At 63.4% G+C, this 48,017-nt stretch carries 57 protein-coding genes and 1 tRNA gene (1 of these 58 cut by a window edge); 39 read left to right on the top strand and 19 right to left on the bottom strand.

The features are described from left to right. Positions 1-11: 11 nt before the first annotated feature. The 6 genes from RR_RS19770 to RR_RS19745 form a co-directional block, all read right to left on the bottom strand. The gene (locus RR_RS19770; RefSeq protein ID WP_011224869.1) at positions 12-491 is read right to left on the bottom strand and encodes a universal stress protein; all 480 of its coding nucleotides are present in this window, start codon (positions 489-491) and stop codon (positions 12-14) included. A gap of 72 nt (positions 492-563) precedes the next feature. Next, positions 564-1,016, bottom strand: a complete 453-nt coding sequence (locus RR_RS19765; RefSeq protein ID WP_007188205.1) for an SHOCT domain-containing protein — start codon at positions 1,014-1,016, stop codon at positions 564-566. 33 nt (positions 1,017-1,049) lie between these two features. Then, positions 1,050-2,075, bottom strand: coding sequence for an amidohydrolase family protein (locus RR_RS19760; protein ID WP_049939124.1), 1,026 nt, complete (start codon positions 2,073-2,075; stop codon positions 1,050-1,052). A 21-nt stretch (positions 2,076-2,096) separates the two neighbouring features. Then, on the bottom strand, positions 2,097-3,320 hold the full coding sequence (locus RR_RS19755) for an HD domain-containing protein (protein ID WP_007188203.1): 1,224 nt from the start codon (positions 3,318-3,320) through the stop codon (positions 2,097-2,099). Positions 3,321-3,372: 52 nt separating this feature from the next. Next, positions 3,373-3,954, bottom strand: coding sequence for a DUF420 domain-containing protein (locus RR_RS19750; protein ID WP_011224867.1), 582 nt, complete (start codon positions 3,952-3,954; stop codon positions 3,373-3,375). A 127-nt stretch (positions 3,955-4,081) separates the two neighbouring features. After that, positions 4,082-5,296, bottom strand: coding sequence for a proteasome-activating nucleotidase Pan1 (locus RR_RS19745; RefSeq protein WP_011224866.1), 1,215 nt, complete (start codon positions 5,294-5,296; stop codon positions 4,082-4,084). A 155-nt stretch (positions 5,297-5,451) separates the two neighbouring features. On the opposite strand from RR_RS19745, the gene RR_RS19740 reads away from it, so the two are divergent. Next, positions 5,452-6,192, top strand: a complete 741-nt coding sequence (locus RR_RS19740) for an NAD(P)/FAD-dependent oxidoreductase (RefSeq protein WP_049939123.1) — start codon at positions 5,452-5,454, stop codon at positions 6,190-6,192. Here the strand turns inward: RR_RS19740 and RR_RS19735 are convergent. Further along, the gene (locus tag RR_RS19735) at positions 6,184-7,224 is read right to left on the bottom strand and encodes a M48 family metalloprotease (RefSeq protein ID WP_004963514.1); all 1,041 of its coding nucleotides are present in this window, start codon (positions 7,222-7,224) and stop codon (positions 6,184-6,186) included. The two genes, RR_RS19740 and RR_RS19735, sit on opposite strands and share 9 nt — an antisense overlap. A gap of 122 nt (positions 7,225-7,346) precedes the next feature. Here RR_RS19735 and RR_RS19730 point away from each other — a divergent pair, with 122 nt between their 5' ends. The 21 genes from RR_RS19730 to RR_RS19630 all read left to right on the top strand — a co-directional run bounded on the left by RR_RS19730 (position 7,347) and on the right by RR_RS19630 (position 27,156). Continuing rightward, positions 7,347-8,453, top strand: coding sequence for a DUF4129 domain-containing protein (locus RR_RS19730; protein ID WP_232508544.1), 1,107 nt, complete (start codon positions 7,347-7,349; stop codon positions 8,451-8,453). Then, positions 8,453-9,196, top strand: coding sequence for a DUF7269 family protein (locus tag RR_RS19725; RefSeq protein WP_011224862.1), 744 nt, complete (start codon positions 8,453-8,455; stop codon positions 9,194-9,196). The genes RR_RS19730 and RR_RS19725 overlap by 1 nt, the downstream gene beginning before the upstream one ends. Next, entirely contained in the window at positions 9,193-10,518 is a 1,326-nt protein-coding gene (locus RR_RS19720; protein WP_049939122.1) for a DUF58 domain-containing protein, read from the top strand. The genes RR_RS19725 and RR_RS19720 overlap by 4 nt, the downstream gene beginning before the upstream one ends. Further along, entirely contained in the window at positions 10,515-12,080 is a 1,566-nt protein-coding gene (locus tag RR_RS19715; RefSeq protein WP_011224860.1) for a DUF7519 family protein, read from the top strand. Before RR_RS19720 ends, RR_RS19715 begins: the two co-directional genes overlap by 4 nt. Before the next feature lie 50 nt (positions 12,081-12,130). After that, positions 12,131-13,297 (top strand): bifunctional phosphopantothenoylcysteine decarboxylase/phosphopantothenate--cysteine ligase CoaBC, encoded by a 1,167-nt coding sequence (gene coaBC, locus RR_RS19710; RefSeq protein ID WP_011224859.1) that lies wholly within the window; start codon positions 12,131-12,133, stop codon positions 13,295-13,297. Positions 13,298-13,449: 152 nt separating this feature from the next. Beyond that, positions 13,450-14,490: a monovalent cation/H+ antiporter subunit E gene (locus RR_RS19705; protein WP_049939121.1), complete on the top strand. Its 1,041-nt coding sequence runs from the start codon at positions 13,450-13,452 to the stop codon at positions 14,488-14,490. Further along, the gene (locus tag RR_RS19700) at positions 14,483-14,758 is read left to right on the top strand and encodes a cation:proton antiporter (protein WP_004963535.1); all 276 of its coding nucleotides are present in this window, start codon (positions 14,483-14,485) and stop codon (positions 14,756-14,758) included. Before RR_RS19705 ends, RR_RS19700 begins: the two co-directional genes overlap by 8 nt. Next, entirely contained in the window at positions 14,755-15,075 is a 321-nt protein-coding gene (mnhG, locus tag RR_RS19695; RefSeq protein WP_011224857.1) for a monovalent cation/H(+) antiporter subunit G, read from the top strand. Before RR_RS19700 ends, mnhG begins: the two co-directional genes overlap by 4 nt. Beyond that, positions 15,072-15,617, top strand: coding sequence for a DUF4040 domain-containing protein (locus RR_RS19690; protein ID WP_004963540.1), 546 nt, complete (start codon positions 15,072-15,074; stop codon positions 15,615-15,617). The genes mnhG and RR_RS19690 overlap by 4 nt, the downstream gene beginning before the upstream one ends. After that, on the top strand, positions 15,614-16,087 hold the full coding sequence (locus RR_RS19685) for a Na(+)/H(+) antiporter subunit B (protein ID WP_004963542.1): 474 nt from the start codon (positions 15,614-15,616) through the stop codon (positions 16,085-16,087). The genes RR_RS19690 and RR_RS19685 overlap by 4 nt, the downstream gene beginning before the upstream one ends. Then, complete coding sequence (locus RR_RS19680; protein ID WP_007188191.1) at positions 16,087-16,443, top strand: cation:proton antiporter subunit C; 357 nt, start codon at positions 16,087-16,089, stop codon at positions 16,441-16,443. Before RR_RS19685 ends, RR_RS19680 begins: the two co-directional genes overlap by 1 nt. Beyond that, on the top strand, positions 16,436-17,929 hold the full coding sequence (locus tag RR_RS19675; RefSeq protein WP_011224856.1) for a monovalent cation/H+ antiporter subunit D family protein: 1,494 nt from the start codon (positions 16,436-16,438) through the stop codon (positions 17,927-17,929). The genes RR_RS19680 and RR_RS19675 overlap by 8 nt, the downstream gene beginning before the upstream one ends. Then, positions 17,926-19,623, top strand: a complete 1,698-nt coding sequence (locus RR_RS19670) for a cation:proton antiporter (protein WP_011224855.1) — start codon at positions 17,926-17,928, stop codon at positions 19,621-19,623. Before RR_RS19675 ends, RR_RS19670 begins: the two co-directional genes overlap by 4 nt. Then, entirely contained in the window at positions 19,623-21,404 is a 1,782-nt protein-coding gene (locus RR_RS19665) for a Na(+)/H(+) antiporter subunit D (RefSeq protein ID WP_011224854.1), read from the top strand. Before RR_RS19670 ends, RR_RS19665 begins: the two co-directional genes overlap by 1 nt. Positions 21,405-21,598: 194 nt before the next feature. Further along, positions 21,599-22,057: a type IV pilin gene (locus RR_RS19660; protein ID WP_049939200.1), complete on the top strand. Its 459-nt coding sequence runs from the start codon at positions 21,599-21,601 to the stop codon at positions 22,055-22,057. A gap of 112 nt (positions 22,058-22,169) precedes the next feature. Beyond that, the gene (locus RR_RS19655) at positions 22,170-22,748 is read left to right on the top strand and encodes a DUF7344 domain-containing protein (protein ID WP_011224852.1); all 579 of its coding nucleotides are present in this window, start codon (positions 22,170-22,172) and stop codon (positions 22,746-22,748) included. Between the two features lie 264 nt (positions 22,749-23,012). Beyond that, on the top strand, positions 23,013-23,483 hold the full coding sequence (locus RR_RS19650) for a type IV pilin (RefSeq protein ID WP_011224851.1): 471 nt from the start codon (positions 23,013-23,015) through the stop codon (positions 23,481-23,483). Positions 23,484-23,573: 90 nt separating this feature from the next. After that, complete coding sequence (locus RR_RS19645; RefSeq protein ID WP_011224850.1) at positions 23,574-24,062, top strand: hypothetical protein; 489 nt, start codon at positions 23,574-23,576, stop codon at positions 24,060-24,062. Next, on the top strand, positions 24,059-25,972 hold the full coding sequence (locus tag RR_RS19640; RefSeq protein WP_011224849.1) for a hypothetical protein: 1,914 nt from the start codon (positions 24,059-24,061) through the stop codon (positions 25,970-25,972). The genes RR_RS19645 and RR_RS19640 overlap by 4 nt, the downstream gene beginning before the upstream one ends. A gap of 44 nt (positions 25,973-26,016) precedes the next feature. Beyond that, positions 26,017-26,586: a hypoxanthine/guanine phosphoribosyltransferase gene (gene hpt, locus RR_RS19635; protein WP_004518711.1), complete on the top strand. Its 570-nt coding sequence runs from the start codon at positions 26,017-26,019 to the stop codon at positions 26,584-26,586. A gap of 93 nt (positions 26,587-26,679) precedes the next feature. Further along, positions 26,680-27,156 carry a hypothetical protein gene (locus RR_RS19630; protein WP_049939120.1) on the top strand — a complete coding sequence of 159 codons (477 nt, stop codon included), beginning with the start codon at positions 26,680-26,682 and terminating at the stop codon, positions 27,154-27,156. 271 nt (positions 27,157-27,427) lie between these two features. On the opposite strand, the gene RR_RS19625 is transcribed toward RR_RS19630, so the two are convergent. The 3 genes from RR_RS19625 to RR_RS19615 form a co-directional block, all read right to left on the bottom strand. Further along, positions 27,428-27,502, bottom strand: a tRNA-Met gene (locus tag RR_RS19625). A 74-nt stretch (positions 27,503-27,576) separates the two neighbouring features. Beyond that, positions 27,577-28,059 (bottom strand): GtrA family protein, encoded by a 483-nt coding sequence (locus tag RR_RS19620; protein ID WP_049939119.1) that lies wholly within the window; start codon positions 28,057-28,059, stop codon positions 27,577-27,579. Next, positions 28,059-28,826 (bottom strand): glycosyltransferase family 2 protein, encoded by a 768-nt coding sequence (locus RR_RS19615; protein WP_011224846.1) that lies wholly within the window; start codon positions 28,824-28,826, stop codon positions 28,059-28,061. The genes RR_RS19620 and RR_RS19615 overlap by 1 nt, the downstream gene beginning before the upstream one ends. A 117-nt stretch (positions 28,827-28,943) precedes the next feature. On the opposite strand from RR_RS19615, the gene RR_RS19610 reads away from it, so the two are divergent. After that, the gene (locus RR_RS19610; protein WP_011224845.1) at positions 28,944-31,262 is read left to right on the top strand and encodes a DUF2298 domain-containing protein; all 2,319 of its coding nucleotides are present in this window, start codon (positions 28,944-28,946) and stop codon (positions 31,260-31,262) included. Between the two features lie 57 nt (positions 31,263-31,319). Here RR_RS19610 and RR_RS19605 read toward each other — a convergent pair whose 3' ends face one another. Continuing rightward, on the bottom strand, positions 31,320-31,592 hold the full coding sequence (locus tag RR_RS19605) for an HAH_0734 family protein (RefSeq protein WP_011224844.1): 273 nt from the start codon (positions 31,590-31,592) through the stop codon (positions 31,320-31,322). A gap of 185 nt (positions 31,593-31,777) precedes the next feature. On the opposite strand from RR_RS19605, the gene RR_RS19600 reads away from it, so the two are divergent. From RR_RS19600 to RR_RS19570, 7 genes are all read left to right on the top strand, one after another. Next, on the top strand, positions 31,778-32,041 hold the full coding sequence (locus RR_RS19600) for a hypothetical protein (protein ID WP_004963586.1): 264 nt from the start codon (positions 31,778-31,780) through the stop codon (positions 32,039-32,041). A 139-nt stretch (positions 32,042-32,180) separates the two neighbouring features. Next, positions 32,181-32,459, top strand: coding sequence for a 50S ribosomal protein L44e (locus RR_RS19595; RefSeq protein ID WP_004593654.1), 279 nt, complete (start codon positions 32,181-32,183; stop codon positions 32,457-32,459). A gap of 2 nt (positions 32,460-32,461) precedes the next feature. Beyond that, positions 32,462-32,635: a 30S ribosomal protein S27e gene (locus RR_RS19590; RefSeq protein ID WP_004963588.1), complete on the top strand. Its 174-nt coding sequence runs from the start codon at positions 32,462-32,464 to the stop codon at positions 32,633-32,635. 1 nt (position 32,636) lies between these two features. Beyond that, positions 32,637-33,437, top strand: a complete 801-nt coding sequence (locus RR_RS19585; protein WP_004963592.1) for a translation initiation factor IF-2 subunit alpha — start codon at positions 32,637-32,639, stop codon at positions 33,435-33,437. A 30-nt stretch (positions 33,438-33,467) separates the two neighbouring features. After that, entirely contained in the window at positions 33,468-33,650 is a 183-nt protein-coding gene (locus RR_RS19580; protein WP_004963595.1) for an RNA-protein complex protein Nop10, read from the top strand. A 5-nt stretch (positions 33,651-33,655) separates the two neighbouring features. Next, entirely contained in the window at positions 33,656-34,414 is a 759-nt protein-coding gene (locus RR_RS19575; protein WP_011224843.1) for a proteasome assembly chaperone family protein, read from the top strand. A 142-nt stretch (positions 34,415-34,556) separates the two neighbouring features. Next, positions 34,557-35,180, top strand: a complete 624-nt coding sequence (locus RR_RS19570; protein WP_005535760.1) for a J domain-containing protein — start codon at positions 34,557-34,559, stop codon at positions 35,178-35,180. A gap of 18 nt (positions 35,181-35,198) precedes the next feature. Here the strand turns inward: RR_RS19570 and RR_RS19565 are convergent, their stop codons facing one another. Continuing rightward, positions 35,199-36,089, bottom strand: coding sequence for a universal stress protein (locus tag RR_RS19565; protein ID WP_011224841.1), 891 nt, complete (start codon positions 36,087-36,089; stop codon positions 35,199-35,201). 238 nt (positions 36,090-36,327) lie between these two features. Here RR_RS19565 and RR_RS19560 point away from each other — a divergent pair, with 238 nt between their 5' ends. Then, positions 36,328-36,747, top strand: a complete 420-nt coding sequence (locus RR_RS19560) for a universal stress protein (protein WP_011224840.1) — start codon at positions 36,328-36,330, stop codon at positions 36,745-36,747. Positions 36,748-36,795: 48 nt separating this feature from the next. Here the strand turns inward: RR_RS19560 and RR_RS19555 are convergent, their stop codons facing one another. Next, positions 36,796-37,809: an alcohol dehydrogenase catalytic domain-containing protein gene (locus RR_RS19555; RefSeq protein ID WP_011224839.1), complete on the bottom strand. Its 1,014-nt coding sequence runs from the start codon at positions 37,807-37,809 to the stop codon at positions 36,796-36,798. Positions 37,810-37,915: 106 nt separating this feature from the next. Further along, positions 37,916-39,088 (bottom strand): threonine synthase, encoded by a 1,173-nt coding sequence (locus RR_RS19550; RefSeq protein WP_011224838.1) that lies wholly within the window; start codon positions 39,086-39,088, stop codon positions 37,916-37,918. An 83-nt stretch (positions 39,089-39,171) separates the two neighbouring features. Between RR_RS19550 and RR_RS19545 the strand changes: the two genes are divergently transcribed. Continuing rightward, the gene (locus tag RR_RS19545; protein WP_011224837.1) at positions 39,172-40,425 is read left to right on the top strand and encodes an NAD(P)/FAD-dependent oxidoreductase; all 1,254 of its coding nucleotides are present in this window, start codon (positions 39,172-39,174) and stop codon (positions 40,423-40,425) included. A 38-nt stretch (positions 40,426-40,463) separates the two neighbouring features. On the opposite strand, the gene RR_RS22605 is transcribed toward RR_RS19545, so the two are convergent. Both RR_RS22605 and RR_RS19540 read right to left on the bottom strand, forming a co-directional pair. Beyond that, positions 40,464-40,619, bottom strand: coding sequence for a hypothetical protein (locus RR_RS22605; RefSeq protein WP_004593663.1), 156 nt, complete (start codon positions 40,617-40,619; stop codon positions 40,464-40,466). 37 nt (positions 40,620-40,656) lie between these two features. After that, entirely contained in the window at positions 40,657-41,394 is a 738-nt protein-coding gene (locus tag RR_RS19540; RefSeq protein WP_011224836.1) for a metallophosphoesterase, read from the bottom strand. Positions 41,395-41,475: 81 nt separating this feature from the next. Here RR_RS19540 and RR_RS19535 point away from each other — a divergent pair, with 81 nt between their 5' ends. The 7 genes from RR_RS19535 to RR_RS19510 all read left to right on the top strand — a co-directional run bounded on the left by RR_RS19535 (position 41,476) and on the right by RR_RS19510 (position 46,088). Then, a complete protein-coding gene (locus RR_RS19535; protein WP_011224835.1) occupies positions 41,476-42,243 on the top strand; it encodes a MarR family transcriptional regulator in 768 nt (255 codons plus the stop codon). A gap of 46 nt (positions 42,244-42,289) precedes the next feature. After that, a complete protein-coding gene (locus tag RR_RS22600) occupies positions 42,290-42,445 on the top strand; it encodes a hypothetical protein (RefSeq protein WP_004963619.1) in 156 nt (51 codons plus the stop codon). Positions 42,446-42,500: 55 nt separating this feature from the next. Then, on the top strand, positions 42,501-43,664 hold the full coding sequence (locus RR_RS19530; RefSeq protein ID WP_011224834.1) for a thiolase family protein: 1,164 nt from the start codon (positions 42,501-42,503) through the stop codon (positions 43,662-43,664). Between the two features lie 112 nt (positions 43,665-43,776). Beyond that, on the top strand, positions 43,777-44,898 hold the full coding sequence (locus RR_RS19525; protein WP_007189008.1) for a pyridoxal phosphate-dependent aminotransferase: 1,122 nt from the start codon (positions 43,777-43,779) through the stop codon (positions 44,896-44,898). Between the two features lie 202 nt (positions 44,899-45,100). Continuing rightward, positions 45,101-45,379: an ArsR/SmtB family transcription factor gene (locus RR_RS19520; protein ID WP_004963627.1), complete on the top strand. Its 279-nt coding sequence runs from the start codon at positions 45,101-45,103 to the stop codon at positions 45,377-45,379. Positions 45,380-45,431: 52 nt separating this feature from the next. After that, positions 45,432-45,728 carry a hypothetical protein gene (locus RR_RS19515; RefSeq protein ID WP_004963632.1) on the top strand — a complete coding sequence of 99 codons (297 nt, stop codon included), beginning with the start codon at positions 45,432-45,434 and terminating at the stop codon, positions 45,726-45,728. Positions 45,729-45,854: 126 nt separating this feature from the next. Beyond that, complete coding sequence (locus RR_RS19510; protein WP_004963634.1) at positions 45,855-46,088, top strand: DUF2249 domain-containing protein; 234 nt, start codon at positions 45,855-45,857, stop codon at positions 46,086-46,088. Positions 46,089-46,142: 54 nt separating this feature from the next. On the opposite strand, the gene RR_RS19505 is transcribed toward RR_RS19510, so the two are convergent. The 3 genes from RR_RS19505 to RR_RS19495 form a co-directional block, all read right to left on the bottom strand. Continuing rightward, complete coding sequence (locus tag RR_RS19505; protein ID WP_004963636.1) at positions 46,143-46,790, bottom strand: helix-turn-helix domain-containing protein; 648 nt, start codon at positions 46,788-46,790, stop codon at positions 46,143-46,145. A gap of 65 nt (positions 46,791-46,855) precedes the next feature. Continuing rightward, positions 46,856-47,929, bottom strand: coding sequence for a radical SAM/SPASM domain-containing protein (locus RR_RS19500; protein ID WP_011224832.1), 1,074 nt, complete (start codon positions 47,927-47,929; stop codon positions 46,856-46,858). After that, positions 47,930-48,017: the final stretch of a CGCGG family putative rSAM-modified RiPP protein gene (locus RR_RS19495; RefSeq protein WP_011224831.1), read on the bottom strand. The gene runs 218 nt beyond the window's last position; 88 of the gene's 306 nt are visible here — the last part of the coding sequence; its start codon lies beyond the right edge, outside the window — the gene reads right to left on this strand; the stop codon is at positions 47,930-47,932.

Below are 48,017 nucleotides of genomic sequence, written 5' to 3'. Positions count from 1 at the left end.
CAGGGGACACGTCACTGTGGGACGCCGGCAGGCTGCTCATCCTCCGGGAGGTCTTGCATCGCTGTCTCCACCGGAACGGTGACGACTGGGACGTGGGCTGACCGGACGACCCGTTCGGCGACGCTGCCCAGCAACAGGCGGTCGATGCCGCCGCGACCGTGGGTCCCCATCACGATGAGGTCACAGCCGTGCTGGCTCGCGTACTCGACGATTTCCCGGCTTGGGCTTCCCTCGGCCGTGGCTCGCGTGACAGTCACGTCGTCGGCAACAAGACGTTCCACCATGTCCAGCGCCATCTCACCTTCGCGGTGAAGCGAGTCGGTGACGCCCTCCCACGTCGGCTCGTGCGGGAGCGTGGAGAACCGACCGATGTCGACGACGTACAGCGCGTGAATCTCACTGTCGTGAGCCGTTGCAAGCGCCTCAGCGTGTGTGAGTATATCTCTCGACCCCGCTGATCCGTCAGTCGGTACCAGTATCCTGTTGTACATACTGTACTATTGACTGGCTGAACGGATATAGTTTGGTAAGGGGTAACATGAAACAGCCAAGCAGGGTAGTGCTCAGTTCAACTCTCGGTCCCGTTCGAACTCCGCTGTCCCGGAGTCATCCACGGACGGGCCGTCAAGGGCCTGTTCGAGTCGGCGTTCCAGTTCTGCCTCGGTTATCTCCCCGTTAGCGTAGCGCTCAGAGAGCCGATCGACGGGGTCTGTTTCGTTGGCCTCGCCAGTCGTGTGTGCGGCCTGTGCCCGTGACGCGTCAGTCGCCGACGCCGTTGCCTCGTCCTGACCGAAAACCTCTGACACGACCCAGTACACGGCGTAGCCGATGGCCACTATGAACCCGATGGTGGCAGCCAGAGAGAGGAGTCCCAGTATGAGACCGATGAGACCGAAGAACAGTCCGAACGCAACTCTCACAGCCGCGATGACGACAAACAACGAGACCAGCCCTAACAGGCCATACAGGAGTATTTTCAGTGGTGTACTCAGGGCGCGGTCGGTGGTGGAGGGCATTGCCCGAAGATACTATTCCCGCAGTGATAAGAATTATTCCGTCATCGGATGGACGACTCGTCGAACGTCGGCCGTCCCTGCCCGACGAACGACTGCCCGAACGGGGTTCTGTGCGCCGCAGAGATTGTCCGAATCCCCGTCGAGCACCAGCAGGCGTGCCGGTTGTCCGGTCTTGATGAGTCCGCCGCCAAGCCCCGAGATTTCGGCTCCGTTGACTGTGGCCATCCGCAACACCTCGCGGGCTGAGAGGTCGTACAGCTTCGCGGTGAACTCCATCTCGCGGAACATCGACGGGCTGTTGAGCATGACATTGTCCGTCCCGAGTGCGACCGTCGTCCGGTCAGCCAGTGCTTCGACCGGCGGACGGCCAACGCCGGTGACGATGTTCGACCGGGGACAGACCACAACGGGGATTTCGCTGTCGGCGACCCGTTCGAGATGCAGCGACTTGGCGTGAACCATGTGGACGAGGAAATCGGGGTCGAGGTCAAGGGCGGGATTGATGTCGGAGCTATCGACCTCGCCCGCGTGGATGCCGAACAGCTTCCCGGCCTGTCGCGTCGCGCGTCGCTCCGCCCCGAACTCACTGTCGTTGGCCCCGCTCGCGCCGAACCCGTCGCCCAGTTCCATCGCGTCAGTCGTCTCGCGCCCGAGAACGACGCTCTCAAGCGGTGAGTCGGACAGCGCGTCCTGTATCGCGCGGACGCCCTCGACACCGCCTTCCCGGAACTCGATGAATGCACCAGTCCCGGCCTGCTCCATGAACGACAGCGTCCGCTCCATCGCGGCCACTAATTCGTCTCGGCTCGCATCGTGGAGGAGTCGATGTTTCAGGCCGTCCGGCGGGGCGACGAGTTCTTCGAGCGAGAGCCCCTCGCCGGCCTCCTTGGCGATGGAATCGCCGATATGCGTGTGGGCGTTGACGAACGCCGGCGCTACGATGTCGTCGCTGTCGACCGCGGTTTCCTCGACAGCGGTTATCTCCCCGTCTTCGACGACGACACGGCCCTCGACGGCCTTGAACGACCGCCCCGTCAGAATCGTCCCTTCCAGAATCACACTCCCTGTTCGCCCGTTCTCTCAGTTAAACTCATCGAGGGTCGCATGGATACCCGTCCGTACGTCCCGAACCCGAGCCCCGTCGAGGTCGAGTCCCAACTCGCGGATGGCCGCCGCGCCGACCCGCTCACTCTCGGCGTCCGGCGCATAGACGCCGAGCCGCCACTGGTCGCGCTGGGCGGCGCGGATGGCGTTGACCAGCGTCGACTGTTCACCGAGTCGACGGACCCCACCGTTGACGAGGACACGGCTGCTGGACTCGGTCATCGACGGTTCGGGCGGAATGTCGAGCACAACGGCGTCGCTGTCGACGTTCGCTTCGTCGGCGATAGCCTGCTCCATCGCGCCGACCGCGTCGTGGTCGGCCGCCAGCACCTCGTCGGGCACGGCCTGCCACTCCGCCCAGACGGCGCGTTTGTAGAGGTCCCGCTGGCTCAGCCGCCGTGCGTACGCCGCCGTCGCGTCGCACTGTCTGAGCGCCACGAGCAGGTCGTTATCGTCCCACCGGCGAAGCGTCTCGGCCGTTGTATCAGTCGCGGCGAGTAGTTCTTCGGTCCCGCGCCGCAGCATCGACTTGGCGATGCGGGCGACGTGGTGCTGGTAGACAGTGGGGTTCATCAGCGCCCGTGCGAGCAGGAGCGACTCGGCCGTCTGGACGTTCCCCTCATCGAGGACGAGTTCACCGTCGACAAAACACAGCTCCCGGACCAGCCGCTCGTGGTCGATAGTCCCGTATGGAACGCCCGTGTGGTGGGCGTCGCGGACCAGATAGTCCATCCGGTCGACATCCAGTTCGCCGGAGACGAGCTGGCCCAGTTCGCCCTCGCCGGCAACGAGGCCGGCCACGCGGTCCGGATTGAGGCCGTGTTCGGTGAGCACGCGTGCGACAGGGCCGTCACCGAGTAGTTCGTCCACGTCGTCGTGGTACTTGCCCGTTCGGCGGTGGATGAGCGCCTCGACGTTGTGGCTGTACGGTGAATGCCCCACGTCGTGGAGCAACGCCGCGGCTCGGACTCGCTCGGCCTGCTGGCCCTCGATACCCAGGTGGGACAGCACTCGGTCTGCGAGGTGATAGACGCCCAGCGAGTGCTCGAATCGGGTGTGGTTCGCCGAAGGATAGACGAGCGTCACCGTGCCGAGCTGGGAGATGTGCCGGAGCCGCTGGACCGGCGGCGTGTCGAGCAATGCCGCCGCGACGCCCTGAACCTCGATATGGTCGTGGACGCTGTCCTTGATTGTAGTCATTGCCGTGGCCTACGGCGGCGGCCGGCAAAATCGTTCGCCACCCGACACGCGCTCAGCGGGGGACCCAGCCGTAGATGTGGTTCAGCATGACGTAGGTGACGAGCCCGAGAAATAGGCTCAGTCCCCAGGCGGAGACGGCGATGCGACCCACACGGGCATGAATCGTCTCTCTAAGCTCGGCGGGGGAGTGGGTCAGCCCGAGCACGACCGCGTGAACGACGACGGGCACGGACACCGCGGACAGCAGGATGTGGATGGCGAGCATCACGATGTACGCCGTCCAGACGAACCCCTCGGCGACGATTTCCTTCTCGAAGCCGCCGCCGACTTTGAGGATATACAGCGCCAGAAACACCATGATGAGCGTGAACGCGGTCAGCATCGCCGCGCGGTGTTTCTGGACCTCATTGTTCTTGATGAAGTAGACGCCGGCGACGATTGCGAGCAGCGCGATACTGTTGACGACGGCGATTGCATCACCCAGCAGAATAACGATGTCCTTCGAAAACTCGGGGAGCGGCAACACACCGCCGAACGCGCCGAACACGAGCGCGTAGCCAACGACCGAGACGACGGCAGTGACGAGCCGCGGACGAGCGCGGGCACGCGACTGGAGTGTATCTGCGACGGCCATACCAGCAGTTCAGGACCGGAGTGGTAACTGTGTTCTGAAACGGGCGAGTACGACAGCGCAATTGTGGGTTAAAGCGGTGACTACTGACACGAAAAACACGGAGCATCGGAGCGAAGCGCTGCCGAAATCAGGCGAACGTCCGGGAGACGTCCTCGTCGTCGGTCTCTTCCTGCTGAATCTTCTCCCAAGCGTTGTGGAAGTCTGCCATCGTGACCTCGGTCCGGTCGTCGCGGATGGCGAACATCCCGGCCTCGGTACAGATGGCTTTCACGTCAGCACCGGAGGCGTCCTGAATATCCTCGGCCAGCGCCTCGAAGTCCACGTCGTCGGCGACGTTCATGCTACGGGTGTGGATCTGGAAGATCTGCTTGCGACCTTCGAGGTCGGGGTTCGGGACCTCGATAAGGCGGTCGAAGCGGCCGGGGCGGAGGATAGCACGGTCGAGCATGTCGAAGCGGTTCGTCGCGGCGATGATACGGATGTCACCGCGGTCATCGAAGCCGTCCATCTCCGAGAGTAGTTGCATCATCGTCCGCTGAACCTCGGCGTCGCCGGAGGTCTTTGACTCCGTTCGCTTGGCCGCGATAGCGTCGATCTCGTCGATGAAGACGACGGCAGGCTCCTCCTGACGGGCCAGTTCGAACAGGTCCCGGACGAGCTTCGCGCCCTCACCGATGAACTTGTGGACCAGTTCGGAGCCGGCCATCTTGATGAAGGTCGCGTCGGTCTCGTTGGCGACGGCCTTCGCTAGCATCGTTTTGCCGGTACCGGGCGGGCCGTGCAGCAGAACACCACTCGGCGGGTCGATGCCCACGTCTTCGAACATCTCCGGGCTCTTCAGCGGCATCTCGACGGTCTCGCGGACTTCTTCCATCTGCTCTTCGATACCGCCGATGTCGGCGAATGTGACATCCGGCGACTGGTCGACCTGCATCACGCGAGCGCGAACGTCGGTCTCGTCATCGAGCTGCTTGACGATAGAGAGCGAGTTGTTGACAGCGACGCGGTCGTCGGGTTCGAGTTCCTCGCGCATCTCGTCGGTGACCTCTGTCAGGGCCTCCTGATTGTTGCCGTGCTGTTTGATAATCACGCCATCGCTGGAGAGTTCCTGAACGGTCGCGACAAACAGCGGTGACTGCTTGAGCTTCTTATTCTCGTGCGTAAGTCGTTCGAGCTTCTGCTGGTACTTGTTGTTTTCCGCGTTCGCGTCCAGCAGCTTGTCGCGCATCTCCTCATTCTGCGATTCGAGCACCTCTAGCCGCTCCTGCAGCGCCTCGATCTTCTGTTGCTGAGACGCGTCATCGTCGTACGGCATATCGACCTCGTCGACGGTGTCGGTCATTACGACGCCTTTAGTAGGTGTATCGTTATGAGGCTTCGGGTAGTCTCAGAAACTGTATCGCCCGGTGTGTGCCTTGATGGGGCCGTTACTGGCTGCTCTCCGTCTATAGGTCTCAAACCGGCATGTTTCTTGGCCCCCGCTGGAAACATCCGTCCATGCCAACCGACCGCGAAGAAGTCATCATCGTGGGCGGCGGCGTCGCCGGACTGTCGGCGGCGATCTATACCGCTCGCGCCGACCTGTCGACCCGGATCATCTCGACCGGTGAGTCGATACTGAACCGCAATGCCCACTTGGAGAACTACCCCGGGTTTCCGGCGGGAATCAACCCCCGGCTCCTGCTCGAACTCATGCGGGCACAGGCGCGTCGCGCCGGTGTCTGGTTCATCGACGGCGAAGCCGAACAGGTGACGGAAACTGCGGAGGGCTTCGAGGTAACCTGTACCGACGGCGAGTCATACGACGCGACCTACCTCATCGCCGCGTCCTGGTCGGACCCGTCGTATCTGGAGGGGCTGGACCTCTCACTCATCGACCGTGGGTCGAAGCAGTTCATCTCGACCGACGAGCAGGGCCGGACCGATATTAAGGGGCTGTACGCGGCCGGCCGGCTGGCCGAGCAGCACCACCAGACCATCGTCGCCGCGGGCCACGGCGCACAGGTCGGGCTCACGCTGCTGGAGGACTCCGACACCGACTTCTATCACGACTGGACCGCGCCGGAGGGATATTTCACTGGCCGCGACCGACCGGTTCCGCCGGGCTGTGAGGAGATCGACGAGGCGGAGCGCAAGAAGCGCGAACAGGAGTCTCTGGAGGTTATGCGACGGTACTTTGAAGAGCCGATGCCGGGCGAGCCGACGATGCATCCGAGCGTCGAGCAGGATTCAGACTGACCCTGTTTCGAGCGAGCGTGCGACTGACTGCAGTCGTTCGACCCGCTCCGTCGTCGGCGGGTGTGACCGTGTTTCGGTAGCCAGGGAATCGCTCGACGCCGCCGTATCGAACCCGTAGGGAAGGAAGCACAGTCCGCGGACGCCCGCGTACGCGGAGCGTTTGTCCGTCCCCGGCCGGTCGTCGACCCCGCTGTCGAGCGTCTCTAACGCCCCGACGAGCGCGGCGGGGTCGCCGGTCAGCTGGGCCGCGCTCCGGTCGGCAGCAAACTCCCGAGCGCGTGAGAGCGACCGTCCGAGGACGACGACGGGAGCAGTGAACACACCCAGCGCGACGCTGCCCAACAGGACTGTCACCGCAAACAGAAACAGAAACCCCAGCGTGAACGAGAGGCTTCCGAAGGGGGCCGCAAGCACCCGGGCACTGAACACGTACGCGAAACCGAGCGCGACCAGCCCGAGCGCGTAGCGACTCCCGCCGGGAAGCAGGTCCGCAAGCGGGTCGTACTCGCCGTTGGTCAGCGACGGAAGGAAGCTGGCCAGTGTCATGACGGTCGCGTCGCGGTTGGCGACGTGCATGAGTTCGTGGGCCAGCACGGCATCAAGTTCGTCGCCGTCGAGCGCCGAGAGGAGCCCCTCGCTGACGACCACCGTCGCGCCGCCAAGCGTCCCGATAGCGAAACTGTTCGGTACGTCGGCGTCCGCGACGGCAATCCGTGGCGGCGTGAGGTCGGCCAGTTGCGCGAGCCGTTGCACCCGTTCGTGGAGGGCAGGGTACTCATCGGGGCCGACGATGCGAGCGTCAACCTCGGCCATCGTCTGGGCGCTGGTGTACCGGAGCTGTGCCCAGACAAACGCCACAAGAGCAGGGGTGAGAATGGCTATCCACCAGGCGATGCGTGCCGATGCACCACCGAACGGGAGGTGAGCCGCGACGGCATTCCGCACCGGCACAAGCCAGGGTGTCAGGAGCACCGCCGCGGTCGCAACCACAGCGATATCGACAGCGACGAGGAGCAAGAGGGTCCACAGCATACGGCGAGTCAGTGTCCGCATAGGGGTAGTTCTGCTATATCCACAGCGAATGAAAGGTTTTCTGTTCGGACAGTCACACAGTGAGGGAAAATATTTACTCTGTCGCTGGAAACGGTCTCGTAGTGTCAACAAAGCTGGTGCGTGCCGCCCTCGCCCTCCTCTGTGCAGTCGCTGTTCTGTTCGGCACGGCGCTGTTTCCCGGCGCAATCGGCGTCGAATTCGAGTCAAGCGGCCCCCTCGACAGCCGAGCGAGCGGGCCGGCCACGCCCGACGGAACAGGGCCCGACGAAATCGACGGTGGGCCGACGCCGGTAGCGACGAGCGATAGGGCAGCGACGACGCCACAGGCGACAAACGATGAGCCGGCGGCGACGCCAACACCCACGGAGACAGCGACAGAAACGCCGGCGGCCGGCGACGGCGAAGACAGTGGGTCACCCATTCTGGTGAAGCTGTTCGGGCTGGCGCTGATCGGCGGGTTCGGTATCGTTGCAGTCGGCGTTATCCGGGCCGCATCGAACGCGGAGGGTGGCGGGTGGACAGACGTTGGACTCCGACTGCACCCTATCATCGGCAAGCTGGCCAAGACAGTCGTTTCGGCAGTTTCGAACGGGACGATTGGGCGGACTATCGGCCGGATTCCGAAGGTAACGACCACCGCGTTGCTCTCGGGGTCGGCGGCGCTCTCACGAGTCGGGGCCGGTATCAGTGCTGTCTCCGGCGGTATCCTGGCCGGATTGTCGACGGGGGTCGGGTCGGTCGGCACAATGTCACTGCGGGGAGTCGCCGGCCTGCCGAGTGCGCTCGGGTCGCTCTCAGTCGCGCCGTTCAGAGCCCTCAGCGGCTTCGGCGGGAGCGGCGGCTTCCTTGCCTCCGTTCGGAGTGGCGTCGACAGCCCGTCGCTGTTTGGCTCGTCGGACTCGGAGCAAAGACAGTCGACGGCCACCGAATCAACGAGTGAGACGGATGACGGGCCGGACATCGATTCACTGTCGGTGCAGGAAGCCTGGGCGCTGCTAGCTGACCGCGTGTCAGTGTCGGACCCCGAGACGGCGACGCCCGGGGAGTACGCCCGCCGGGCTATCGACAGTGGACTTCCGGCCGAGCCCGTGCGCCGGCTAACTGTCCTCTTTCGGGAGGTCGAATACGGCGGGCGGTCGGCGACCGGGGACCGAACAGAATCGGCTCGTGCCGCTCTCAGAGAACTCCTTGGAAGGGGTGACGACTGATGAGTGATGCTGAATCACAACAGGGGGAAGCTGCCAGCGCAACCATCGATATCAGTGTCGACCGCCCGGCACCGGGGCGCAGGTTCGTCCAGTACACCCTGCTGGGACTCGCCGCGCTTGCTGGGGCAGTGTTCGTCGTTACTTTCCCCTCAGTGCTCCCGGATGTCGGGAGCGGAACGGCCAGACAACTACAGCTTGTTGCAAGCGTCAGCGCCGCCGTAATCGGCGTTTTCGGCCTGTACACGGTTGTTCGGACACAGGATTCCGCTCTGCCGCCGATAAAAGGGAGCCAGCCGCGTGACCCGTATCGTGACGACGAGACAGGCGACAGATCGACGGAGTTGCTCGATGAACTGCTAGAACCGGAAGCGACACAGGCAGAATCCGGCGAACTGGTCGGCGACGACATCGACGAGTTGCTCGAGAAAATCGACGGACGCGTCGACCCGTACAACGGCCTCGAAGCGAGCTATGCGTCGGAAATCAGGAACAGGCTCCGTGAGGCCGCGCGACAGATGCTGGTCGAAACGGCGGAGATATCGATGGAGGCGGCGGCCCGAGAAGTCCGCACTGGTTCGTGGACGGACAACCGCCGGGCAGCCACCTTCCTCGGCGGCCCGGACGCGCCCGGCCCGCCAATCGAGATGCAGCTACGGGACTGGGCCAGCGGCGAGGGGTTCGACCGGAAGGTCGAGGCGGCGACGGCCGAAATACGCCGCCTCCAGCGGGGTGAACACGCGTGAGAACGCGTGAAACAACCCAGCGCAACGTCGGCGTCTCGGCCGCGCTGGTGGCCGGCGGGGCCGGTATCGTCACCGGGAACCCGGTGATTTTCATGGTCGCAGCGGTGGCGCTGGTGTACGCGGCCTATCAGGCGGCCATCGGTGACCCGGAGCCGACGCTCACAATCGAGCGCCACGTCGAACCGATTGACCCGCTCCCCGGCTCAGAGGTGACAGTGACGCTGACGCTCACGAACGATGGGGACGCGACCCTGCCTGACGTTCGCGTTCTCGACGGCGTCCCGGAGCGGCTGGAGGTCGTCGACGGCTCCCCGCGGTTCGGAACCCATCTCGAAGCCGGGGCGTCAGATTCAGTCACCTACACGGTCGACGCCCGGCGCGGTGACCACGCGTTCACCGACGTGGCGGTCGTCTGCCGGAACCTGACCGGGACCGTCGAGTTCGCCGAGCAGGTCACCGTCGAGACGGGACTCTCGTGTAGTGCCAGTGTGGACACCGTTCCGCTCTCGGGCCAGACGCTTTCCCAGTCCGGGCGTATCCCGACAGACGCCGGCGGGAACGGGCTTGCCTTCTACGCTATCCGCGAGCACCAGTCCTCGGACCCGATGAGCCGCGTCGACTGGAACCGCCTCGCGAAGACGAACGAGCTCGCGACAATCGAGTTCAAGGAGACGCGAGCAGCCACCGTCATCACGCTCGTCGATTCCCGACACTCTGTTGCGGGCGAGGCAAACGCGCCCACGGCTGTCCAGTTCTGTGCCTACGCGGCCCAGCAGGTCGGTTCGGCGCTTCTAGGGATGGACAACCGCGTCGGTGCCGCCGTCTACGACAGTGGCGAGACACTACAGCCATCGGCCAACCGGGCACAGGAACAGCGATTGGAAAGGTTCCTGAAGGGTGTTGTGAGCGGGTCGGCCACCGGGCCCTCTGGGACTCGCGATTCGTGGCTGTTCGACACCAACACCCGAACCCGGCCGGCGGAGTCGTCGACTGAAATGGCAGACCGCTACGGAATCGCCGACGGCGGCGATGCGGTGGCGACACTCGACCGCTCGATTCCGAGCGAGTCACAGGTCGTGTTCTGTACGCCCCTGCTCGACGACCGGGCGGCCGATGCGGCAAAACGACTCGCGGCGTACGGACACGCAGTCACGGTCGTCAGCCCAGACATGACGGGCGGTGACAGTCCGGGACGTACCGTCGAGCGAATCGACCGAACGGCCCGCCTCGACACCCTTCGAGGAACAGTTCGAGTTGTCGACTGGACGCCCACGGAACCGCTCGCGAAAGCCCTCATTCGTGCAACGGAGCGGTGGGCATGACGGCACTCGACAATCGACCGGCGGCGTCGAGCGCGGCGCTGACCGGAACGGTCGCAGTGCTCGTCTCGCTCGTCCTCGGCCTCGCTGTCGTGGACCCGATACCAGTGCTGGCCGGCTTCGGCGGCGGGCTCTGTATCGCCGCCGGGGTCTGGGCGCTCCGCAGCGAGGCCCGCGAGCGCATCGCTGGCGGCAGTATCCTCATCATCATCGGCGCAGGCGTGTTCTGTGGGACCGCGCTACTGGCGACTGACTACTGGTCGCTCGTTGTGGCGCTTGGATTCCCGCTGGCCGCCACACTCGTCGTCATCGACGCGAGTAGCGGGCTGGTGCCGCCGGCCGATGCGACGGACGAACTCTCGGCAATGCTTGATGAGAGTTTCGTGGTACTGGTGGTTGGCGTCATCGTCACAATTGTCTGTGCCGTCGCCGCTGCCGTCAGGCTCCCCTGGGTGTTTGTTCGCGTTGTCACTGGCTTCTCTCTCCACCCGCTCGTGGGCTTCGTGACGCTACAGGCCGGGGTCCTGCTTGCCCTGTTGTTGCTGGACCGGGCCACGGAGACGCTGGAGTCGTGGGTTCCGGCACCCACAGCGACGACCGACCGGGCGCTCGAACGACTGGACTTGCTGGGGACAAACTGGTGGGACATCGACACCCCGCTCAAGGCCGCCGTTGGCCTGCAGTTGCTCGTGGCGTTTGTTCCGACGGCGCAGATGCTGTTTGACCGCTTCCTCGACAGTCTCCCGGTGCTCGGATCGGCCCTTCGGGTCGTCTTCAGTGGCCCGCTCCATCTCCCCCTTGCAGCCGGGATTCTGGCGTTACTGGCTATCCTCATCGTCGAACGGCTCCGGCAGTGGCTACTACAGTGGCTCGGGGACGACCCCGGACAGTCACTGGCACGGCAGACCGGCAGTATCGTGGCCGCTGTGGGACTGCTGCTGGGCGCACTGGCCCTTACTGCCGCCGGCGTGACCCGGCGAGTAGCGCCCACGTTTACCGGAGGCGGCCATTATGGCTCGGCTACCGTATTGCTGCTCGGCGTCTTGATTTCGGTCGCCGTCCTCCGCGGTCTCATCACGCTGCTGGCCGAACTAGTCGGCGCAGAGGTACTGTCGCGACGGGTGGCGGGATTCGCGACCGGAAGCGGGCTGCTGTTCGTCATGACCTTGCTCGGGGCTGAGCGCGGACTCGCACCGATACTCGTCCTCGTCGGAAGCGCGGCGGCGCTACTGGTCTGGGACGCCGGCGCGCACGCCAGCAGTATCGGGCAGCAACTGGGCCGGGACGCCGAAACGACGGACAGCGAGTTCGTCCACGTCACCGGAACTGCGGCCGTCCTCGCCGGGGCTATCCTCCTCGTGCTGTTCGTTCGATACGTGCTCATCCCGGTCGCGGTTCCAACCACGTCGGCCGGGCTCTCATTCAGTTCGGTACTCGCGCTCGGACTGGTCCTGCTGGCGATAGCTGCGTTCGCCCTCGCACTGAACGCACATGAGGAGGGACCACACACCAGCGGTGACAGGAGCGGCAGCCGGGGCGAGCGGACTGCCGACGACAGCGATTAGCGCCGCCGGAGAGACAGGGGCTTTTACCCCCGCACCGCGAACCCGCAGGTATGCTGACCGGAGTCAACGTCGTTCTGGGGGTTTCGGGGTCTATCGCGGCCGTCAAGACGGTGGAGCTCGCACACGAACTCCGACGACAGGGGGCGTCCGTTCGGGCCGTGATGACCGACAGCGCGACGGGCATCATCCATCCGTGGGCGCTTGAGTTCGCGACGGACAACGAGGTCGTTACCGAAATCACAGGCAGTGTCGAGCACGTCGACCTCTGCGGGCGCTCGGGCTGGGGGGACGTGCTCTTGCTCGGACCGGCGACGGCAAACACCGTCGGCAAGGTTGCCGCGGCAATCGATGATACGCCCGTGACGACGTGTGTGACGACCGCACTCGGTGCTGACGTGCCTGTCGTCGTCGCGCCGGCGATGCACGAACCGATGTACGACCACCCCGGTGTATTGGACGCTATTGACCGCGTCGCGTCCTGGGGCGTCGAGTTCGTCGACCCGCGAATCGAGGAGGGGAAAGCCAAGATCGCAACTGAGGAGGCCATCGTCACAGCGACCGCCCGGGCCGCGGGCGACCGGCCGCTGGCCGACGAGCACGTCGTTGTGACCGCGGGCGCGACCACGGAATCAGTCGACCCCGTTCGGACGCTCTCGAACCGATCCTCGGGGCGGACCGGACGGGCGGTCGCGCGGGCCTGTTACGTCCGCGGGGCCGACGTGACGCTGGTCCACGATGGGCCGGACGTTCCTTACGCGACTGTCGAGCGGGTCGAGTCCGCCGCGGAGATGACAGCGGCTACCCGGCGGGTCGCCGGCTCCGCTGACGCGCTGATCTCGGCAGCCGCTATCTCAGATTACACCGTTGAGCAGGCTCCCGAGAAGATCAAGAGCGGACAGGCAGAACTGACGCTGACGCTCGAACCAACGCCGAAGCTCATCGACACTGTTCGGGCAGACCACCCGGACCTTCCCATAGCCGGCTTCAAAGTCGAAACCGAAGGCGACGACGAAACCCTGATCGAGCGCGCCCGCGAGATACGCGAGCGGGCCGGGCTGGCCTTCGTGGTCGCCAACGACGCGAGCGTGATGGGCGACGACGAGACGCGCGCCCTGCTTGTCGACGCAGACGCGGCCACGGAGTACGTTGGGGAAAAACAGGGTCTGGGTGCCCGTGTCGCCAACGAACTCGGTGACCATCTGTCCAGTCGTGACTGAGCGCGTAACCGATTACGAAATAGTTTTGCGTGTTCCGTTGCTCCGGTCCGATAACGACAGTACTGCCCGACGAACCGCCTATTCGGAGTTTCTAAACAGATACTGTGACTGTACCACCACCCCGTCGCCTGCTCGTGCCAGTAGCTGATTCGGTGACGGTCCGGAACACCGTCGCCTACGCCGTTGAACAGGCCGAATCGCCGGCCAGAGAGGGGCAACAACAGATATCGCTGCACCTCGTCGCCGTCGCAAGCACACGCGCCGTTGACCCCGACGCACAGACGGAGCTCGGCCAAGCCAAGGACCTGCTTGACCGCATCGATGTCTGGCTCGACGAAGACTTGGGTACTTCCCCACCGTCGAACCTCGAGGTTGAACTGGGCGTCATCGGTGCTGACCGCTACCTGTTCAGTCCCGGCGATTACGCCGACGCGATTCTGGCCTACGCCGACGAACACAGCATCGAACGGGTCGTCCTCGATCCGGAGTTCAACCCGGGCGGCACGACGCCGATGCTTCGGCCGCTCGAAGTCGAACTCGTCCGGGGCGATATCGAGGTCGAGACCGCACCCGTCGAGCGACCGGCACGGTCGACCGCACTCGCCCGCGCCGCGACGCTCCCGAAGTATCTCACCATTTTCGGAGCGTCGTATCTGTTTTACCTGCTGTTGAGTTCGTACAAACCGCTGGATTTCCTCACTGGTGCGATAACAGCGACGATCGTCACTGCGTTGCTTGCGCCGATCGCGTTCAGTCGCCAGCCGTCGCTGACCCGGATTCCGAGGCAACTCGCCCGGTTCGTGATTTACGTCCCGTACCTGCTCAAGGAAATCGCCGTCGCCAATCTCGAAATCGCGTACGTCGTCTTGCACCCGTCGCTGCCTATTGACCCCAAAATGGTCGAGTTGGAGGCCGCGATCTGGGGTGACGGAGCGGTGACGACGCTGGCAAACAGCATCACGCTGACGCCCGGGACGCTCACCGTCAGTGTCTCCCAGCAGGCGTTCGACATTCACTCGCTCACCGGTAGTTCGCGCGAGGACCTGTTTGACGGCGGCCTCGAACGAGCTGTCCGGTTCGTTTTCTACGGCCGGGAGGCGGCAGCCATTCCCTCGCCGCGCGAGCGCGGACAGGGGGACGACAACACAGTCGAGAGTGACATTGGCGACCCGGAGGTGGCCGACGATGATTGAGTTCGAGGTGGCGCTGCTGGCAATCGCGAGCGCGTTCGTCCTGTTCGCCATCGTGTCGCTGTACCGCGTGTTTGCGGGACCGACGGACCACGACAGAGTTATCGCGGTCAACGTGATGGGGACGAACACCGTTATCGCGATCGCGCTCGTCTCCGGCGCGCTCGATAAGCCGCTGTTCCTCGACATCGCGCTCGTGTACGCGCTGCTGAACTTCCTGCTCTCGATAGCATTCTCGAAGTTCAACGTCGAGCACGGGGGTGTGCTATGACGCCAACAGAGTGGGCGATTGTCGCGCTCGCGTTGATCGGCGCGTTCTTCGGCGGCGTCGCCTCGATCGGCATTGTCCGGCTTCCTGACGTTTACACACGCGCTCACGCGGCATCGAAAAGTGATACACTGGGGGCCGTCCTCGCTATCGGGGCCGCCGCACTCGCGATTCAGACCGACCTCGCGACGATCAAGGCTGTCTTCCTGCTGGTGTTTATGTTTCTGACCAACCCCACCGCCGCCCACGCCATCGCCCGGGCGGCACAGGATCAGGGCATCGAGCCGTGGACTACCGGCGATGAGGAGGACAAATCATGAGCCTCTCACTCATCGAGGCAGTGTTGCTGGTGTTCGTGCTGGGCTGTGCTATCGGCGCGGCCGTACTCCGTGACGTGCTGGCGTCACTGATGGCGTTTGCCGCCTACAGCCTCGGTATCTCCATTATCTGGGTGATGCTTGAGGCCCCCGACGTGGGGCTGACCGAAGCGGCTGTCGGGGCCGGCATCATGACGATACTGTTCATTCTGGCGCTGGCAAACACTGTTCGGCCACAGGAAAACGGCCTGTTCGAGTCGATCAGCGCCCGGACCGTCGTACTGGTCGGCGGGTTCGTCGTCGTTATGATTGCGACCGTTCCAGCGCTGCCCGCCGTCGGGGCGGATGGCGCGGCAAACCCCGTCGTCAGCGGCGAGGTAACACAGTACTACCTCGAAAACGCGTACGCGGACACCGAAGTGAAAAACGGTGTGACGGCGGTGCTCGCGGCCTACCGTGGGTTCGACACGCTGGGTGAGGCTGTCGTGGTCTTCTCAGCCGGGGTCGCAGCGCTGACCGTCCTCAGACAGGAGGTGTTCGCATGAGCGCCGACGAGCGAACCGGGCTGTACGTCGAGAGTACCATTATCATGACGACGGTCCGCGTTGTCGCGCCGTTCGTGCTCACCTTCGCCCTGTTCGTAATGTTCCACGGGGCAAACTCCCCCGGCGGTGGGTTCCAGGGAGGGGTCATCGCGGGGTCGGTCGTAATGATGCTCGCGTTTGCCTACGGGATTGACGCGGCGCGGGAGTGGCTCGACGTCCGTGTCGTCGCCGCGCTCGCATCCGGCGGCGTGCTCACGTTCGCAGCCATCGGGCTGGGAACGATTCTCCTGGGTGGGAACTTCCTCGAATATCACCTGTACGAACAGTTCATCTCGCACGTGGTTGCCTACGCTATCGAGCTCGTCGAACTGGCCATCGGTGGTATCGTCGCCAGCGTTGCTATCGGCCTCTTTTTCCTGCTTGCGGCGGGGTTCGGCCACGCCGTCGACGAACCGGAGGATGAGAGCTAATGTTTGAACTGCTGAACTCACATTACAACTACTTCGCGGTGATGCTCCTGCTCGGTATCGGCCTGTATATGCTCATCGAGTCCCGGAACCTCGTGAAGAAAGTCATCGGGATGAACATCTTCCAGACGGGCATCTTCCTGTTTTTCATCACGCTCGCGTTCCGGACCGGCGGGAACCCGCCGATAATCAAGGAGGGTGGCAGCCCCTACGTCAGCCCGCTGCCACACGTCCTCATCCTGACCGCTATCGTTGTCGGGGTGAGCCTGACCGCCGTGGCGCTGGCGCTGATCATCCGCATCTACACCGAGTACGGTACGCTGGACGAAGACAAGCTCAAACAGCTCTACTATGATTGAACAACTCCCCGTATTGTTGGTTGTCCTGCCGATCGTCGGCGGTGCGATACCGCTGGCCGCGAGTCTCGTGAGCGACCGGGCCGGGTGGCCCGTCGCGACGGTGACACTCCTCGGGCAGGCCGGCCTGGCCGGACTGCTCGCGTGGACCGTCGGCACAAATGGGACTGTGTCCTACGCGGTCGGTGGTTTCGCCGCCCCGTACGGCATCGAACTCGTCGTCGACGGGCTCTCCGGTGCCGTCGCCCTGCTCGTGGCTGTCGTGTCACTCGGCGTGCTCGCGTACGCTCGGCAGGCCGGCCCGCACTCGGGCCCCTTCTACGGACTGTACCTCCTGCTGATCGCCGGCCTGACGGGCATGACGGTCACTGGCGATGTGTTCAATCTCTACGTGTTCCTCGAAATCACGGGGCTTGCGGCGTACGGCCTCGTAGCGAGTGGCCGGGACGCCAGTGCCGCCGTCGCGGCGCTGAAGTACCTCATCATCGGGACCGTCGGGGCCTCGCTGTACCTGCTCGGCATCGGCTACCTGCTTGCGGCAACGGGCACGCTCAACATGGCTGACCTGGCGACCAAACTCGGAGAGATGGCGGCCTACGACTCGACGCTCGTCCTGACCGCGTTCGGGCTGATGGTCGGCGGGCTGACGGTGAAAGTCGCTCTGTTCCCCTTGCACACCTGGCAGCCCGACGCCTACGCGAACGCCCCGGATACGGTGAGCGCGTTCATTTCAGCGCTTGTATCGACGGTTTCGGCATACGCGCTCGCCCGCCTGCTGTTTTCCGTGTTCACCGTGGAGTTCCTGGCGGCCGTGCCCGTCGCTCGCTGGGCGCTGGTCGGGCTGGCGTGCGTGAGTATCATCGCGGGAAGTGCGCTCGCCGTCTCGCAGGACAGCGTCCAGCGGATGCTGGCGTACTCCTCGGTGTCGCAGTTCGGCCTCGTCATCGCCGGATTCGCCATCGCAACCCCACTGGCCGTCGTCGGCGCGACCGTTCACCTGCTCGGCCACGCGGTGATGAAGGGCGGGCTATTCGCTGCGACGGGCATTATCGAGCGCAAGACGGGCGCGACGACGGTGAACGGCTACGCCGGGATGGGGAGCCGCGTCCCGGTTTCGGCGTTTGCCTTCGCCGTGCTCTCGCTGGCGATGGTCGGCGTTCCACCGGCGGTCGGCTTCGTCGGCAAGTGGTACATTGTCCTCGGCGCAGTCAACACCGAGAACTGGGCCGTTGTGACCGTGTTGCTCGCGAGTACGTTGCTGACGCTTGCGTACTTCGCCCGCCTCGTCGAGCGGCTCTACTTCGCCGAGGCGACCATCCACTCGAAGCCTGACGAGGCTCCCGTAACAGATGGGAGCGGACAGGCAGTCTCGTTCGGGATGATCGCCGTCGTCGTCATCGCGGCCGCGCTCGCGGTCGCGCTGACCGCAGCCGTACCAGCGTTCGAACAGGTGCTTCGAGAGACGCTTCCACCCCTGCTAAACCAATGACTGATATCACATCACTTCGACCGCTGTTTGCAATCCTCGTCTCCGCGGTGGCCATCCCCGTGATTCTCTCGCTCAAACGTCGTCCGAACGTGCGGGAGGGGGTGACCATCACGGTGGCAGTCGCGAAGTTCGCTATCGTCGCGAGCATGGTCCCCGGCGTCCTGTCGGGGACGCGGTACGTCTTCTCCTTCGGGCAGCTGGCCACCGGGATCGAACTGGCGTTCCGCGTCGACGCGCTCGGGCTTCTCTTTGGCCTGCTTGCAAGCCTGCTGTGGATCGTGACGAGCTTCTACAGCATCGGCTACATGCGCGGCCTTGACGAGCACGCCCAGACACGCTATTTCGCCTCCTTCGCTGCCAGCCTCGCGTCGGCAATCGGCGTCGCCTTCGCCTCGAACCTGCTGACGCTGTTCGTCTGCTATGAACTGCTGACAGTGTCGACGTACCCGCTTGTTACCCACGACGAGACGGACGAGGCCCGCGCCGCCGGTCGGAAGTACCTCGCGTACACGTTCGGCGGCGGGGTCGCCGTGCTGGGTGGGACGGTGCTGGTGTTCGTCCTCGCTGGAACGACCGCGTTCGCGCCGGGCGGGCTCGAAGGTCTCGCGACGGCCGACCCGACGCTGGCACGGGCGGCGTTTGCCCTGCTGGCAGCCGGCTTCGGCGTCAAGGCCGCACTGATGCCGGTGCACTCCTGGCTCCCGGATGCGATGGTCGCGCCGACGCCGGTGTCGGGCCTGCTACACGCCGTCGCGGTCGTCAAAAGCGGCGTGTTTGGCATCGCCAGAGTCGTTCTCGACGTGTACGGGACCGGAACGATGGAGCAACTCGGCGTCGGCCTCCCGCTGGCCGCGATTGCGGCCTTTACCCTCCTGACCGCGAGTATCATCGCGCTCAGACAGGACAACCTCAAGCGGCGGCTGGCGTATTCGACGATTAGCCAGCTCTCCTATATCGTGCTCGGGCTGGGACTGCTCCACGGACAGGCATTGACGGGCGGCCTGCTCCACATCCCTGCACACGCATTCATGAAACTGACACTGTTCTTCTGTGCCGGCGCGATACACGTCGAGACCCACACCGACGACATCAGCGACATGGCCGGCATCGGGAAACGGATGCCGCTGACGATGGCCGCCTTTGCCGTCGCTGCGGCTGGGATGGCCGGAATTCCGCTGGTCGCTGGCTTCGTCAGCAAGTGGTATCTCGTCATCGGTGCGCTCAGCCTCAATGGCGGGCTCGTCTTCGCCGCCGCGTTGCTGGTCTCCGGTGTCCTCAACATCGCGTACTTCTGGCCAATCGTCTATCAGGCGTACTTCGAATCGCCGGACGGTCACGACGAGAAGCCGCTCATCGGGGGACCACTTGGCGGGCGAGACAAGGTTCGGGCCGACGGCGGTGAGGACCACGAATCGGGCGCTGCCGACGGTCACTCCGACGGGGGCGAGGTGCCGAAGCCAGAACACGTCGACCACCTCGGGAAACACGATGAGGAACACGAACACCATGGCGGCCCGCCCGCAGGTGGCTGGGACGACCGCGGCTGGCGCGGCGGCGAAAGTACGTGGTTCATGCTCGGGCCGATCCTCACCGCGGCCACGCTGTCGCTTCTGCTAGGGACAGTGCCGTACACGGCTGTCTTCCTGCGAATCGTCGACACTATCGTCGGTAATCTGCCGGGGGTGATGGCGTAATGTCGATGCTTACAGTGGTTCCACCAGTCGTCGTACTACTGGCGCTGGCAATCGCCGTGTCCCGGCTTCCGCGGCGTGCCGGACACGCGGTCGGCGCGCTCGTGCCAGCGCTCGCGGTGCCATGGGCACTTGCGGTCCCGGAGGGCGCACATCTCCAGACCCAGTTCCTCGGGTTCGACGCCGTCCTCCTGAACGTCGACCCGTTCTCTCGGCTGATGGGTATCATTTTCGGGCTCATCGCCGCGGTCGCCGTGCTCTACTCCTATGCCAGCGAGGCCAACACGACACAGACAGGGTACGCCCTCTCGTACGTTGCGACCAGCTTTGGAGCCGTCTTCGCTGGCGACTGGCTGACGCTCATCTTCTTCTGGGAGCTGATGGCCGTCACGAGCACGCTCCTAGTGTGGCACTACGGCGGTAAGGCGGTCCGGGCCGGGTTCCGGTATGCCCTGCTGCACGGGCTGGGCGGCACGCTGTTGATGGCCGCTATCCTCCGGCATTACGTCGAGGTAGAGACGTTCCTGTTCGCGTCGGTGCCGGGCGGTCCAGAAACGGCCGGTATTACGACCGGGCTGGCCGCCGCGCTGGCCGCGATCGGTATTGGCGTCAACGTCGGCTTCATCGGCCTGCACGCGTGGCTGCCAGACACCTATCCGCGCCCGCACATCGCCGCCAGCGTGTTCCTCTGTGTGTTTACGACAAAAACCGGCGTCTACGGGATGTACCGCGCGTTCCCCAACGGCCACGAGGCCATCGCGTACATGGGCGGCGGAATGGCTATCTTCGGCGCGCTGTTCGCGCTGTTCCAGAACGATATGCGGCGGCTCCTTTCCTATCACATCCAGTCACAAGTCGGGTACATGGTCGCCGGCGTTGGTATCGGAACTTCGCTCGCACAGGCTGGCGCGTTCGCGCACGTGTTCAACCACATCCTCTACAAGGGCCTGTTGTTCATGACCGCCGGTGTCGTCATCTACCGGACCGGGACAGAGAGCCTGAAGAAACTCGGCGGTCTCTGGCGGGAGATGCCGATCACAGCGGGGGCGTTCTCCGTCGCTGCGCTGTCTATCGCCGGCTTCCCCGGGTTCAACGGGTTCGTCAGCAAGGGGATCATTATCTCCGGGAGCCACTACACCTTCGGAAAGGGACCGCTCCCGCTCGGTGAGTTCTATACGCTCGAGTGGATGCTACTGCTGGGCGGCGTTGGCACGTTCATGTCGTTCATCAAGTTCGGCTACTACGCGTTCTTCCACGGCGAATACGACGACAGCGTGCCGGACGCGAACCGCGGCCAGAGCATCGCCATGGTGGCTGTAGCCGCGCTCTGTATCATCTACGGTGTGTACGACACAGCCCTGTTCACTATCCTTCCGTTCGACGTGACGAGCGGGGCCGTCGTTGACCACGTCTACAAAACGTACACTGTTCCCCACCTCATCGAGGGAGTCGTTCTAGCCGTTCTCGGACTGCTTTGCTTCGCGGTGACAAAGAAGCCCCTCTCGAAACTCGGCCGCGTCCCAGACATCGATTCGCTGTACAACCCCGCCGTCTTCTATGGCTCCCGCGGGCTCGTTGTCGGTGTGACCGAACTGTACGCCGCCGTGGACCGCGCAGTGGTGCAGGCCACGAGCGTCGTCACGCGGGCAGTGACATCCCCGAACGACGTGATTGCGGGGCTCCGCGACGACGACACTCTCGTGCATCCGATGCGAGCCGGCATCGGGCTCAGCATCCTCATTCTCGCGGTGTTTGTTACAGTGGCACTGCTGGCCCTTTCGTGAAGGTCTAAAAACATATTCTGTGATAATTGCAGACTTAATCGGCTGCATACGGTTTCAAACACCCCAGAATAGCTGTTAACAGACAGGGCAATTACACGTTCTGATAATACAGGTGCAGACTTATATATCTCCATAGCCACGATTCGATAAGCACGGCATAACAGGGCGACCTGTTGATGCGTGCGGACACAACAATGGAACTCAAACGATTCTTCAACGACGACGATGCTGTGTCGCCGGTCATCGGGGTCATCCTGATGGTCGCAATCACGGTCATCCTTGCAGCCGTTATCGCAACATTCGTCCTCGGTCTGGGCGATCAGGTCAGTAACACGGCTCCACAGGCTAGCTTTAGCACCGACTACGACAGCTCAGGTGGTGGGGGCAGCGAAGGTGCAGTAACCATTACTCACGACGGCGGTGACTCGATCAAAGGGAGTAACCTCTTCGTTCGCGGATCAGGTATCGACGATACTGGAGAATGGAGCAGTGATCTTAACGGTGATACCAGCGGAAGTAATAGTAAAGTAGTTGCTGGTGACCGAGCAACAGTTGATGTTAATTCGAGATCTTTCGAGTTCAGGGTTGTCTTCCAGTCTGATAACGGAGATACCTCCGCGACACTCGCAAGTGCGTCCGGACCAAACGCATAAACTCGCGACGTCTCGTTTTTTCCGGCACTGAAACCCGTGATTTTATAACTGATGAACGTCCTGATTTTCGCTGTATTCCCTGTGATGGGTGGTGGGGATTGGAGAAATTGACATGAGCAAGCAGGTAAAACGGTCAGACTCCGCTGCGGACGACGACCTTTCCAAAGGCGAGATATTCGACGTGCTGCAGAACGAGCGGCGTCGATACACGCTTCAGTATCTACGGGAACACGACGGCCCGGTACAGCTCGGTGACCTCGTGTCACACGTCGCGGCACAGGAGTACGACTGCCCGAACACTGCAGTCACGAGCGCGCAACGAAAGCGCGTTTACACCACGTTACAGCAGTCCCATCTCCCGCGAATGGACGAGACGGGTATCATTAACTACGACGATGAAAACGGGACGATCTCCAAGACTGCACACACAGAGGAACTCACCGTCTATCTCGAAATCGTGCCGGGCAGTGAGTTCCCCTGGCGCGAATACTACCTCTCGCTCGGCGCGGTCAGTCTGGCGATCGTGACGATCCTCTGGGTCGGCGTCTATCCTTTCACGGCAATTCCGCCGCTGGTCTGGGCCACGCTGATCGCGGTTGTACTCAGCGTCTCCGCGGGCTATCACACCTATGCCGGTCGTGAGATGACACTGACCGAGTATGTGGCCCAAGAAGCCGAGTCCGACGACTGAAGCGCGCAGTCTCTTTCATGGCCTGTGCTGTTTTGTTTGCCGCATTTACTGCTGAACTATCGAAATACCGCCGTATCGAATTCCGGCGGTACAGCCAGCCTTGAAGTCTTTCAAGGCAGCATTGAACGGCTAAAACGTACTGTGAGTATAAGTGGGCACATCTCATGTGGTTGAGTCAGCACACCCCGCGAACCGGTAAGGAAGTCCTTCGATCTATAGGGGATTCCTACTCGGGTCACACTCGCGGTGTGCGTCGAACAAACCATGGATATCAAACAACTCATCCACGACGACGACGCAGTGTCGCCGGTCATCGGGGTCATCCTGATGGTCGCAATCACGGTCATTCTGGCCGCAGTAATTGCCTCCTTCGTGCTTGGTCTTGGCGACCAGGCACAGCAGACAACGCCGCAAGCTAGCTTTAGTTGGGACTACGAATCTGGCGCATCTGGTTCTAATAATGCAGATGGTATCGTCACAATCACGCATGACGGTGGCGATACTATTGCTCTCAATAGCTTGTATGTACGCGGTACGTTTGGGAGCAATTCTGATACATCAAGTAATGGAAAATGGGACACCCACAAATCAGCCAGTACGAGTGGGTCCGAAGTCAAAGCAGGGAGTAATACTGAAATTAGAGTCGATAATAATTACGACCTCCGCGTAATTTACGAGCCACCAGAGGGAGACACCTCGGCTACACTCTCACAAGATACCGGGCCTGAAGCGTAATCCGGTTTCAAGTTTTTTATTTTTGAGTTGGTGAGCAACAGCATTCTCTCCACGACACTTTTATCCCCAGATATCTAGTGACTGGTAACAATGGAAAGAGCGCGGGCTGTTATCACCAGTGTGATAGCCATTATACTCGGCGTCACACTGCTTTCCGGCCCGCTGGTCCCCAGCGTCACGCTGGCATCCGAGCCAGAGTCGGTCGCACTCGAATCGGGCAATGTCACGGTTTCCACAGTTGAAATGCCGGAGGAAGTAACGATTGAGAAAGGGTCCTACGGCGCGGCAAGCTACTACCTCGATGCACCGCCGGTCCGTATACACTTCGCGAATCTTACCGGACGGCCGACACTCGTCTACAAACTCACCATCGAGGAACTGGGCTACACGCGGACGACGAATCACTTCTTGGACGACTCAGCTGGGGACACGTACGCGCTGACGCTGGCGTCGGACACGTTCACCGACGAGGAGATAGAGCGCGAACAGTACAACGGAACAGTGACCGTGAGCAAGCGCGACGAGGCTGGCCACGGCGTGGTGGCGACGCGCAACATCACGATATCGGTGGTCGAATGACGGCGGCGGAGTTCGTCGGGCGTCTCCGACAGCGGACACCCGCCCTCTCAAACACCCGCGAGACGGCGTATTCGGTGCTGTTTGGCGACCGACTCGGCCTGAGCGTGTTTCTCGCGACGGTCGTGCTGTTCGGGCTACTGTGGCGGACGGCGTTCCTGATAAACGATTCCTACACGCTGGCGAATGGGCTGTACAGCCTCTCAAACGGACAGCTAGCGATGACTGAAGCGGCCTACGGGCCCGGACTAGAGACGCCGGGGGCAAATAATTACGGCGGCAAGTGGTACGCGCGAAACTACGGTGTCATTGTCCTCTCGCTGCCGCTCGTGTTCGTGCTTGACCTGCTCACCACCATCGTCGAACTCCGCATTGCGCTGGTCGCACTCTGGTCGCTCGCGCTGTTAGCGCTGGTGGTCCAGTGCAGTTACTACACCGACGGTGACTGGCTCCTCTACGGTGGTACCGTCACTGTCTTGGGACTGTTCGGGCTGAACGTGACGCTGGCGCAGCCGCTCGACGCCGGCCAGACCCATCTATACGCGCTGCAACTGACGCACCTCCTCATCGCAGCGTTCACGCCGGTGGTACTCTATCGGCTCCTCAGCCGGGTTCAAACACGTCGGCTGGGGCTCCTGAGCACCGTGGTGCTCACAGCCGGGACGCCACTGGCCTTCTGGGCGTCGGTGCCGAAGCGCCACGCCGTCACCGGGACAGTGGTCGTCTGCGTCGCGTACTGCCTCTATCGGAGTCGCAAGCCAGCAGACGGGGAAGTTATCACGCAGCGGCAGACCTTCCGGGCACTCGCCTACGCGCTGGTGGGATTGTACGCATGGGTACACGCTCCGGAAGCGCTCCTGCTCTGTGTTGCCCTGGCACTGGTCGATATCCCGACGGCCCCGGACAACAGCCCCCGAACGCTGGCTCGTATCGGTGTCGTCTTCGGCCTCTCCCTGCTGCCGTTCTTGATCACGAATATCGCCATCTCCGGTTCCCCGGTGAAGCCCCCGAGGTTGATTTCCCGCGGTGGCTCCCTGGGCGACAGTACTGCGAGCAGTGCAAGCGGTGGCAGCGGTAGCGGCGGTAGCGGCGGCAGTGGTGGCTCTGGTGGGTTGCTTACATCGCTGGCACCCCTGTTTGGTGCCCTCGAAAGCGGGATGCAGCCACTGTCACTGCTGGGTGGCGAACTCGCTTCGGGACTCAGAACGCTCCAGCGGCAACCAAATGACGTGTACCACGCGTTCGTCCGATCAGGAAGTGCGAGCGGCGCGCTCGACATCGGCGGCGAGGAATCCGTCAATCTCTCACTGCTTGAATCCGCGCCGATTCTCGTCGCCATGGTCGGTGCACTCCCAGTCGTCCGACGGCTGCGTCTGCCATCGTCGATGGCTGACCGGACACTCAGCGCCGGCCGTGTCGTGGACGTGTTCGCCATAACGGCGTTCGTCGGCGTCATCCTCCTGTACAACACCCGCTTACCACTGCACGCACAGGTGACTGCCCGGTATCTGTTCCCGCTCTATCCACTCGGCGTGTATCTGCTCGTGCGGCTCCCAGCGGTACGCAAGAGCCTCGCGAACCACTGGTACACATTCCTCTGGACAGTTGCGGGGACAGTGTTGATCGGCGGCCAGGTGACCGTGATGTTTGTTGCGCTGACGGTGAACGGCATCGGCGAGGCGTTCCAGTTGCACGCGCTGCTCGCGGTTGGCATCGCTGTCCCACTCGGTATCTGGACACTTTGTGGCCGCTCTGAAGGCCAAGCAGGGCAGGTCGGTGCAGTGCTTCTCGGTGCCGCAACAGGTGTGGCGGCTGTGTTCCTACTGCTGACGAGCGTCGAGTACTACGCGCTGGGGGATGCACACCTCTTGCCGATGATGCGAGCGCTCGGTGAGTTGCTGTCGCTCTACTGAGTCGGTGACGGAGAATTTTAGTACGGGCTTGTAGTACCGCCAGCATGGACCGACTCAAGAAGTCCCTACTCGAAGCGCCAATTATCGAGAAGGAAGGCTATCACTACTTCGTTCACCCCATCAGCGACGGGGTTCCGATGCTTCGACCGGAACTTCTGCGCGAAATCGTCATCAAGATCATCCGGAAGGCAGAGCTCGACGACGTCGACAAGATCGTCACACCGGCGGCGATGGGTATCCACATCTCCACAGCCGTCTCGCTGATGACCGATATCCCACTCGTCGTCGTCCGCAAGCGTCAGTACGGGCTTGACGGGGAAGTGTCACTGTCTCAGGTAACCGGCTATTCCGAGAGCGAAATGTACGTCAACGACGTGTACGAGGGCGACCAGGTCCTCGTCCTTGACGACGTGCTCTCGACCGGCGGGACGCTGGCCGGACTTACAGGCGCGCTCGAAGACATCGGCGCGGACATCCGTGACATCGTCTGTGTCATCAAGAAAGCCGACGGGACGAACAAGCTCGACGAAGCCGGGTACGACGCCAAGACGCTGATCAACGTTCAGGTCATCGACGGCGAGGTCACCATCGTCGACGAGCACGGCGACGACTAGGGCGGCTGTTAATACGGTTCCTGTAGCGATTTGGAAGCGGGCCGCCAGTAGTTGCCAGTAGCCTTACAAAATGCTGGGCCGACACTAGCCGTTGTGTCTCCCTCTATTCGATCCCTTGCAGGGGATTTCGCCGCCCTGTTCAGTTCGCTTGTGTTGCTTGGGCCACTGGCGCTCGCATTGCTCGTCGGCGCGAGCAGAATTGTCGCTGGACTAACGGCGCTCACGATTTCGGACCCGCTCGGAACCGTCGGATTCAGTGCGGCTGTACTGCTGGCGCTCTGGCTGGCGCTGGAAGGGGCGATGGTACAGCGATACGGCTTCGAGGCGATGGACCGCGGCGGCCCATTTCAGCGCGGTGCCCGGTATCTGTCGGTCGCCGTCACGACCCTCGCCGGACTTATCGTTTCCGTCCAGTTGGTAGCGCTGGCGCTCCCATGGGCGTTCAAGACGCAGAACACGCCTACACAGGTCCTTAGCGTGTTGCTCGTTGTTGCGCTGGTCGCCACACTGTACCGGATACTCACGGCGGCCAGAGAGGGGTATCTCCACGGCAGTGAGCAACAGCGGTGAACAGGCTAAACGCAGTCTACAACGCAAGAGAGATTTGAACCACATTCACGCCGCTCTCTTCGATCGCTTGTGACTTTCTTCAAATCTACTGAATACGCCAGTCACCCACGAATTTGTGAGCGACAGAATATAGCGGGAGATAGAGTTGAACAACGCGAACACCTCATATCACTCGGTGTTCTCTCGTTCAAATCTTCTCAGCTATAATTGCCGCACTCAGCGTTGTTTGGCGGTAAAACGCCGCACTGGAAGAGTGAGTTCGGCAAAATGATAGCGGGAGGTAGATTTGAACTACCGATCTGCGGGTTATGAGCCCGCCGGAATCTCCTGGCTATCCCATCCCGCTACTTCTTCGTAGTCCGGTCCCCTCATTAAGGGTTGTGATTCGAGTGCCGTCCGTGAGTTAGTAACGCGCTATGCTCACCCGTCCGCATGGACCTGCCAGGTGAAGATACTCTCGGCGACGTAGTTGACCAGCATCGCAACGCCAATGGCGAGTGGGCTCGCGGCAATGAACCACAGGTCAGTTCCGGCGACAACGAGTTCAATCGTCAGCCACTGCGTGAGCAGCCAGTAGATGGCAAGCTGGACCGCGACACCGCCGGACCGGACCAGATGGGATTTCCCGAGCCGCTTGGCGAACGAACGGCGGTCGGCATCACCCTGGCCGGCGAACGTCCAGTGTTCGTTGACCAGAAACATCACGAGAATCGCCGTTTCGACGCCGGCGGCTTTGGCCCACATATCGCTGACACCGAAAACCAGGCCGAGTACGGCGAGAACCGTGTTGTCGCTGATCGCACCGACAACGCCGACGGAGACGAACTGGCCGAACCGGACGCCCGATACGAGCGACTCGAACCGGTCGGGAACGATGCGTCGAACCTGCTGTTCGATGTCCATCATCGGTCCTTCTCGATAAGAGCGGTTGGCTCGTCGAAATGTTCGGCCAAGGCCGTGTGGAGGCGGTCATCGCGCAGTTGCTTCGACCGGTGGCGAGCCGTCAGCAGTGCTTCGAGTAGGTCTATCGACGTTCGTATCGGCGACACCGTCGAGCCGGGCTTGTCTTCCCATTCTATCGGCACCTCTTCGATACGCAGGTCCAGCGCCGCCGCGATGGCGATCAGTTCGACATCCCACGCGAAGCCGGGCTCGTACAGGTGGTCGCGAACGCGCTCCCACGCGGCCACGTCGATGGCTTTCGCACCGCACTGGTAGTCATACAACCGTGCGTCAAGCAACTGGCCGGCAAGCCATGCGAAGCCGTCGCCGAGGAACCGCCGGGCAAACGTCTGGTGGGTGGCGACCGTCGCGTCCGGGTGACGGCGGGAGCCCACAGCGAGGTCCGTTCGGCTGTCGATGACCGGGTCCAGTATCCGTTCGAGTGAGTTGACCGGTGTCGACCCATCGGCGTCGACAAAGGCCAGCACGTCGGTCTCCAGCCGCTCGAACCCAGCGGTGATAGCTGCGCCTTTCCCGCGGCGATAGGGCACGGTGTGGACTTCGATTGGGAGCGAACGGAGCTGTACAGGAACGCCGTCTCGTGGCGCATCAAGCTCGACAACAATGGTCTGCGGGGCAAGGGCACCGTCAATGGCGGCAATATAGGTCCCGAGCTGGTCCATGTCGGGACGGTAGGCTGGAAGGACAACCCCGACGGAACGCGACATTGCCGAGTAGTCGGACAGGCGGAACTAAAAACAGTTCGAAGCTACTGGTTCCTGATCAGTTGATAAGTCCGGAGGCAACGAAAAAGCGTATAGGCCAGCGAACCGGTCCCTTCACTGATGGAATACGGGCTCCTCGCCACCTGGCTCGCCCTCTACCTCCTGTTACTGTACGCTGGCGGGACCGTCGCCGGACTATTGTTCCCCCGCTTTGCCGACCGTGGACTCGCCTTCGGCGTCCCGGTTGCCGTCTCGATACTGTGGCTGGCCACCTATTTCGTCGGTCGCCTCTCGCTGACGCTTGGCATCTGGCTCGGCGTCGCCGTGCTCGCCGTGAGTACACTGGCTGTCTGGCGGAGCGACAATGGACCGAACGCCCGAACGTACGCGGAGACAGCCGGCGTGTTCACAGTCGCGTTCCTGTTCGTCGTCGGCATCCGGGCGCTCGACCCTGCAATCATCCCCATTGGCGGCGAGAAGTTCCTCGATTTCGGCCTGTTACAGTCGCTCGTACGAGCTGACAGCCTCCCGCTAGAGGACATGTGGTTCGCCGGCGAGTCGGTCGCATACTACTACGGTGGGCACCTCATCGCGGCGATTCTCACCAGAATCACGGGAACCGCCGGCCAGTTCGCGTACAATCTCGCGCTCGCTGGATTTTATGCCACGCTGATCACGGCGGCGTACGGACTGGCCGGCGCTGTCGCGAGCGAACGCGGCCTCCCGCGACGGCTGGCCGCCGGCCTCACGGCGTTCTGTGTCGGCATCGCGAGCAATCTGTCGACGCCTGCAAAGTTCGTTATCTGGCTTCTACCCGATGGGCTGGGCCGGACAGTTGCCGAGCGGGCTGGCTACGAACTAGACGGGCTCGCGGCGGGGCCGGACTCGTTCAGCTACTGGGACGCGAGCCGCGTCATCGAGGACAGCGCGGCCGATTTCGGCACGTACGAACCCGGTGCTGCGCTGGTCATCGACGAGTTCCCGCTGTTTGCCTGGCTCAACGGCGACATGCACGCCCATATGATGAGCACGGGCTTCCTGTTGCTCGCCGCCGCACTCTGTTTCAGCTACTACCAGACGCCGGCCGTCGAACGCCGGCGACGGCTCGCACTGCTTTTCGGTGCGCTCCCGGCCGTCGCGGGCATCATGGCCGTAACGAACACGTGGTCGTTCCCGTCGATGGGCGGACTGGCCCTGTTGACGGTCACCGTTGCGCCGGCCGACCCGACGACGCTCCTCCCGGATGATATCGGACAGCGGCTCCGACTGAACGGACCGGGTCAAGAGGGCGTTCGGATTGGGATGGGGCTGGCCGTCGCTGGCAGCGTCCTTGCGCTGGGACTGCTCTGGTCGCTCCCATTCTGGCTTGGCCCGGCGAGCGGCCGCGAGATTGCGGTTCTGCCCGACCGGACCTCGCTACTTGAACTCCTGGCCGTCCACGGCCTGTTCGTCGCCCCGTTCTGGCTGTACCTGTACGCCCAGACCGGGCGTGCTGTCGGGCAGAGTACGGCCCGCATCGTCGGTCTCGTGACCGTCGGAACGGCGGCGCTCGCCGCGACGCTTGACATCGCAGCGGTCGGCTTGCTCGCCCCGCTACTGCTCGGCGCGTGGCTGTTCGCGCGCTCGCCGACGCTTGACCGTACCGTCGACGCGGTCCCAGCGCTCGCTGACGGCGGCGACCGGCCCGTTGGCTTCGAAGCCATGCTGATTCTCGCTGGCGCGGGTCTGGTCTTCCTCGTCGAATTCGTCTTCGTCAGGGAGAACATCGGCCGGATGAACACCGTGTTCAAGACGTACATGCAGGTGTGGGTGCTCTGGGGGGTCGCCGCCGGCCCCGTGCTGGCGTGGCTGCTCACTCGTTGGCGGCCGACCGGCGACCGCGCGCGAGCGTGGGTAACCATCGGCGTCCGCGCGTTCGTCGCCCTGCTGGTCTGTTCGGCGTCGCTGTACGGCGTCTTTGCGCTCTCGAATCACGCCGACGCCGCGGGAGAGCCCACACTAAACGGGCTGGCATACCTCGATGACGACCATCCAGAAGAAGCCGAAGCGATTCGATGGCTCGATGCGACAGCGGAGGGCCGGCCAACCATTGTCACGGCCGCCCCCGCTGACTATGAGTGGGACGCCAACGAGGGCAAGGGCGCAAGCGCGCCGTCGAGCCTGACCGGACTGCCGACCGTCGCGGGCTGGACCCACGAGGCCCAGTACCGCAACGACACGGTGTACGACCGCCGCGTCGACGACGTGGAGACGATTTACACCGGCGACGCGACCGAGCAACGCCGCCTCCTCGAAGCATATGACGTGCGCTACGTCTACGTCGGCCCGGCCGAACGAGCCCGCTACGGTGACGTGACTGTCGACCAGCTACAGGGCGTGACCGTAGCGAAACGAGCCGGCGGCGTCACGATCTACCAGGTCCGACCGGAATACTTCTGAAAAAGGAGCGGGGTACTCTTGGCGAACGGCGATTTTTCAGGGAACGATGCGGGCCACTCAGGACTCGGCGTTCGGCGGCGCGCGATCGCGGAGCACGGTGACGGCCTCAGCTTCGATGTCGTCCGTGTCCAGATGCATCGGAATGTATTCCTGGGTCTTGAACGTCTCTTCTTCGTCCTCCGAGCCGATAGTACACCAGAGCTGTGGCCGGTCCGGGCCGTGCCAGTCGCCCTGCCGCGAGACCGAGAACACCTCGTACTCCTCGTCCTCGTACTCGATGCGGCCGCCCTTTCGCAGCCCCGGGTCGCCGTGGATAATGAGCTTCTTCATGCCCGTTCCTTTGCCAACAGCGTACTTAGTGACTTCGAAGGCGATTGCGACACAGCACAGTAACCGACAGCGAGCGTCGAGGGATTACCTGTAACTAGAATGTCCTTATATTCTTACCGGTCGTGTCTAGATGCTTAACAGCCTGATAGCCGAGATTTATATATCCGGAATCGCGACAGTCGTGTATGTTGAAACAACAGCAGCGGTCGTGCGAGCGGGCCTCAGTCGTCGTCAGCCCGATGGACGACGACGGACGGATGGAACTCCGGGACGTCGAAGCCGACGAGACCTACGAGGTTGTGGACTACATCGACAGCGAACTGGCGACGAAGCTCCGGTCGCTCTCTGCTGGAGAAGCGGTGAATCTCGAACTGCTCTCGGGTTCGGAATCAGGTGTGTTCGGGGCAGTCCGAATCGAATCTAGTGGACCGTCAGCCCGGTTCCAGTAGCCGGAGCAGTGGCGGAACGCGGACGGGCTGAATATGGCGGTTAGTCGTGTGACAGGGACGGTACTGTGGGGCACACAGCAGGTGCGAACCAAACGGGTTTTAAGCGGCCACGTCAAATCGCTCGGTAAGGCCGATATCTATGCAGATGCCACGACGCTTCAACACGTACTGTCCGCACTGTAACGAGCACCAGGAACACGAGGTCGAGAAAGTCCGTAGCGGCCGTCAGACCGGCATGAAGTGGATCGACCGCCAGCGCGAGCGCAACTCCGGTATCGGGAACGACGGGAAGTTCTCGAAGGTCCCGGGTGGCGACAAGCCCACCAAGAAGACGGACCTCAAGTACCGCTGTGGCGAGTGTGGGAAGGCCCACCTCCGCGAAGGATGGCGCGCCGGCCGACTGGAGTTCCAGGAGTAACGATGGCAGGAAGCTTCATCACCGTCGAATGTCCCGACTGCGAGAACGAACAGTCTCTCTTCGAGAAGGCCGCGAGCGAAGTTTCGTGTGCCGTCTGTGGCCACACCATCGCCCGCCCGACGGGCGGCAAGGCCGACATCGAAGGCGAAGTGACCGCCGTCGTCGAGGCCCGATAGGATGAAATACAGCGGCTGGCCCGAACCGGGCGAACTCGTCGTCGGCAAGATCGACGAGATCGAGGACTTCGGCGTCTTCGTCGACCTCGACGAGTACGAAGGCAAGCGCGGCCTCTGTCACATCTCCGAGGTCGCCAGCGGATGGATCAAGAACGTCCGCGACCACGTCAACGAAGGGCAGACAGTCGTTGCCAAGGTGCTTGACGTCGACGAGAGCGCCCAGCAGATCGACCTCTCGATCAAGGACGTCAACGACCACCAGCGAAAAGAGAAGATTCAGGAGTGGAAAAACGAGCAGAAGGCCGACAACTGGATGGAGCTGGCCTTCGGCGAAGACCTGGACGACGAGACCTACGCCGCCATCGCCAACGAGCTGTTGGCGGAGTTCGGCTCGATGTACGATGGGTTCGAGTCGGCAGCGATCCACGGGAAGGACGCCCTCGAAGACGTCGACCTCTCCGAGGAGGAGATCGACGCCATCGTCCAGACGGCCCGGAACAATGTCTCCGTGCCGTACGTGCAGGTCACCGGCTACGTCGACCTGTCCTGTCCCGAAAGCGACGGCGTCGACATCATCAAGGAAGCGCTGCAGGCCGCGGAGGGCAACGGCGAGGTCCCCGACGAGATCGAACTCGAAGTGACCTACGTCGGGTCGCCCGAGTACCGCATTCAGGTGCAAGCGCCTGACTACAAGACCGCCGAGGACGCACTCGAAGAGAGTGCAGACCGCGCCGCGAAAGTCGTTGAGCAACACGGTGGGTCGGGGCAGTTCCACCGCGAACGCAGCGAAGACGACGAGTAAGTCGGTTGCTGCGCCAGTGATTCACCACCGATGAAATCGGATATCCACGTCTGTGCCGTCTGGGAGTCCGAACACGACCGGCCGGTGTACACGCTGGACGACACCTGTCCGGAGTGCGGGGCCGAAGCGGTCAACAGCGCACCCGCGCCGTTCTCTCCTGAAGACAGCTACGGCGAGTATCGACGTTCTCTTAAGCGCCGCAGCCGGGAATAAGCCGTATGGACGAATTCGACATCGAGCGCGTAGCGGACCCCGACCTCGACGAACCGGTACTGGTCGAGGGCTTACCCGGCGTCGGCCACGTCGGGAAGCTCGCCGCAGAGCATCTGCTGGAGGAGCTCGAAAGCGAGCTCGTCCGCCGCGTCTACTCGACACATTTCCCACCGCAGGTCAGCATCGATGAGGGCCAGGCACAGCTTGCCTGCGCCGAGTTCCACGCTGTCACCCCCGAAGAGGGACAGGACCTGCTCGTGCTCTCTGGAGACCACCAGGCCCAGAACAATCAGGGCCACTACGGCCTGACCGATACGTTCCTCGACATCGCCGACGAGTTTGGCATCCAGCGGGTGTTCGCTCTCGGCGGCGTCCCGACCGGCGAACTCATTGAGGAGTACGACGTGCTCGGTGCGACGACGACCGAGGATTTCAAGGAGACGCTGGAGGAGTCTGGCGTGGCCTTCCGCGAGGACGAACCGGCCGGCGGCATTGTCGGCGTCTCCGGCCTACTGCTGGGCCTGAGCAAGCGACGGGACGTGCCGGCCAGTTGCCTCATGGGCGAAACGTCGGGCTATCTGGTCGACCCCAAGAGCGCGCAGGCCGTCCTCGAAATCCTGCAGGACGTCATCGGGTTCGAGGTTGACTACAGTTCGCTGGAGGACCGTGCTGACGAGATGGAGGAAGTCGTCCGGAAGATCCAAGAGATGGAACAGCAAAACTCCCCGTCGCCCGCCGACGAAGACCTCAGATACATCGGTTAAGACGGATTGTTATTCCTCGGTCGCAGTACTCGCTGACTACGGAGTTGTGTCTGCCAGAAGTGACAGACAGCAGTCCGCCCAGAGCAGTCACGTGTTACCGGAGAGCGGGAATTTCTTTACCACTGGAGCCTAATGGAGGGTCGTGCAGACACAACCGGGCGTCCTACCGGAGTGGCTGGTCCTTGGGCTCGTTTTAGGTGTCGTCGGGAGCCTCGTCGTCGCCGGTCTGTTCGTCCTCGCGAACCGTGTGTTTCCGGCCAAGCGGCCGAACCGGCAGGCGACCGACGGCGGGGAGATGCGACGCCGGGCGGAACTCCGAGAGTATCTCACAGCCATCGACGAGCAGTTCGCCGAGAACCACTTCGTCGAGGGGCAACACGTCGCCTTCTATCTCCCCAAGCGGGACGTGGCAATCACGTTTGACGCCCGGGCGTACTACCGTATCGAGCGGTCGCCGACTATCCCCGTACTGGTCGAACACGAGATGCCCGGCGTCTACCTCGGCGCGCGCCTGCCCTTCGAGACGCCCGAAGTCGACCTCGGCCCGGACCCTGAGGAGGAACCACACCCGACGGTGCAGGCGTTCAGCGAACTGGGCCTGACCCAGAGCGCGTCGCTGGACGACGTGAAATCGGCCTACCGCGAGCGCGTCAAGGAGGTCCACCCGGACCACGGTGGCAACGAGGACGAGTTCAAGCGTGTCCGGGAAGCGTACACCACTGCAAAACAGCACGCGTCTGGTGCGTCGAGACAGCGCGCATCGTAGGGAGAGACTGAACACCTGTCACTGCATCGGGACACAACAGACCGGGACAGCCGCATTACGAACAACTGTCTCGGTGACGCTTCCGGTCAGGTATCGCGTGAGGCCGGAGCGGCCGTGTGTTCCCATCGCGATGAGGTCGATATCGTGTTCCTCGCTGTAGGAGAGAATCGCGCGTGCAGCCGGGCCGCTTGCGATGTTGCCTGCGATGCTGACGTCTGCGTCTCTGGCACGCTCATGGACCGTTTCGAGTGCCTCCTGTCCGGTTTCCTCAAGCGCATCGTGAATCTCTGCTGATCCCTCGACGCCGCCAAATCGGCTCGTGTCGACAGAATAGAGCGTGTGTACGGTTGCATCATATATCTCCGCTAGCGTGATCCCCCATTCAATTGCGAGGTCTGCCCCCTCGCTGCCGTCAGTCGGGAGGAGAATGTTTTCGTACCGTTGATCGCCGATTTCGACGATGTCCCCATCCGGAGTGACCGTGACGACCGGGACAGCTGCAGTCCGGAGCGTCTTTTCTGCAACACTCCCGAGGACAACCCGTTCGAACCCTGTCTGCCCTTGCGTCCCCATAACGATGAGATCGATATCGTGGGTATCGACGTAGTCGTTGATCGCCTGAAACGGGATCCCCGACTCGACAGCGGTAGTGATCTGTCCGGAGAGATGCGTCCGGGCGAGTCTCGCGATGGAGTCCACCGCTCGTTCGGCCTCCGTTTCGAGGAGCCGCTCCCGCTCTGTCTGTCCATCAGCGTTCAGATCCGGTTCGATGTCACGGGCGTCAACCGCTGACAGTACGTGGAGGTCGGCACCGATTGTGGCAGCGAGGTCAATGCCTCGCCGGGCCCCTATCCGTGCCCCGTCACTGCCATCGGTCGGCACGAGAATCGAGTTAATCGTTTGACTCATAGTCACGGTTTGACAGGCTATTGATTTAACACTACGTTCGATTCCCACCACACTGTTATAGAGTGAATTTGGGCCAGCCTGCGCTGCGTACGTGTACTGTATCTTGTATGCCTCGTTCAACGGATGTCGTACCCGCCAGCAACTGCCGGCGAGATAGAAGGTCGTTCACAGCCGGTGGTACTGGGTTGTTGAAGCAAGCGCACCACCATTTTATCCACAGTCTGCCCGTAGTCGCGGTATGATCGCACAGATTCTCGTCCCGATGGACGACTCGGAGATGGCCCAACAAGCGCTCAAGTACACCCTTGAAAACCATCCCGACGCGGAGATTACTGTCTTACACGTCGTGGGCGGACCCTCACCGTTGGGGGGAGCAGCCACCGCACTTGCTCTTGCAGATGACATCGAAGCGGCCGCCGAGGAGCGTGCGGAGAAGGTGTTCGACGACGCTCGCGAACTCGCTGCCGAGTACGATACCGACATAACCACCGAGGTGCAACTGGGCCACCCGTCGCGAGCGGTTCTGAATAGAGCCGGCGACTTCGATGCGGTCGTGCTCGGAACTCACGGCGGCTCGTTGGCCGATCGGCTGGTCGTCGGGAACGTCGCCCAGAAAGTGTTCCGTAACTCGCCTGTTCCAGTCATCATCGCACGGTGAGTGGCGGTCGCTAAGGACAAGAAACACCCTTCGCGGGCTTAGGAGTGACTACGGCGTCACGACGAGCTTTCCAACGCTATCGCGGTCCTGCATCGCCGCAAACGCCGCACCGGTCTCCTCCAGGGAGTACGTCGCCTCTATCTCCGGGGTGAGTTCGCCGTCAGCGACGAGGTCGACAAGTCGTTCCAAATCGCCCTGCGTCCCCATCGTACTCCCGATAACGCGCTTGTGACCGAGGAACAGGTCGGGAATATTGATCTCGGATGTGCCGCCGGCGGTCCGACCACAGACGGCCATCCGGCCACCGCGACGGAGAACATCCAGACCGACCTGCGTGTACTCACCACCGAGGTGATTGAGGACGCCATCAACCGTCCCGATCTCGGTGACCGCTGCCCGAATCTCGTCCGGATCGGTGCTCTCGATGGCGTAGTCCAGACCGAGCGATTCGACGCGAGTTAGCTTCGCCGCTGAAGACGAGGTCCCGACGCTGTGAGCGCCGAGAACGGACGCGAGTTGCACGCCTGCGACGCCGACACCGCCGGTGACGCCCGGGATAAACACCAGATCGCCCGGTCCAGCGTCGACCCGACGGAGCATATGGAAGGCCGTCATGTAGGCCGTCGGAAGCGCGGCCGCGTCGACCGGTTCCACGCCGTCGGGAAGCCTGACGAGGCGGTCGGCCTGCACACGGGCCGCCTCGGTGAGGCCACCGTGGTACAGCGAGAAGTTCTCACAGAGGTTCTCCGGCCCCTCACGACAGTAGCGACACGTCCCGCAGGTCTCGTTCGGACAGAGGACCACGCGGTCCCCGGGTTCGACAGCGGTAACCCCGTCGCCGACGGCATCGACGGTCCCGGCGACATCGAGACCGCTGACAAACGGTAAATCATCCGTGTCGACCATCGCGGGATCCCCCTCGAGAACCCAGAGGTCGTGGCGGTTGATCGCACACGCTTCGACGGAGACCACTGCCTCGCCGTGTTCGGGCTCTGGGGTTGCTTGGTCGATAACCGAGACGCCGTCCGGGCCGGTGAGTTCGCTGAACGCTGCAACGCGCATTAGCTTCGTGAATGGGTCAGAGCCGTATAAACAACATCGAAGTGTGGGATACCTGCCTGCTTGACGGCAATATCGGACCCGCTCCCCCGGGCAGCCGCCCGAATTCTCAGATGCCCTGGCTCATGAGGTGGCTGCGCAGCAGGTCCGCCTCCTTGCTCCCGGCGACAGGGTTCACTAGAACGACGACATCGTCGTCGTCGAAGGCCCCATCGTCAGCCAGTGCCCGCGCACCGGCGATCGCGGTCCCGCCGGTCGCACCGGTTTCCGGCCCCATCTCGCAGCCGTCGACCGCGCCAGCCAGAATGTCCTTATCTGAGACGGCGACGCCGTCGCCGCCCGAGCGGTCAAGCGAGTCGAGCGCCGCAGCGCCGGCGGCAGGGTCGGGGACCTCAAGCGGGCCGACGATGGTGTCGGGGTGCTCGATAGTCGCCGGTTCGCTCGCACCCTCGCTTGCGGCATCCGCGATGGCGGCCGTCGAGTCGGGCTGTGCGGCGTAGATTCGCGGCGTCGAGTCCGTGAGGCCGCTCTCGGCTGCCGCCTGAAAGCCGTGTTCGAGACCGACGAGCGTCTCGCCGTGGCCGGTGGGGTGGACCACCGCGTCGGGGGCCGTCCAGTCGAGGTCGTCAGCCGTCTCGAACGCGACGGATTTGGCACCCTCGATGCGGAACGGGTGGCCGGGCGCGACTGAGACCCAGCCGTCGGACGCGTCGGCAAGTTCCTCGTCCGACACCGAGGCGGCGTCGTCATACCGGCCCTCAACGACGCGCATGTCGCCGCCGTGGACGTTCACCATCGCCTTGTTGAGGAACGGGCAGCGTGAGGGGACAAAGCCCTTCGACTCGATGCCGGCGCGGGCCGCGTAGGCGGCGTTGGCCTGTGCGCCGTTCCCCGTCGACGGTGTCGCGACGCGCTCAGCTCCGCGCTGAGCGGCAGCGGTGACGGCGAGCGAAAGTTTGCGGTCGCCCAGCGACGCCGTCGGATTACGCCCCTCGTCTTTGACGTACACCGAGTCGACGCCGAGTTCGTCGGCCAGCTCCGGCACCGGAACCAGCGGTGTCGCCCCTTCGTCGAGCGTCACCGTTGCGTCACCCGAGAACGGCCGAAGCGGCTCGTACCGGCCTGGCCCTGTCACATCGGGCAGCGCCTCGGGCGTCAGGTCCGGAACATCGTAGTCACCGACGAGAACCCCGCCACAGTCGGGACAGCGGTCGGCCGTGCTGTCGGTTTCCGCGCCACACGCCGTGCAGATGAGGCCGCGAAACGCCGCAGTCGTCTCCATGTCTTTCTCTGTGGACGGGACAACCAAGTGTGGTCCGGTCCCGCTTCAGCACCCTCTTGTCCCGGGCGCTCGAATTGGAGAGTATGACAGATGTCGTCGTCGCCGGCGGGGGACTCGCCGGGCTGGTCGCCGCCCGCCACCTGGCGGAGTCGGGTCGGGACGTGACAGTGTTCGAGCAGCGCTCGGACGTGGGCGGTCGCGTCCGGACAGTTCACGAGGACGGCTACACGTTCGACCGTGGGTTTCAGGTCATGTTCACCGCCTATCCCGCGGCGAAGCGGGAACTCGACATCGAGGCGCTGGCTCCGCGGACGTTCACGCCGGGGGCCACTATCGCTAGCCCGAACCACCGCTCGGTGCTGTCGGACCCGCTCCGGAATCCCTCCGCCGCACCGCAGACGCTGCTCAATACCGACGTGCGCACAGCCGACAAGCTCCGGCTGTTCCGGCTCCAGCGCGAACTGGCCGGCGTCGAACCGGTCGAATTGCTCTCTCGGGGCGGAACGACCATCCGGGAATACCTCGCTGACTACGGATTTTCAAAGCGGTTCGTCGAGCGGTTCGCCGCACCCTTTTATGGCGGCATCACGCTCGACCGCTCACTGGGCACGGATAGCAGCATCTTCGAGTACACCTACAAGATGCTGAGCGAAGGCGAGATATTCGTCCCCGCCGACGGGATGCAGGCGATGCCGCGACAGCTCGCCGACCGCGCTCGCTCGGCGGGCGCGACCATCGAAACCGACGCGCCCGTGACAGAGCTGGAGACCCACGAGGGAGAGGTTACTGCCGAGGTAGGCCGCGAAACAGTGACGGCCGAAAGTGCCGTCGTCGCGACGGACCCGCAGACGGCGGCGGAGCTGACGGATATCGATGCGATTCCGACCGAGCCCGTCGGCTGTGTCACCCAGTACTTCGCACTCCCGACGAACCGCGCTCCGGCCACCGGACAGCGCATCATCCTCAACGCGACGGACGACCGACCGAACACCGTCGCGCCGCTGTCGGCGGTCGCCAGCGAGTACGCGCCCGCTGGGATGGAGCTATACAGCGCCACATTCCTCGGAACGCCGGAAGAAGACGACGCGGAACTGGCCGCTGAAGTCCGGGCGGCGCTGCAGTCGTGGTATCCGAACGCGAGCTTCGAGGCGCTGGAACTGCTCCGGACCGACCGCGTCCCGCTCTCACAGTTCGCTCAGCCGCCGGGGTATCGGGACGCGCTCCCGGACCCGACAGCGCCAGAGGGCAACGCCGTCCTGGCGGGCGACTACACCCGCTGGTCGGCGATACAGGGTGCGCTGGAAAGCGGCAAGGTCGCCGCCGATCTGCTTCGATAAGAGAAACGCCGATACGACTGCAAAAGAGGGCCGGCGGCCTATGCGGCCGGACCGCCGCTATTCGTGTTTCCCTCTTGTTCGTGCCCCTCTCCTTCGAGGACTTCAGAGACGTACTTTATCGTCGCGAAGTACAGCAGCAGTAGCGAGAGCAGCGTAATCGCGATGAGACCCAGCGCGATTTCTGTCTGAACCATATTCCAGCGTCCACCGTCGCGGGTCAAATACTTACCGTTATAGCATGCGCCGGAACTCACCCAGCGGCGGGAACGACAGCGTCTCGCGCCCGCTCTCGTCCCAGACTACCGGCTCTAATCGGTCGGCATCAGTAACGAGCGGGGACTGAAAGTCGCTGGCCCGCATCTCGTTGACCTCCACGCCGGCGTTCAGCCTGTTGAACGACGGGAGCATCACCACGTCGCTGCCGCGGTACTGGCCGCTCCCGACGAGATAGCAGGGTTGGCGCTGACCCTCGATGGAAATGGTGGGATGGTCGTGTCCAACGACGTAGCGCTCGGCATCAACGTCGGGTGCCTCGTGGCCGTGACAGACGACGGTTTCGCCGACGCGATACGTCGTTTCGGTCGGGCCGTCCCACACGCTGTCGAGCATCGTGTCGTGGTTACCCGGCGTCACGAGCAAGCGTGCTCCGACCGCCTGACAGGCGCTTTTGAGCCCCGCCACGGTGCTCTCGACCGACCGAGGGACGGTCCGGAACGAGTGGAGGAGGTCGCCGGCGATAATGACCTCCGCTGGGTCATGGCGCTCGACGAGCGACTGGAACCGCTGGACCATGTCCGAGCCGGACCCGACCGGGAGTTCGAGGTTCCCGCCGGTGCCCCGGCCGACGTGGAGGTCCGCGACGACGAGCGTCTCCCCGAGCAGGAGCGCCCGGTCGTCGTAGCTGGCTGTCATCGCCGTCCAGTCAGCACCGGGGAGGCTTATATTGTCGGTCATGGGGACGAGACACATCGCAGGTGGCCGGACTGCAGCCGAATATCTCGGCCTGACAGTGTCGGTGGTATTTTTACCTGCGACTCCCGTGATTCCTGTATGGTCGACGTCCTGGAGAACAAGCGGGCCGCAACGCGGTTTCGGGTCCTCGTGGAGATCGCCGAGCGCCAGCCCGCAGTGAGTCAGGGCGAAATCGCCGACGCTGTCGGTGTGACGAGCCAGGCCGTCAGCGAGTACATCCGTGAACTCGTCGACGACGGCCTCGTCGAGAAGGAAGGGCGGTCGCGCTATCGCGTCACGAAAGAGGGCGTCGACTGGGTGTTCCAGTCCGCGACCGACGTCCGCCGGTTCGCCGACCACGTCACCGACGACGTGCTCGGCAGCGTGCAGGAAGACGCCGCCATCGCCACGGCGGATCTGGCGGAAGGCGAGACGGTCACGCTCTCGCTATCAGACGGCCTGTTGCACGCCGACCCCGGCGGCGGCGACGCGACGGGCGTGACGACGACCAGCGCCGCAGAGGGCGAAGTCGTCGGCGTCACCGGCTTCGAGGGCGTCATCGACCTCGACCCCGGCCACGTCAGCGTCATTCAGGTCCCGCCGGTCCGGTCGGGGCCGGTCGAGAACATCGACGACATCGCCGCGGCTTGTGCAGATGTCCCTATTGTTACCGCCGCGGGCGTCGAATCCGTCGTTGCGCTCCGCGATGCCGACATCGAACCGACAACACATTTCGCGGCGGGTGAGGTGGCCGCCGCCGCCGCATCGCGGGGACTCGATGCTGTTGTCGTCGCGACACAGGACACCGTCGGGCGTGTGACCGACGCACTCCGCGATGCGAGCGTCGACTACGACGTGACACAGTGACCCGCGAGTAGCGGGACTTTTCCGGTCGGCTGCCGTCGGGACAGCCATGAGCGACCACGAGATGCACGACGCTGTTGAGGCATTCCTAAACGAAGCCGACGACGCCTACGGTGAGTACGAGCAAGGCTACACCGACGCTGATGCGACACTCAGACGACTTGAGACGGCTATCGAGGAACTGCGGACGTCGACTGAGGAGTAGGACGCCGTTCATCGTCGGGCGAACAATATTGTAGGATTAGGTTCATGTAACTCATATGACTGATGTGGTTCTGGTCGACGGCGCACGCACCGCACACGGTGAACTGCTGGGAAGGCTCACAGACCGAAGCGCGATAGCGCTCGGCAGTGCGGCCGTCGAGGGACTGCTCAATCGGACCAGCGTCGACGAGGACAGTGTTGACTGGGTCGGCCTCGGAAACGCAGTGCAGGCCGGCGTCGGTCAGGTCCCGGCCAGACAGGTCGTCGTCGAATCGTCGCTCCCTGACGACGTGGCTGCGACGACACTCAACGAGGCGTCGGGGTCGGGACTGCGAGCGATCACAACCGCCGCCGACCGCATCGAGGCCGGTCGGGCGTCGGTGTGTCTCGCCGGCGGCATGGAGTCGATGTCGAACGCTCCGTATCTCGTGCCGGATATGCGCGGCGGTCGCCGCCACGGGAACAGCGAACTCGTTGACGCGATGATATGGGACTCGCTGTGGGACAAACAGTACGACGCGCATATGGGCACGCTGACGGAGGAACTCGCCGCCGAGCACGACATCAGCCGCGAAGCCCAGGACGAGTACGCTCGGCGGAGCAATCACCGGGCCGGCGAGGCTATCCAGTCCGGGCAGTTCACCGAGGAACTCGTTCCTGTGGAAACGGCGGACGGGCTCGTGACAGAGGACGAAGGGCCACATCCGGACACGACGGTAGATAAGCTGGCGGCGCTCCCACCGGCTTTTGCGGACGGTGGGACAATCACCGCCGGCAACGCATCGAAGCTTTCTGACGGGGCAGGTGCAGTGGTGCTGGCCGACGCCGAGACGGTCAAGCGCGAGGGGCTGGGGCCGATGGCCCACGTCGAGGACTACGCGGTTGCCTACCGCGATCCGTCGGAGTTCTCAATCGCGGTACGGGACGTAGTGTCGAAGCTCCTAGAGCGCAACGACCTCACCGTCGCCGACGTGGACCACTTCGAACTCAACGAGGCCTTTGCCGCGCAGATGGTGTACGTCGCCGACGAACTCGACATCCCCGCCGAAAAGCACAATCCCCTCGGCGGCGCGGTGGCGCTCGGCCATCCAATCGGAGCCAGCGGCGGCATCCTCACGACCACGATGCTGTATGCGATGGAGCGAGCGGATCATCATCGCGGCATCGTGGGGATGAGCGTCGGCGGTGGCGGCGCGATTGCGATGAGCGTTGTCCGATAGGACCGCCAGCGGCGAGGCGAGTGAGCGTCGGCGGTGGCGGCGCAATTGCGATGTCTGTGGTGCGCTAGCGAAATCGGGAAGAATTATCGGGCCGGCCGCCCCCAGAGAGAGTATGACTGCATTCTCCCGGCGGGTAGAGCAGGTATCGATCTCGGGCATCCGCGAAGTGTTCGAGGCGGCGGGCGAGGACGCAATCAACCTCGGCCTCGGCCAGCCGGACTTCCCGACGCCGGAGCACGCGCGCGAAGCGGCTGTCGAGGCAATTCAGGCCGGAAAAGTCGATGCTTACACGTCGAACAAGGGGACTGAGGAACTCCGGGAAGCCATCGCCGCCAAGCACGAGCGGGATAACGACCTTGAGGTCGACCCCGGAGACATCATTGCCACGTCGGGCGGGAGCGAGGCGCTGCATATCGCGCTGGAGGCCCACGTCGATGCAGGACAGGAGGTCATCTTCCCGGACCCGGGCTTTGTCTCCTACGACGCGCTGACCCACCTCGCCGGCGGGACGCCGCGACCTGTCCCACTGCGCGAGGACCTCACGATGGCCCCTGAGACGGTCGAGGAGGCCATCACCGACGACACGGCGGCGTTCGTGGTGAACTCGCCCGCGAACCCGACCGGAGCGGTCCAGTCCCCCGAGGATATGCGGGAGTTCGCCCGCATCGCCGATGAGCACGACGTGCTGTGTATCTCTGACGAGGTGTACGAACACCAGGTGTTCGAGGGCGAGCATCGCTCGCCGGCGGAGTTCAGCGAGACGGGCAACGTCGTCATCGTCAACGCCTGCTCGAAGGCGTACTCGATGACGGGCTGGCGGCTCGGCTGGGTCACCGGGGCGACGGACCGCATCGAGCGGATGCTGCGGGTCCACCAGTACGCACAGGCCTGTGCGTCAGCCCCGGCCCAGTACGCCGCCGAGGCGGCGCTGACCGGCCCACAGGAGCCCGTCGCGGAGATGCGCGAGGCTTTCAAAGAGCGGCGGGACGTGCTGCTGGATGGCCTCAATGAGATGGGACTGGATTGTCCGACGCCCAAGGGCGCGTTCTACGCGATGCCGAAGGTCCCCGACGGCTGGGTAGACGAAGTTATCGACCGTGGGGTCGTGGTCGTCCCTGGCGATGCTTTCGGCGAACACGGCGCGGGCTACGCCCGCATCTCCTACGCGACAGACATGGAGACGCTGGAAGAGGCCATCGACATCATGGCCGACGCGACGGCGGCGCTCCGCTGAGCGCTTGGAGGCGAATGGAACCGCGGACAGTCGCCCCGAAATTGGAACAGTCTCGGAAGAGAGTGCGAAGAAACGCTTTATCCGACGCCCGTCTTGACTCCGGTATCCCATCGTGGCATATGAATCCAAGTCCAGCGCGCTGTTCGACGGGGAGAGACAGGACTATACGACGGGCAGACACAGTTCCCGGGAGGACAGTGGGATGGAGAAAGCGCTCTGGTATCTGCTGACGGCGACACGCGGCGGTGCCAACCGGGCGCGTATCATCGACGCTCTCGCGGACCGACCGATGAACGCAAACGAACTCGCCGACGAACTCGACGTAGGCTACAAGACGATCAGACATCACATGGAACAGCTAGAGGACCACGACGTGGTCGAATCCGGCGACGAGGAGTACGCCAAACTCTACTTCCTGACTGACCGGTTCGACAACTACCGCGACACTTTCGAGGAAATCGTGGAGAAGATGGACGAATGAGGGGACAAATTACCATCCGGACCGCGGCCAGCCAACAGGAGGGGTGGTGCTGATGGCGATGGGACCGCTCATCACCGCCGCAGCCATCCTTGGCGGGCTTAACGTCCTATTGTTGCTCCCGCTGCTGGGCGTCTGGGTCCGTAACTACGCGACGTTCCGGACGGGGCTCGTCGCCGGCCTCATCGCTTTCGCCGTCGCGATGCTCGCCGAGAACGCCATCGCCGTCTACTTCTTCTTCTCGATGCAGAGCTTCTACGCTGGCGACCCACACGTCCAGCAAGCCGTGCTGGTCCTTCGCTCGTTGCAGTTCGTCGCAATTGCCGGACTGAGCTACACGACGCTTCGGTAGCGCGGTCCCGGGAGTACCCCCGCGGTAGTGGCGAGTGGTGCAGCCTCGCACCACGAGTACTGTACCGCCATGGAGACGAACACGTTCGGGACAAGCGCCTGACTAACGGGGACAGTTATCGAACGTATGAGCACAGAGCACCAGGAGGCGGTACAGGAACTCGACGTTCGGGACGTTGACGGGGAACCGTTCGAACAGATCATGAGCGCCCTCGATTCTGTCAGCGAAAGCGAGGCGCTCAGGCTGGTGAACAGTTTCGAGCCAGTACCGCTGTACGACGTCCTCACGAGAAAGGGATACCGGTACGACGCGGAGCAGGTCGCCGACGAAGAGTGGCACGTCACAATCAGGCCGGAGTGAGGTGGGACCTGAGCACGACTCGTGGTGGTTCATCACCGCCAGCGCGCTGTGGGCCTACTCCGCGACAATGCTGTCGAGCAGCTTCGTCTGGGCGGCGGCAAGGTGTTCCGCGAACGTCGAGACGGAGATGTCCAGTTCCGTCGCCACGTCGCCGGCGTTGGCCCCTTTCGGATATTCGAAGTACCCCATATCGACGGCGGTTTCGAGCACTTCCTGCTGCCGGTCGGTGAGTTTACTTCGGTCGACGAGAATCGAGTCCACCGGGTCCACGTCGCCGTTCCGCCGCATCGACCGGAGCGAAACGCCGTCGTACAGTTCTTTCAGCCGCGTCACGATAGCGCGCACCCGGTCGACATCAGGCGCGTGGAAGGTCAGGCGGAGCTGCCCGCCCTCAGCACGGATATCCGCGACCGGACAGTCATACGTTTCGACCGCCTCGCAGACGCACTCAGTTCGCGACCGGGAAAACTGGTAGCGGGTCCCGTTGCCCGTCACGAACACTTTCTCCATGTCCTCCCGTGCCTCGATTGCCCCGTCGTCAGTACCCGTCGCAGTGAACTCTTCGATGACCTGCCCGTCTGCATCTGGGCTGCTTCGGGCGACATCGGTCACGGCCGTGCCCGCCTCATCCGAGACGCTCGCCACCGGACAGGCCCCCGGGGCGTCGACCGACAGCTCCACTCTAATGCCGGAGTCGCTCATGTAAGATACTGTGACACCACATTACAAAACGGGCGAGGCGCGTTCCCACGGAGTGAAAAATCCCCTCAATCTGCTGGGTGCTGGTCAGGAACCGATCCCTCGAACCCGTCCGGCCGGTAGTCACACAGCGGGTCCGCCGCCAGCGGGTCCCCGGTCGTCGCGTACGCTCGCGACCGACTACCGCCACAGACCGTCCGGTATCGACAGGCCCCGCATTTGCCCGTCAACGCGTCGTCGTCCCTGAGCTGCTGGAACAGCGGTGAGTCCCGGTAAATGTCCACGACGCTTTCCTCTCGAACGCTGCCCGCCGATTTCGGAAGGAACCCGGAGGGGAACACCTCGCCGGTGTGGCTCACGAAGGCGAACCCCTTGCCAGCACGAATACCCATCCGGCGTTTGAGCCCGCTGGCTCCCTCGTCCTGTTGCTCCATCGCGACGCGTCGGTAGTGGGGCGCTTCGGTCGTCTTGAGGCCGAACGACGCCTCGTCGCTGACCTCGTGGAGCCACTTCAACACGCGCTCGGCTCGCTCGGGGTCAATCGGTGTCAGCACTCGCCCGCGACCGACCGGGACGAGGAAGAACACCGACCACAGCACCGCATCGAGGTCCGCGACGAGGTCCCGGATCGCCGGCAGTTGCTCGACCGTCTCGGCGCAGACGGTGGTGTTGATCTGCAACGGGATATCGAGGTTGCGGGCCGCCTCGGCCGCTGCCATCGTCGCCTCAAAGCTCCCGGACTCACCCCGGAACGTGTCGTGAGCGTCGCTGTCGCCGCCGTCGATGGACAGGGCCAGCCGCCGAAGTCCGGCGTCATCGAGTTCGGCCAGCCGCTCGGGCGTGATCGAGTTCGTCCCGCTGGGCGTCAGTGTCATTCGGAGGCCCTGCTCGGTACCATACTCGACGAGTTCAGGGAGGTCCCCGCGAGCCAGCGGGTCCCCGCCCGAGAGGACGACCAGCTGACCGTCGCCGAACTCGCTGGCTTGATCCAGCAGCGCCTTCCCCTCCGCCGTCGAGAGCTCGTCGGGATGCCGGCGAGGCTGGGCGTCGGCCCGGCAGTGCTTGCACGCCAGTTCGCAGGCCTGTGTCACTTCCCATATCAGCACCAGCGGCTGCTCGCCGAGGTCGAGTTTCCCCCGCATCTATGCCTCCCGATGGACGCGGGTGACGTGGCCCCCACAGCCACACTGCTGGACGTACTCCACTGAAATGGTCTCGCCGAACGCCTCC

The sequence above is a fragment of the Haloarcula marismortui ATCC 43049 genome (genome assembly GCF_000011085.1).
Classification (GTDB): domain Archaea; phylum Halobacteriota; class Halobacteria; order Halobacteriales; family Haloarculaceae; genus Haloarcula; species Haloarcula marismortui.
Note: the sequence above shows the minus strand (reverse complement) of the source record. Positions and strands in the feature narration are given on the sequence as shown.

Coding starts and splice junctions, on each gene's coding strand:
- RR_RS19700 (WP_004963535.1), top strand. CDS start 14,483: ATGATTGAGTTCGAGGTGGCGCTGCTGGCAATCGCGAGCGCGTTCGTC.
- RR_RS19515 (WP_004963632.1), top strand. CDS start 45,432: ATGGCGATGGGACCGCTCATCACCGCCGCAGCCATCCTTGGCGGGCTT.
- RR_RS19590 (WP_004963588.1), top strand. CDS start 32,462: ATGGCAGGAAGCTTCATCACCGTCGAATGTCCCGACTGCGAGAACGAA.
- RR_RS19545 (WP_011224837.1), top strand. CDS start 39,172: ATGACAGATGTCGTCGTCGCCGGCGGGGGACTCGCCGGGCTGGTCGCC.
- RR_RS19605 (WP_011224844.1), bottom strand. CDS start 31,592: ATGAAGAAGCTCATTATCCACGGCGACCCGGGGCTGCGAAAGGGCGGC.
- RR_RS19725 (WP_011224862.1), top strand. CDS start 8,453: ATGAGTGATGCTGAATCACAACAGGGGGAAGCTGCCAGCGCAACCATC.
- RR_RS19740 (WP_049939123.1), top strand. CDS start 5,452: ATGCCAACCGACCGCGAAGAAGTCATCATCGTGGGCGGCGGCGTCGCC.
- RR_RS19550 (WP_011224838.1), bottom strand. CDS start 39,088: ATGGAGACGACTGCGGCGTTTCGCGGCCTCATCTGCACGGCGTGTGGC.
- RR_RS22600 (WP_004963619.1), top strand. CDS start 42,290: ATGAGCGACCACGAGATGCACGACGCTGTTGAGGCATTCCTAAACGAA.
- RR_RS19610 (WP_011224845.1), top strand. CDS start 28,944: ATGGAATACGGGCTCCTCGCCACCTGGCTCGCCCTCTACCTCCTGTTA.
- coaBC (WP_011224859.1), top strand. CDS start 12,131: ATGCTGACCGGAGTCAACGTCGTTCTGGGGGTTTCGGGGTCTATCGCG.
- RR_RS19600 (WP_004963586.1), top strand. CDS start 31,778: ATGTTGAAACAACAGCAGCGGTCGTGCGAGCGGGCCTCAGTCGTCGTC.
- hpt (WP_004518711.1), top strand. CDS start 26,017: ATGGACCGACTCAAGAAGTCCCTACTCGAAGCGCCAATTATCGAGAAG.
- RR_RS19680 (WP_007188191.1), top strand. CDS start 16,087: ATGTTTGAACTGCTGAACTCACATTACAACTACTTCGCGGTGATGCTC.
- RR_RS19755 (WP_007188203.1), bottom strand. CDS start 3,320: ATGACTACAATCAAGGACAGCGTCCACGACCATATCGAGGTTCAGGGC.
- RR_RS19655 (WP_011224852.1), top strand. CDS start 22,170: ATGAGCAAGCAGGTAAAACGGTCAGACTCCGCTGCGGACGACGACCTT.
- RR_RS19520 (WP_004963627.1), top strand. CDS start 45,101: ATGGAGAAAGCGCTCTGGTATCTGCTGACGGCGACACGCGGCGGTGCC.
- RR_RS19745 (WP_011224866.1), bottom strand. CDS start 5,296: ATGACCGACACCGTCGACGAGGTCGATATGCCGTACGACGATGACGCG.
- RR_RS19575 (WP_011224843.1), top strand. CDS start 33,656: ATGGACGAATTCGACATCGAGCGCGTAGCGGACCCCGACCTCGACGAA.
- RR_RS19715 (WP_011224860.1), top strand. CDS start 10,515: ATGACGGCACTCGACAATCGACCGGCGGCGTCGAGCGCGGCGCTGACC.
- RR_RS19615 (WP_011224846.1), bottom strand. CDS start 28,826: ATGTCGCGTTCCGTCGGGGTTGTCCTTCCAGCCTACCGTCCCGACATG.
- RR_RS19505 (WP_004963636.1), bottom strand. CDS start 46,790: ATGAGCGACTCCGGCATTAGAGTGGAGCTGTCGGTCGACGCCCCGGGG.
- RR_RS19675 (WP_011224856.1), top strand. CDS start 16,436: ATGATTGAACAACTCCCCGTATTGTTGGTTGTCCTGCCGATCGTCGGC.
- RR_RS19640 (WP_011224849.1), top strand. CDS start 24,059: ATGACGGCGGCGGAGTTCGTCGGGCGTCTCCGACAGCGGACACCCGCC.
- RR_RS19690 (WP_004963540.1), top strand. CDS start 15,072: ATGAGCCTCTCACTCATCGAGGCAGTGTTGCTGGTGTTCGTGCTGGGC.
- RR_RS19735 (WP_004963514.1), bottom strand. CDS start 7,224: ATGCTGTGGACCCTCTTGCTCCTCGTCGCTGTCGATATCGCTGTGGTT.
- RR_RS19670 (WP_011224855.1), top strand. CDS start 17,926: ATGACTGATATCACATCACTTCGACCGCTGTTTGCAATCCTCGTCTCC.
- RR_RS19530 (WP_011224834.1), top strand. CDS start 42,501: ATGACTGATGTGGTTCTGGTCGACGGCGCACGCACCGCACACGGTGAA.
- RR_RS19510 (WP_004963634.1), top strand. CDS start 45,855: ATGAGCACAGAGCACCAGGAGGCGGTACAGGAACTCGACGTTCGGGAC.
- mnhG (WP_011224857.1), top strand. CDS start 14,755: ATGACGCCAACAGAGTGGGCGATTGTCGCGCTCGCGTTGATCGGCGCG.
- RR_RS19770 (WP_011224869.1), bottom strand. CDS start 491: ATGTACAACAGGATACTGGTACCGACTGACGGATCAGCGGGGTCGAGA.
- RR_RS19585 (WP_004963592.1), top strand. CDS start 32,637: ATGAAATACAGCGGCTGGCCCGAACCGGGCGAACTCGTCGTCGGCAAG.
- RR_RS19565 (WP_011224841.1), bottom strand. CDS start 36,089: ATGAGTCAAACGATTAACTCGATTCTCGTGCCGACCGATGGCAGTGAC.
- RR_RS19665 (WP_011224854.1), top strand. CDS start 19,623: ATGTCGATGCTTACAGTGGTTCCACCAGTCGTCGTACTACTGGCGCTG.
- RR_RS19650 (WP_011224851.1), top strand. CDS start 23,013: ATGGATATCAAACAACTCATCCACGACGACGACGCAGTGTCGCCGGTC.
- RR_RS19535 (WP_011224835.1), top strand. CDS start 41,476: ATGGTCGACGTCCTGGAGAACAAGCGGGCCGCAACGCGGTTTCGGGTC.
- RR_RS19620 (WP_049939119.1), bottom strand. CDS start 28,059: ATGGACATCGAACAGCAGGTTCGACGCATCGTTCCCGACCGGTTCGAG.
- RR_RS19500 (WP_011224832.1), bottom strand. CDS start 47,929: ATGCGGGGGAAACTCGACCTCGGCGAGCAGCCGCTGGTGCTGATATGG.
- RR_RS19580 (WP_004963595.1), top strand. CDS start 33,468: ATGAAATCGGATATCCACGTCTGTGCCGTCTGGGAGTCCGAACACGAC.
- RR_RS19685 (WP_004963542.1), top strand. CDS start 15,614: ATGAGCGCCGACGAGCGAACCGGGCTGTACGTCGAGAGTACCATTATC.
- RR_RS19555 (WP_011224839.1), bottom strand. CDS start 37,809: ATGCGCGTTGCAGCGTTCAGCGAACTCACCGGCCCGGACGGCGTCTCG.
- RR_RS19750 (WP_011224867.1), bottom strand. CDS start 3,954: ATGGCCGTCGCAGATACACTCCAGTCGCGTGCCCGCGCTCGTCCGCGG.
- RR_RS19525 (WP_007189008.1), top strand. CDS start 43,777: ATGACTGCATTCTCCCGGCGGGTAGAGCAGGTATCGATCTCGGGCATC.
- RR_RS19595 (WP_004593654.1), top strand. CDS start 32,181: ATGCAGATGCCACGACGCTTCAACACGTACTGTCCGCACTGTAACGAG.
- RR_RS19540 (WP_011224836.1), bottom strand. CDS start 41,394: ATGTGTCTCGTCCCCATGACCGACAATATAAGCCTCCCCGGTGCTGAC.
- RR_RS19765 (WP_007188205.1), bottom strand. CDS start 1,016: ATGCCCTCCACCACCGACCGCGCCCTGAGTACACCACTGAAAATACTC.
- RR_RS19645 (WP_011224850.1), top strand. CDS start 23,574: ATGGAAAGAGCGCGGGCTGTTATCACCAGTGTGATAGCCATTATACTC.
- RR_RS22605 (WP_004593663.1), bottom strand. CDS start 40,619: ATGGTTCAGACAGAAATCGCGCTGGGTCTCATCGCGATTACGCTGCTC.
- RR_RS19560 (WP_011224840.1), top strand. CDS start 36,328: ATGATCGCACAGATTCTCGTCCCGATGGACGACTCGGAGATGGCCCAA.
- RR_RS19660 (WP_049939200.1), top strand. CDS start 21,599: ATGGAACTCAAACGATTCTTCAACGACGACGATGCTGTGTCGCCGGTC.